Origin of the sequence: Novipirellula rosea, from assembly GCF_039541335.1 — a bacterium.
GTDB lineage: Bacteria > Planctomycetota > Planctomycetia > Pirellulales > Pirellulaceae > Novipirellula > Novipirellula rosea.
The window spans coordinates 1-57,671 of the sequence record NZ_BAABGA010000099.1; the positions used below are offsets into that span (position 1 = coordinate 1).

Here is a 57,671-nt window from a genome sequence, read left to right on the forward strand (position 1 = left end):
ACTTACCCAGGCGGGATTCCCACCCGCTCGTCAATCAGACCTTGCCAGTCCGCACGTGCATCGGATGGTTCGCCTCAGAGAGCAAGCGATGAGAAAATTCCGAACACGCATAGAAGAATCATGGCGGACGCTAATGACACTGGCAGAATCCGCGATGCAATACGTGCGATCTTCGGCATCTCCCCAATGCTTAATGGACGTGGATCATCAGGCATCCGGTCAAGCATCGCAGACACTAGCGAGCGATATGCAGCGGATTCTGAATGAAGAACTACAGCTGCGGACAAAACTGATAGGGCGAGTGATATCCACGTTCCCCAAAGAGTCGACAGAGTTGCAAGAGTATGTGTCGCATAGTGCTCTTGTAACGCAACTAGAATCGTCAGTGCGCCAGCAGATAAGTTCAGCATTGAGCGGACCCAGTCCATATACCGTTGCCCTGCTAGATTGTTCAGTTCAACAACTCGAAGATGCCTTGCATTGGAATCGGGTTGTGAAGACGGTGATGTTTGCAAGTGAGGGATGCCTTCAAGTAGGCGAACGACCAAGTTCACGCGGCGGGCGCGTGTGACGTTGATTTCAAAACCGACGTTGCCGCCCGCTCGCGTGCAACGCCTGGTTAGGTCGCGTCGTGTACGTTGTTAATGATGCCACCATACGAATAGAGTATTTCCGTGGATGCCGCCGCGTTCTGTTGGAGGCCATGCAACGCCCACACAATTGCCTGCAGATCAGGGTCGCGAGTCAAGAGTCGAAACGTCCCCTCCTCAATCTCCGCATCGAGGCCACCGGTGGGTGATTTGAGCTTCATGCCTTTGATAACGCGAACAATCGCGTATTTGCCAGCGACGTGAATCAAATGGGGTCTTCGAGTTATCGGAATATCTGCGTTTTCAGTGTAGAACGTCTCGACGTGCTGGAGAATCGTAGGTCCCTCAAGTCCGTTGCTCGCATAAACGATCTTGTACGGCCAATCATAGTAGTCTGAGATTTGTATTGTGAACGAGACTCGCCCTTCGAGGGATTTCATTGGTGGAATAGAAGCTATACCGCCCAATGCGTCAAAGAGCTGATTCTTGTCGAGTGTTGACTTGATGGACGCGACTCCAAGAGTGCCCTCAACAGGTGAGAAAGATTTGCCACCGCCGTCCGGGTTATGAAAATCAAAGCGTGGCGCGGTATCGGTCGTCACAATTACATCGAGTTGCTTTGATTCAGTGCCGTCGTCATGGAACAGGAAGCCACCGAGAAAGACATTGCACTTGGACGGGGCATGCTGACGAAGGAAGTCGGCATAGATTCGTTCCCGCGAAACGCCAATGTCGCTGGTGTTTGGGAATACAGAAGCCGCGTCGGCATCACCGCGCAACACTTCGGCGACCTTGAGGTAGTAGTTGCGAAGACGGGCGTAGAACTCTCGTGCCATTCTCTTGCGACCTAACGGCAGACATCACCGAGGACGCGCGAAAGACTCAACCACTGCCAAACCGCTCGGCTCGCGTCCTTCGGTGGATGTCATGGTTATCGGCCGTTTCGGTGCAGTGGGTGTGAATGGCGTTGGCGTATAGTAGCATACGCCGAAACAGAGAAGCACGATCACGAGTGGAAAACCTTGAACGACAATCCGTACGATCCACCAATAAGCACGCAAGAACATTCTACCGAAAATGTGCCGCCATATTCGGCGACGAAAGTTGTTTTTGCGCTCTCTGGAGTCTGCATCTTGCTGTTGTTCTTGGCGTTCGCATCAATGAGCGTCTACTTCGCGTTGAATCCGAGTGCCTTGCAGTCAGGGAATCAGCCTAATCCAGCCACATTTGGCCGTGATGATGTTCCGGGATTGGTAATGTGGTGTGCGATATGGCTGTGCCTTGCGGCGGGAGTCCTCATGCTACTACGTCACACTTGGCGTTTGATGACACGAAAGTGAAACGCCGCTCTTTGTCCGATAACGTTGGCCGTCACGGGGCGGCGACGAGAGATTTCCATTTTCCAACAATGTGACTTCGCCGCTCCCGTGCACGGCTTTGTTATTCGCCGCTCCTGGCGCTACGTCATCCATTCAGCAACCGGTCGTGGCAGTATCTCGCCACAATTGGGGCACCGCATGCCAGGATTCGCGGTGTCGATAAGTGTACCAAGTTCGGAGCAGCAATCGCAAGCAATGTCGGCAAGAACGCGAGTTGAGATAACGCGGCGTCGCGCCCAGTCGTCGTCAGGCAGCATTATCATGGTGCCAGCCAATCGCTTCGGGGCGATCAGCACTGAGGGCATTGATTCAAGGGCAAAATTAAGAGAACGATCTGGATGTGGAATTTCGAGACGATGTTGACGACCAGTCTTGCGACAGACGAGCAGCGTGGAACCGATGTAGCCATCGTCGAATGAGTGGTAATGATATGTGCCAACGGAGAAGGCGAGCTTGCATGCAGTGCATTCGATGTCGGCTGGCATGGTCGCAGGGTCTCGATTTCAATCGAATAACGGTTGAGGTCACCCGGCACGAACGGAAAAGCGACCATTGGGAAAATAGTTTTTTGAGTGCTCGGGTGCACCGGCGTGGTTCGCCACACACGTAGCACCATGATTCACTGCCAAGTACTCTCGACAAGAGGATTGTATCGCCGCCGGAATCGCAAAACAAATCGATCGTGAGTGGAAACATGCAGCCCGACATTAGATGCAAATGCCCTGTTTTTGAATCGCCGAACGACCCGACATTGTGTGAGAGGCTCTGCGTAGGCGAACTATCTTTTTAACCCCGGGTCAGTCGGGTGGTATAATCGAATTCGACCTTATATCACTCGGTGAGTCAAGTGATTTGGGGTATATCACTCGATAGCATCATGAGTCGAGTGATATAGGGTTTTATCACTCGAGAGCATCGAGGAGTCGACGATCATGTCGGTGTTGAAATTTGAGGAAAAAGTGCTGTCCCATAGCGGACTTTCGGACAACGATCGAACTTGGTTCCCGCGGTGACTTTGCCGCTACGCACTCGCCCAGTCGGCGGTGGAGTATTGCCGCGTGATCCGGGATGACGGCATCTGTGGTGATTTATACGTGGATCAGCTGATCGCGGATCCGTGACGGGAGGCGGCCACGAAGGCAGGCTCGGGGAAGGACTGAGAAAATTAGATTGACAATTGGAAATCGAAGAGACAGCGAACGCTGTTTCCGCTTGCACCTTCGGTTACTTGGGTGGCACTCCGCTGAGGTCCACCGCAATCACGAAAACGGATTATTGGCGATCCGAATCGCCGTTGCAAGCAAATTGTTTGGAAAAAAGGTTTCCTGCTGCGAAGGAAAGAAACGCGAGGTGATCGGGAGCGGGGGAAAGTATTGAACAGGCGGTGAGGGAGGGAACGGAGACAAAGCGTTTCCTGTCGCCCCTTCGGGGCATTTACTCTTGCGTTGTTTTGTAACCCACGGCTCACGCCGTGGGCTACAACATGCCGTCCCTTTCGGGACTTGGGGATGATGGTTGATGCGATTGTTGCTGATTGCAGCAACGCTGAAACCGGGGAGAAGAATTGAAAAAGTTAAATTGAAAATTGTAAATTTTAAAATGGATGGGCGCGGCTCGGCGGGAAAGGATGCCACCGAAAATGATCCAACAGGAGGAAAGGGAGACAACAGAGATGAGGCGATCTGCGGCTCTGTTCCCTCCGTTTCCTTCTGTTCAAATTGTCCGCGCAATCTACGTTCATGTTTGCGGCGGGGGCATCTGGTGGGAGCGGAGTCGTGGTTGAATGGAGTCGGTTGAGAGTGGTTGAGAGTGGTTGACGGTCGTCTGGGGGCAGGATCTTTAGCAAGATCCACTACGGGAGGGTGGGGTGAGCCGGAGCGGAGGCGGAATTGATGGGCGGTGCGAGTGAGACTGAGGCAGGCCCTCACCCGGACGTGGCCTTGAGGGCCCGTCCGACCTCTCCCGTGCTGCGCTCGGGAGAGGTGGCTGGATGGAGACGATAATCGATGCAGCGTTTCCTGTCGCCCCTTCGGGGCTTTCGACCTTGGCTTGTTCCGTAACCCACGGCTTACGCCGTGGGCTACACGCTGTCGTCCCTGCCGGGACTTGAGGATGCTGAGTGACGCGTTTGTTGTTCGCTGCGGTTGCTAATGTTTGCAGCGACGTTGGCAAGGGTGGAAGAATTGAAAAAGTTAAATTGACAATTGTAAATTTTAAAATGGATGGGCGCGGCTCGGCGGGAAAGAATGCCACCGAAAATGATCCAACAGGAGGTAAGGGAGACAACAGAGAATACGCGGCTTGCAACTCTGTTTCCTCTGTTCGCTCCTGTTCAAATTGTCCGCGCAATCTACGTTCAGGTTTGCGGCGGGGGCATCTGGTGGGAGCGGAGTCGTGGTTGAATGGAGTCGGCTGAGTGTGGGTGACGGTCGGCTTGGGGGCGGGATCTTTAGCAAGATCCACTACGAAAAATGTAGCGAACGGAGAGGAGGGAATTTGTGACTCCGTTTCCTCTGTTTGCTCCTGTTCAAACAAGACCGCGCAACTAGACCGCGCAGTCGTCGCTCTTGTAGGCGATGGAGACTGGTGGCTCGGGCGAGACCTGGACCTAAGTAACCAGTACGGCGGGATCTTTAGCAAGATCCACTACGGGAGGGTGGGGTGAGCCGGAGCGGAGGCGGAATTGATGGGCGGTGCGAGTGAGACTGAGACAGGCCCTCACCCGGACGCGGCCTATGGGGCCCGTCCGACCTCTCCCGTGCTGCGCTCGGGAGAGGTGGCAGATGGAGGCGCTGGACGGGCGATAGACGTAGCGTTTTCTGTCGCCCCTGCCGGGACCTAGGGATGCTGGTTGACGCGTTTGTTGTTCGCTGCGGTTGCTAATGTTTGCAGCGATGTTGGGGAGGGTGTGAGTATTGAAAAAGTTAAATTGACAATTGTAAATTTTAAGATGGATGGGCGTGGCTCGGCGGAAAAGGACGCCTCCGAAAATGATCCAACAGGAGGAAAGGGAGATAACAGAGATGAGGCGACCTGTAACTCTGTTCTCTCTGTTTGCTCCTGTTCAAATACAGACCGCGCAATCGTCGCTCTTGCTGGCGATGGTGACCTGGGGGCTCGGGCGAGATTAAGATTAAGAATTCAGTGGGGCGGGATCTTTAGCAAGATCCACTACGGGAGGGCGGGGTGAGCCGGAGCGGAGGCGGAATTGATGGGCGGTGCGAGTGAGACCGAGGCAGGCCCTCACCCGGACGAGGCCTAAAGGGCCCGTCCGACCTCTCCCGTGCTGCGCTCGGGAGAGGTGGCTGGATGGAGACGATAATAGACGTAGCGTTTTCTGTCGCCCCTGCCGGGACTTGGGGCTGCTGGTTGACGCGTTTGTTGTTCGCTGCGGTTGCTAATGCTTGCAACGACGTTGGGGAGGGTGGAAGAATTGAAAAAGTTAAATTGACAATTGTAAATTTTAAAATGGATGGGCGCGGCTCGGCGGAAAAGGACGCCTCCGAAAATGATTGAACAGGAGGAAAGGGAGATAACAGAGATGAGGCGACCTGTAACTCTGTTCTCTCTGTTTGCTCCTGTTCAAATTGTCCGCGCAATTGTCGCTGCTGTTGGCGACGGAGAGCTGGTTGATCGGGTGAGACTAGGGTTAAGAGTATGGTTATGATTACGAGCTTAGTGCCGCGGGATCTTTAGCAAGATCCACTACGGGAGGGTGGGGCTAGTGGGACTGGACGCGGAATTGATACGCGGTGCGAGTGAGCTGGTGGCAGGCCCTCACCCGAGCAATCGCTAAAAGGCTCTGCTCGACCTCTCCCTGCTGCGCTGGGAGAGGTGGCTGGGATGACAGATGGTGACGCTCGCGCGAGCTGGGGGGGGCACCGGGATGTCGCTGAAAAGGCTCCAACCGGACTCCCCTACAGCGAAGCTGTTGGGGGAGATGGAGTCGATATTGCGTGCGGCTAGTTCGCTGATCCGCGGGCTTCTTGCAGCATGTTGACCATCTCGGGTAACAACAGCGACGAGGGCAATGCGTAGCTGACCACGCGACCAGCACGGGCGATGTTTAATCCGATCACGCGGCCGGAGGAATCGAGTACCGGGCCGCCACATTGATCGGGATCCAATACCGTATCATGCTGGAATACGCGATCAAATCCACTGAGCCGGACGTTGCGGGGGCCGTTGACACGGCTGTCGTTCTCGGATTCTTGTAGCACCCCAAACTCGCGGATCCCCGCGTTCATCTCCATCGTGCTGCCAGAACGCAGAATCGTTAACTGGACACTTTCACCCGGAAACATCCCTCGCAAGGTGTTGATCACGTTGTCACTGTTGAAAACCTCTTGCCCATTGATCGCAATGATCTGATCCTCGGGTTCAATCCCTGCTTCGTCCGCACCGCTGTCGGGCCAAACACCTTCCACTCGAGCTCGCCCATTTGTGCTGTTACCCAGCACCACGCCAAGCCGCCCTTTGTGCTCTACACGCCGTTCTAAAACACCAAGGCTGCCGATCCCGATCGGTCGTCCGGTGCGTCCAGGAGTGATAAGAAAACTACCTACCGGAGGCTGCTGAGGATAAAACTCGGCTGGCTTGAAATCAAAATTAGCATCGACTTTTAACAACGCCAAATCGTTCGCGCGACGCACCGCGGCAACACGCGCGGGCAGCAAGCGACCATCGTGCAGTCGCACACGAATCGGGTCTCCGCCACTGAGTTCGCTGCGTTTGGTCAGCACATAGCCGTCGGCGCCGACGACCGTGCCGAGAGCAACCGGACGCCCGCCGCTGGTCACTTGAACGACCGACTGCTGGACCGAGGCCAAGATCGGATCGACCAACTGCATCATTTCGCCGTTGTCGCGGCGGTGCGAGACCTTGACACTAAAGCCTTGACGCAGCCACTGCGGAGTCCTTGATTCTTGGGCACCGGATGTATCGGCAAACCCGATCGAGACCATGACGAAGGCGATCAGACCGCAAGTGGTTCGTCGATGCCGATTAAAAAGCAATGAATTCAAAACGTTGTCTCCAACAAAACGACACCCGAGCAGAAGGAAATCTCAATCTGCATGCGAACAAGTTTACGACCAAGCGACCACCATCGTCGATGGCATCTCGTTAATCCTCACGCCCAATTTCGACGACGACACGAACCCGTTGATTGTTACGGTTCACCCAAACCTCGACACGCTCACCGGGCATCGTGTCGGCGACAGCTTTGATCAGCGACCCGAAATCGCTCACCTTCACGTCGCCAAAACGCTCGACAATATCGTCCACTAATAACCCTGCGTCTTCGGCCGGAGAGCCTTTCTTGACTTCTCGCACGCGAGCGACGGACTCGGATTGATTCCCCGAGACCCCTAAAACGGGACGAAAACCGGGTAGCACGCCCCACGCTTCGCTGGCGGCCAACCGTTTCCATGAAATGTCGTAATGATCCACCGGGATATGCAAATTGTCGGCGACATCGTTGCCAATCCGGCTATGAACGGCAATCAAGCGTCCTTCGATATCAAATAACGGGCCACCGCTGTCGCCGCCGATCAAGGCACAATCGGTCACGATCGCGTCGGGGCGAACGGTCAAAATGCGTCCGACGCGAGTCACCGGGCCTCGATCGCGGTCGTAGCCGCCAGGATGTCCAGTCGCGATGCACCACATGCCGGGCACCAATTTATCACTGGTTCCAAGAGTGGCGTGGGGCCACGGTTGTCCTTCGTTTTGACCATCATTTATTTTGATCAATCCTGCATCGACACTGCGGTTCATCCCTAACGTCGTTGCCATCACGGTGCGACCGTTGGACATGCGAATCACCGCACTTTTGCCAGGCCGCATCGCCACATGGGCTGCGGTCAGAATGTACCCGGTGTCGGTGATGATCACGCCACAACCCTGCGCCGCGCCGATCTGGACACTGACGGTACAATCTCGAGCGAGCCGCGAGACCTGCTGCTGCTGCTTTTCCAAAAGTCGCATCTGCTCGAGCGACGATGGGGTGCCGCCACGACTCAGCAGTCCTTGCAGCGGATTCGGTACCGAAACCAGGGTCCCGCTAGTGGTGGTGGTGGACGGCGGAACCGTACCCTGCGACTCAACAGCGGGAACTCGATATTGTCCGCGTTGCCTTTCCGTCGCTGACGATGGAAGAACAGTGTCCTGAGCCTCGATAGCGGGAGCGGCAACCAAACCGAATAGCAAAAGCCATAAGCAGGTGACGTTGATGGGGGTGGGCGTTAACGCTACTGTCGATTTCAATGGCAGCTCCTCGCTGAGACTTCGTAAACGATCTTGCGAACCTGAGTCTTCAACGAATTGTTTTCCTGGCGCATCATCCGCCGCCGACTCGATCGCGGCTTTATTGTAGCTGGTGTAGCAAGAATGGGAAAAATGAAGCCGACAAACTCCCCTGCCGAACGCATTAAAAACCCACCGAGCCCCCCTGTTATGCCTAAATTTCGCATTTTGATCGTCGGATGCGGCTACCTCGGAAGCGTGGTTGCCAAAATGGCTCACGATTCGGGACACACCGTTTTCGCCACCACGCGTCGCCCCCAGCGGGCCATCGAGCTTCGGCAACAAGGAATTGAGCCGATTCTTGCCGATTGGACGAATCGTTCTAGTTTGCAGGCGTTACCGGAGGTCGACCGGGTCCTGGTCGCGGTCAGCTACGATTCGGCCAGCGGGTTATCGCGTTATGAGTCGCAAGTCGGCGGAATGCGGAATTTACTGGAGGCAGTGCCCGAGCAGGCCCATCTGTGCTACATCAGCACCACGGGGGTGTACCACCAGACCGGAGGCGTCTGGGTCGACGAACGATCGCCCGCGAAACCCAATCGCGAAGGGGGCCGGGTTCATCTGCAGGCCGAAGATTTGCTGCATCGCCATCGACCGGCCGCCCCCTGGATCATCCTGCGGTTAGCGGGAATTTACGGGCCTGGCCGAGTGCCGCGGATCGCCACTCTGTTGGAGGGACAACCGATCGCGTCCGCCGAAGACGGCTACCTAAACCTGATTCACGTCGACGATGCCGCCGGTGCGGTGTTCGCAGCATGGCAGGATTCGAGCTACCGAATGTACGTGGTCGGGGACGACGAGCCGATGCCAAGACGAGACTTTTACTGTGAAATTGCCCGCCAATGTGGTGCCGCGACTCCCGTTTTCGAGCCGCCACCGGCCGGTTCGGCGAAGCAAATGCGAAGCGAAAGCAACAAGCGAATTTGGAATCGTCGACTCAAGGGGAACTTATTACCCAGATTAGCCTTTCCGACCTATCGTGAAGGCTTGGCCTCGATTCTGAAGACTTGAGGAAGGCCTGACGCATTGAAGGTGGCCTGTGGCATTGCGGTGATGGGGCCGTTCCGTCAGGAAGTGCTTCGGTTTTTAGCAAATTCGCCGGACGTGGCCCTAAGACACTTGGTTTGGAATGTTCCCTCATTCGGCGCCGTTATGATGTCAACCGGGTTTTCGTTGTTCCCCGAGACGGCGTAGAATACCGCACCCGCAAATTCATTCCTTTAAAAATCATTCGTCATGTTGATTCGTAAACCTATTTTCCCAGGTGTGATCGAGCTTAATTTTCAAGCTGGCGAGGTTCTCGGTTGCAACGTCTACTTGGTGTACGATCAAGACGAATGGATTCTGATCGACATCGGATACGAAGAGACGGTCGAGGATTTCGTCGAGATCATTCGGCAGCTTGATTTCCCGCTGTCACGCTGCAAGACGCTGGTCGCGACGCATGCGGATGTCGATCACATCCAGGGGCTTGCCAAGGCCAAACAGCTACTGAAGACGACGGTTACGGGGCACCCCAAAGCGGTCAAACCGCTTCGTGAAGGGGACACGCTGATCACGCTGGCGGAAATCGAAGCTCAGAACCTGAAGCTCGCGATGCCTCCGGTCGAAATCGAGCACGAGGTCAACGATGGCGACATCATCAAGATCGGCAATCTGGAACTCGAAGTCTGGCACACACCGGGACACACCGACAGCCAGTTGGCGTTCCGTCATGGCGACGTCTTGCTCAGCGGCGATAACATTTATCGTGATGGTTGCATCGGAGCGATCGACGCGCATCACGGCAGCGACATCAAGGCGTTCGTCAAATCGCTCGAGCGAATTCGCGACAGTGACGTCAAATGGTTGGCTCCGAGCCATGGCCCGATCTTCCGCAACGACAAAGACTTTCTAAATCGCACGATCGATCGTGTGCGTGGCTACTTAAAAATGGCCGACTTCGGAACGCTTGCCGACAGCTGGCCGCTGATGGACCAATGGGATGACGAGGTTGCCGAAGGCAAACTGCCCGAAGGGCTTGTCCCGCCCAGTGCGTAAGGTGTGGGATAGGCTTCCAGCCTTTTCGCCCCCACAACTCATGTCGAGCGAATTATCACCTCAGCTCGATAGGGATTTAAGCAATTAGCCGCAGGCAAGCGAAGCGCCACCTACGGACCCCAACGCTCAACTGCGGTTTTGACCCTGTAAGGGTCACGGCACCGTCATCTGTGACCCTTTCAGGGTCAACGATTATGAAACAATCCGTTTTCCGGTGGTGTTCGCTGCGCTCAAACCACCGGCTAATTGCTGAAATCCCTATCGGGATAAGCTCGTAAAAGTTATTGGGTATAAAAAGGCTAGAAGTCGATCCCACATTCAGCCTATTTTTCGGCGACGTCGGCCCAGTCGGCTAGTTGGATGTGCTCGCACTTTTTGCAGCGGACACGGATGCCGAGCGACTCGGGCATGATTCGCACTTTGCGTTGACATCCGTTGCACTGGATACGCAATACGTGCGGCTTAGCAATCAGAGAATCGAGTTGACGACTGGTCACCCCAGGGACGCTGACGTCATTGGCGAGCAGCACGGTTAACAGCGACTCGGTCAACTGAGAAACTTCGGCGATCCGGTCGGCCAGGCGGCGAATCGTGTCTTCGAATGCGTTTCGCACTAAACGGCCGTTGCCAAAATGACGGTCGCGGTGTTCGTACACCTGCTGAAAACCGACCAACAAACGATGACGTGCTTCACTGGGCAATTGATACTGATTTTGTTCGCACATCCCTTCAAAGATGCGGCCCAAGTCCGAGGGCGTGTAGTCCTCGAAATCAATCTTGGTATTGATCCGCGATGACAAGCCGGGATTGCTGCGAATCATCTTGTCCATCTCGTCGCTGTAACCGGCCAAGATCACGGCCATCGATTCGCGGTCGTCTTCCATCCGTTTCAGCAGCGCCTGGATCGCTTCGCGTCCGTAGGCGTCGTCGCCCGAGGCATCGACCAGACTGTAGGCTTCGTCGATAAACAGCACGCCTCCTTTGGCAGAATCGCAGAGCTTGTTGGTTTTCGGCGCGGTTTGGCCAGCGTACTCGGCAACCAGTCCGCTGCGATCGGTTTCGATCACATGCCCCGAGGGAAGCGTACCGAGCCCACCGAGGATTTGTCCGACAATTCGCGCGACGGTCGTTTTGCCGGTGCCTGGATTCCCAATAAACGCCATATGCAAACTGATCGGCATCGTCGCAAGCCCGGCGTCTTTGCGTTGCTGTTGCAGACGCAGAAAGTTGGCATAGCTGCGAACTCGATCTTTGACGCTCTGCAACCCAATCAGCGACTCGAGTTCTTTCATGGCCGCTTGCAGTCGCCGCTCGCGGTCGGCAGGGCACTCCGGTTCCGCCGCTTTCCCCGTCACCGCGCTAGCCTGCTGCTGTTCGTGTTGGTAGGCAACCGCCGAGGGACCTTCGGACGACGCGTTTCCAATCGGCGCTAGCGTCGATTTCGGATCCGCCGGATGCAGCGCCATGTCGATATCACGCTGCAGCGTATGCAGTGCGACCGACTCTTCGGGCATCGTTTGACCGTCACACTTGGCGACCAGATTGGCCAAACGCATTACGATCGTTTCGACCTGTGCCTTGCTGTCGGCAAGCGGGGCATAACGCACAAAGGGAGCGACCAGCGATTCCCAGGACAGCTGGTCGGCTTGCTCGAATAGCCCGGTGGCCGCTTCGCGCAATTGCCCGCCTTGCAATTGTTCGCCCCACAGATGTTCGATCATCGCCGCGGCGACTCGCTTCTCGGCGCTGGTCCAGCGATCGTCGGCGCGAACGATCGTGACATAGACCTTGACCAACAAACCGCGATGCAGGTCATCCATCAGCTCAACGAACTGATTCGGATTGCCTTCGATTAGCGTGGGATAGCGGCGCACCATCCACTGGCCGCAATGGTTGTACAGTTTCCCGCAGTCGCGAATCACGCGGCGCAGCAAACCAATCACACGGGCATCGTCTTTATCGTTCATCCTGCTCGTGCATCCAGCGGCTCAACCATGGCGACAATAGCAAACATGCGAGCCCCGAAAGCATCGCAGTGACTGCGATTGTACCAAACACACCGCCATACACGTCAACCGTCTCGGTCGGCAGCGGAATCACGCTGCCGGTGTCTCCGCCTTCGCTGACGCCAGTTAACTGGGAAATGATCGCCGCGAGGTACTGGCTAAACGCAGTCGCCAAGAACCAACCGCCCATCACCGTGCTGACGAGATGCCGAGGGCTGAGCTTGGTCATCGTCGAGAGCCCGACGGGGCTGAGGCACAATTCGCCCATCGTTTGCAGCAGGTACCCCAGCAACAACCAACTGATCGAAACCATCCCGCGTCCATTGGCATTGACGGCTCCGTACCAGAAGGCACCAAACCCGAGCCCCAGCAGCGCCAAACCAAACGCAAATTTAACTGGCGAGGAGGGATCGGCATCTCGCATTCGCAACTGCGTCCACAGTGCCGAGAAAACAAGTCCTAACAGCAGAATGAAGATCGGATTGACCGACTGAAACAAGCTGGCGGGTAATTCGGCATCACGCGATGCGATCCCCATCCCGACATTGCTCTCGCGAATCGTCCAATCAATCTCAAAGCCTTTGGCTTCATGATCGGCTCGCAATTGATCCAAATCGGAAATCGAGAAGACTTCACCGTCTTTCCACTCGTATCCAATCTGTTCCTGAGTCGGTTCGATTTGAATTGTTTCGCCGACCATCGATTCGGTCACCACCGACGCTTCGACAACACGATCGACATTGCGGTCGGTGAACAGGTTGACGCTACTGCCGGCCTGTTCAAAGAACGCGAAAAACAGCATTTGAAAGAAGATCAGCACCAACGCAACGATCATCCGTTGCCGTGGTATTTGATCCAATTTAAAGGTCTGGATGATCAGATAACCAAACGCGATGATCCCGATCACGGTCAAGACCAGCCCCGCAGGCTTACTGACTTCTTTCAGAAAGACGACCGCGATACTGCGGACTGCCTTTGAGGTCGCCGAGGCGTCTTCTTGGACGTCACCGGTAAAGCTATTGATCGTTTCGTTCGGGATCAGCTGGAGCGATTTACCATCGTCGGTCAGTGGCGAAAATCCGCTCACTAGCAGCGTCAAAACGGGAATCGCGACCAATGTCCCGAGATAAACCATCCAGTCGTGACGACCATCCATCCCCTCAGGCCGCTGGCCCTTGTCCGCACTCAAACCGCCTCGCGAGAGCGCGACACAGGCGATCGCCCCTGCGGCGACCAAGGCAACCGCGACAAAGATATTCACGGCGGTGGTCCATGGATTATCGGGATGGAACACCAGCATGCCGATGGCGCTGACCGCTGCCCCCAGCCCGATCAAACTTTGCGTCACCACGGTGGGCATCACAAACACGGCCAACCCGATCAACATCCCGATCGTGGCGAGCCCAAAACCGTAATGCCATCCATAGGTCTCGCCGACGTAGCCACACAACAAGGGGCTCATTGCGGCGCCCAGATTGATGCCCATGTAAAAGATCGTGAAACCGCCGTCGCGTTTGCCGCTGCCTTTGGGGTACAGCGATCCGACGATCGTCGAAATGTTGGGTTTAAAGAAACCGTTGCCAACAATCAGCAGCGACAGCGCGATGAAAAACGGCCACTGCGCTTCGTAGGTCATCAACAGATGGCCCGCCGCCATCAACACGCCTCCCAAGATCACGGCGCGGCGTTGCCCCAACACTCGGTCGGCCAACAAGCCGCCGAAAAACGGCGTCATATAGACCAGCGCGGTGTAGGCACCATAAACCGTATAGGCTTGTTCGTCCCCATATTTCAGGAACCCCTTGATCATGTACAGGACCAACAGGGCGCGCATGCCGTAGTAGGAAAATCGTTCCCACATCTCGGCAAAGAACAGCGTGTACAACCCTGTCGGGTGCCCAAATAAAGTGGATTGGCCGTCGTGCAGGTCGGCATCCGAACGCGTGGGTTTTACAGAATCGTCAACGCTCATCGTGAATTCAAATTCGGGAAATGCAGGTTCGAGGACAGGTTAAGATGCCGAAGCAACATGGATGAAGTTGGGGGGGAGTCGTTGTGTTCAGCCTTTGGCCACTTCGGGGGCACCCACAAGCGAGGGACCTTTGCCGTCGTGATAATAAACTCGGTTGCGGCCAATATTTTTCGCAGCGTAAAGCGCCTCATCGGCCCGTCGCACCACGGGGCTGGCGACGAGGTCATCGCGAGGCTCGCTGACTCCGACGCTGATCGTGACCGACAAGGGCTTGCCGCCCAAATCGATCTGGTGCGACGCCATCGTTTTGCGAACCTTGTTCATTTTGTCCGCGGCGATTTGCAGCGGACCGTTCATCAAGATCGCGAACTCTTCGCCACCAAAACGGGCGACAATGATGGCGTCATCAAGTTCTAAACGCAGCAGCTTGGCGACTTGCTGAAGCACTTGGTCGCCGACTTGATGCCCGTGCGTGTCGTTAAAGTTTTTAAAGTGATCGATGTCGATCAGGGCCAAGGCAAACGAGCGGCCCCCCTTGCGAAACGTTGCGAAGGTTTCATCAAGCTTTTGGTCGAATGCACGACGGTTGTGCAATCCGGTCAAGGCGTCGGTGCGAGCTTCGGTGAGATAGCTCTCGATCTGCTTGGTTTGTTTATCGAGCTGGCGTTCGGCCGATTCCAGCCGAGTCTGCAACTGCTCGTTGCTCTCCATGATCTGTTTCAATAGCGCGATCACCTTGGGAGCCGTCTGAGCGGACTGGGCATCCACTCGCACCTCGTTGCTCAATTCTCCCAATCGCGTTTGATACTGCGAGACGCTGCCAGAGTATTCGTTTGTCCAGGCCCCGAGTTCTTGCAGCATTTGCAGGACGCGTTCGCGTTCGTCTTGAGACATCGCTACCCCCGCGGCTTGGTTATATTTGCGTCCGAACCGGTACCCTAGCATTAGCCCCACGGCCAACAGCACCAGGCCTGAGGCAATACCCACCATCGTTGGGACAAGGTTTCCCTGCAATAGTTCTTCGTTGATAACCGTTTGCCCAATAATAATTAACGAGGAAGTGCACCGAGTGGGCTGGCTAATAGTGGACCGCGTCGCCAGCGGGGTTTGAGGCCAATTGTTCTCCACGAGCGATCACAACCAACCCGCTTTCAGTGACGGTAAAACCGCGTGCCTCATCGGCCGCACGATCATACCCGATTTCCGTTTCTGCTGGGATGCGGACGCCTTTATCGACGATAACACGGCGTAAACGACAGCGACGCCCAACTTCGACCCCTTCGAACAAGATACTGTCTTCGACGTGGGCATAGCTGTTGATCCGGACGTTGGGACCGACGATGCTGCGTGCCACACTGCCGCCGCTAATGATCGCTCCTTGGCAAACCAACGAGTCGAGAGCTTCGCCTCGTCGCGAGGAGTGGCCTTCGCTGCCGAAGACAAACTTCGGTGGCGGCAGCATCGGTTGGAACGAGCGAATCGGCCAATGTTGGTCATACAGATTCAATTGCGGATCGACGCCGACCAAGTCCATATTCGCTTCGTAATAAGCGTCGATGGTACCGACGTCACGCCAATAAGCATCGCGTTTTCGATTCTCGTCCAAGAACGGAAAGGCATAAACGCCATGCTTTTCGATCGCCGCAGGGATGATGTTCTTGCCGAAGTCGTGATCGCTTTCGGTCCGAGTTGCATCATCACAGAGCTGTTCGAACAGGAACCGCGCGTTGAAGACGTAGATGCCCATCGATGCCAGACAGACATCGGGATCGTCGGGGGTCGGCATCGGATCGGCCGGTTTTTCTTGGAATCCGGTCAAGCGGTTATCCAAGTCGACCTGCATCACCCCGAATTGCCTCGCTTCATCACGGCTGACCCGCAGGGCTCCGATCGTGATATCCGCCCCCATTTTGCGATGGAAATCGACCATCGGCTTGTAGTTCATCTTGTAGATATGGTCGCCCGCCAAGATCACGACGTCTTTGGGCTGTTCGCTCTCGATCGCGTAGATGTTTTGATAGACGGCGTCGGCGGTGCCTTGATACCAATTATTGTCGATCCGCTGTTGCGGCGGGACAACGTCGATAAACTCGCCCAGTTCGCGGCAAAAATAATTCCGCCAGGAAAGGTTGATGTGCCGATCGAGCGACTGGGCCTTGTACTGCGTCAACAACAGCATGCGTCGCATCCCGCTGTTCAGTGCATTGCTGAGAACAAAGTCAATAATCCGATACAGGCCGCCAAAAGGGACTGCAGGCTTGGCCCGGTCTCGCGTCAAAGGCTCCAGACGCGAACCCCGCCCCCCGGCCAAAATGACCGTCAATGTATCTCGCATACGATTTTATTAGCTCCTTGCTTGCTTTGGATCGCCCGGCAGATCGATCGCCGGTGGACCGATCGATAGCGTACCAGATTAGTAGCTGGAAATGTCCAGCCCCGGAGCGTGAAAGAGCGTATTTTTGGCCTACGGTTTGCTCCGATTACGCGGGTTCTCGGGCACGCTGTCGCATCGGCAGACCATGGTGGTTTCAATCTAGGCAGACTTCGCCAAGTTTGCGGTTTGCCGGGTAGGTTTTACCGCCCTTTGGCCGACGCGGCACCACGCGTCCCAGCAGCCCCTTGGCGCCGCTCAGCACACTCACGGCACGCCGCGAAGTGTGACGACCGCAACTCTGGGGGATGCCACATTGCTGGGGGACGCAGCGAGGGCTCGCTACAATGAGGGTTGGTTCGGCGATCGCGCCGGGTAAAGATAAGCGGGGCAAGGACAGTTTTTTTAGATTCGATTCGTTGGGAGTCACCGTGATGGATAATCTGTGGAAGCGTGTAAGCGCCGTGTTGGCGGCGATGTTGTTTGGTTCGCTACTGACCGGTGCCGTGCTGAGCTTGCCTGAGTCGCTGCACCGCGACAGCCTCGCTCAAGACCAGTCGCGGGTACCGATGCAAGGCCAACACCTCGACACCGCGCAGGATCTGTCGCTTTCGTTTCGCAACGTTGCCGAAGCTTTGCGACCAAGTGTCGTTAGCATCAGCACCAAGCAAACACAAATTGTCGGAGGCCGGCAAAACCAGCGACGCGCGTTACCGCCCGGTTTCGAAGACTTTTTTGGTTATCAACCTCAAGCTCCTCAGCGGCGTGAATCCGAAGGGATGGGCAGCGGCGTGATCGTCCGCAAAGACGGCTACATCCTGACCAACAATCATGTCGTCGAAGGCGCCGACGAAATCAAAGTCCAACTGAACGACGGACGCATTGTTCAAGGAAAAATGGTCGGCACCGACCCCCAAACCGACTTGGCGGTGATCAAGGTCGATTTGGATGGACTGCAACCCGTGCTGTTAGGCAGCTCGGACGACATCCGTGTTGGCGATTGGGCCTTGGCGATCGGCAGCCCATTTGGTTTGGAGCAAACGGTCACTGCGGGAATCATTAGCGGCAAGAACCGGGTGCAAGGAATTGTCGACGATGGAAATGGCTTCGAAGACTTCCTACAAACTGACGCCGCGATCAACCCAGGCAACTCGGGCGGCCCGCTAGTCAACTTGCGAGGCGAATTAGTGGGGATCAACACGGCGATCCTGTCACGCAGTGGTGCAAGTGCTGGGATCGGGTTTGCCATCCCCGTCTCGTTGGCCAAACCGGTGCTCGAATCGATCATTGAATCAGGCCAAGTGAGACGTGGCTTCTTGGGTGCCCAGGTGGTCGATGTGACTCCCGAGAGTGTTAAAAAGTACAACCTCTCGGTGAACTCAGGTGCATTGATCGGTGGATTGCTCGAGAACCAACCGGCAGCGAAAGCAGGCCTGCAACCCGGCGACGTGGTCACCAAGTTGGATGGCCGGCCGGTGCGATCGGGAACGCAGCTGCGAAATTACATTGCCAGCCGGCCACCAGGCGCCGCCGTGGTGATGGAAATCATTCGCAATCAAAATACATCGCAAGTCACCGTGAACTTACAGGAACGAACGGACGAGGCGATGGCAATGTTTGGCGCGGGATCGCTGTTTGGCGCCGAATTGATTCCCGTGACTCCGGAAACCGCCAAACAATACGGTTACGAAGGACTGCGAAGCGGTTTGATTGTGGCGAGTGTCGAGGACGGCAGCATTGCCGCCCAGGGCGAATTGCAGGTAGGCGACGTCATCGAATCGGCAGCGAACATCCAAGTATCGTCGGTCGATCAGTTGTCGCTGATCTTGGACGAATCGCAAAAACAGCGGCAACCGCTACGATTGGTAGTCCGACGTGGCAACGCCCGAATGTTATTGGTCGTCCGCTAAAATCGCGGTCGATTGACTTCGAGGTAGTGGATGAGGCTACGAATCCCGCAGCATCCCCGCTTTCGCAACAGAGAGACTTTCGCAAGTTAGATTAGCAGTCTGATAGCCCGCTGCGGATCGTGCCGCAGACTGGTGGGCTTCGCCCATCAATGGCGAGGGACTCGTTGCCTCGTCCACTACGGCTGCGCGGGACTCGTTGCCTCGTCCACTACGGCTGCGAGGGACTCGTTGCCTTGTCCACTACGGTTGTGGTGGGGATTGGTGAGCTCTTCCAACAACTCTCTTGCATGCATTGGATTTCAGACGGATTCTCGGTTGTTGATTTTGCGTAAAACGGTACATTCGTAAGGATGACTGCTACTGCAAAACCGCTGCCGACCATCCGTCAATTACCCCCCAATCTCGTCAACAAGATCGCTGCGGGCGAAGTGATCGAGCGACCGGCTTCGGTCGTGAAAGAGTTGCTGGAAAACAGTGTCGACGCAGGCGCCTTTCGCGTCGAGGTGACGATCAATGGTGGCGGCACCGAACTGATCCGCATCAGTGATGATGGTTGCGGAATGACGACAGAGCAGCTGCCGCTTGCCGTGGCCAGTCATGCGACCAGCAAACTGCCCGACGAGGAGGCGTTATTCCACGTCCACACGCTGGGGTTCCGCGGCGAAGCATTGGCGTCGATCGGCAGTGTTTCGCAATTGACGATTCGCAGCCGCACTGTCGCCGACGACTGCGGATCGGAAATCAATGTTCGCGGGGGTGTGATTGAATCGCCGACGCCCTGCGGATGCCCGGTCGGGACAGTGATGGAAATTCGCAACCTGTTTTTCAACACTCCCGTGCGCCATCGTTTTTTGAAGACGGCACAAACCGAGCGGGGGCATATCGTCGAAGCGTTTACGCGAATCGCATTGGCCAATCCAGACAAGCACTTTGTCTTGACTTCCAATGACAAGACGCTTTACGACTTGGCGCCGACGACGCGATGGTCTGACCGCATCGCGGAATTTTTTGGTGGCGAGATCGCCGATTCGCTGATCCCTATCGAAAGCGACGACTCTCAGATTCGCGTCAGCGGCTATGCCTGCGACCCGTCGGTCAGCCGCGGCAACAATCGCATGCAGTACATGTTCCTAAACGGCCGGCACATTCGTGACCGTTCGCTGCAACACGCCCTAACCGAAGCGTACCGTGGGCTGTTGATGGTAGGCCGTCACCCGGTGTGTTTTCTAAGGATGGAAATGCCAGCCGACATGGTCGATGTCAACGTGCACCCGACAAAGTTAGAAGTGCGATTCACCGATGGTGGCCGCGTCTATGGACGATTATTGCAAACGCTGCGATATCAGTTCTTAAAAACCAACATGACGCATCGTGTCGGCCCTGCGTCGACACCCCAAACCGACACCGATTCAAGTGGTGGCACACAAAGCAGTGACGTCGCGGCTCCGGCACCGAGTGTGCTGGGACTTCCCAGCCGCGTCGAAGCCGAACAGCGCCAAGGCGTGATCAATTGGGCGCGTACGGGCGAAAGCCCCTCAATGCCCGCGAGTCTGTCGCCCACAAGTTCAATGCCAGCGGGCCCCTCCGCAGCAAGCACCTCGCAATCAATGCCATCGATGTCGGTGCCGGGATTCCGCCCCTTTCCCGGCAACGCTCCGTTCTCCGCGAATCCTTTGCCGGGGACCGCAGCGGGTGGTGCGCCGGGCAATGGCGATGCAGCGACGGGCGCCGCAGTGCCGCCGACTGATCCGGCAACAGGCGAACCTGCCGAGCTTGCTCCGTGGGATCCCCAGCCCGCCGCGAGCGATGGCAATCCGACGGTTTGTTACCTGGGGTTTCAAGTCCATAACCGCTATCTCGTCACACAAGACGAGAAGGGGATGGTGGTCATCGACCAACACGCGCTTCACGAGCGAGTGCTTTACGAACGAGTCAAGGACAAGGTGCTAGGCGGATCGGAGCGATTGGAATCGCAGCGTCTGCTGGTTCCCGAGCCTGTTTCGTTGACTCCGGCCGAACGCACCGCGGCGCTTGATTCCAAAGAAACGCTGGCCAAGATTGGCATTGAGATTGACGATTTTGGTGGCGAGACGATCTTGATCCAATCCTACCCGGCGATGCTAAAACGCATGTCGCCTGGCGACATGCTGCGGACGGTATTGGAATCGGTGATGTCGGCAGGCAAAGAGCCGGACGCCCAAGACCTGCTGAATCATTTGCTCAGCACGATTGCCTGCAAAGCCGCCGTCAAAGCGGGCGACCCGCTCACACGAGAAGAGATCACCAGCCTGCTGGAACAGCGTGATTTGTACCAGGACACGCACCATTGCCCGCACGGACGCCCCACCGCTTTGTTCTTTAGCCGAGACGAACTGGACCGCATGTTTGGCCGCTTGGGGCCTCGTGGACGAGCCAAAGGATAATCATCAAGCGGGCCCTCTACAAAGCGACTTCGCATCGCCACAGCGTGAATGGCTGACACCGTAGCGAGGGCAAAAATCTTGCCCTACTGGCACAGCATCGCTCCACACTGCAGCCGGCATTGGTCTAAACTATAGAATGCACGCGCCTTTTCGAGTGTGGAACGGAGCCTTATCTAGTTGACTCGAGCCCTACCCTGGAACGCCCCCCCTGAATCGCTGGGCCTACAAGATCGAGCTCGATCAACACGGTTCGCGTGCGTTTCTGTTCCACCTAACCAACGAGTCCATGATGGCATCTATTTTACTGTGCGAAGACAGCCCGACGCATACGGTGCTGATGCAAACGTTGCTCGAAGACGACGCTCACGAGGTACGCTGCGCTCAGGATGGACGCGAAGCGATGGCATCGATTGCCGAGCACATGCCCGAGTTGGTTGTCACCGATTTGCGAATGCCCAACATGAACGGACTCGAACTAGTCCAAGCGTTGGTGTCTGAACAATCACAGTTACCCACGGTGGTCGTCACGGCGCGAGGATCCGAGGACTTGGCGGTCGACGCACTTGCATTGGGCGCGGTGAATTTTGTCCCCAAAAACTCACTCAACATGCTGCTCAATCCTGTCGTACGGCAAACGATCGCCTACTCGGGCAGCGATCGATTTTCGCAGCCGCTGTCGGGACAACTGCGTTCACCCGAGTTCTATTTCAAGCTGGGCAATTATATTGAATCGATCAATCCGGCGACTCAGATTGTCATTCAAGCGCTGGCGGCCTCAGGAAAGCTTAATCCCACAAATCGAATCCGCATCGGCATGGCGGTGGCCAGCGCGTTGTTTAATGCGATTTGCTATGGCAATCTGGAACTCAGCGACGAAGATCCGATTGTCGCCAAAGTCATCGCCGGAGACACCGACAGCCAGGCTGAACTGACGAAACGTGCAGCGTCGGACCGCTATCGCAAACGCAGCGTCCACTTGAAGGTCTCTGGTGGCGACAAGGACACACGAATCTCGGTTTCCCATGATGGTAATGGCCGACTCGCTCGCTTCAACCCCGCCCCCGGAACGCCCGAATCGTTTGAATTGGAGCAGTGCCGTGGGATGATGCTGATCACCAGTTTTATGGACGAAGTGATGTTCAATTCAGGTTTCAGCGAAGTCGTGATGGTCAAACATCACGCGTGAACCCGAGTGCCAACGTAAGTCGCCCACGGCACGACTGCCGAAGCCCTCGCTCCCTGGCCCTCGTTGCCTGGCCCTCGTTGCCTGGCTCAGCCCAAAGCGGCATTGCGTTTCGTAGCGATGCTCGCCAGAGCGTGGATTGTTGGCGAGCAAATACGAATCACCACCGTCTGGCGACGGCTGCTACATCGAAGATAAAAATGCGTTAGTGTGCCATCACAGCGACCAACCCACCTTGGGGTCATCGTGGATTTGCGGAGCGTGAATCGCAGAGAGGCTCTTGATTCGGCTGCTAACCTTTTCGACCGCCGTTTCGTCGGTCAGCACTTCCAAAGACAAACGGAACGAGACCGTATCGGCGGGCTCAATCGTGACCACACGCCCCTGTTCGGCCTCGAACGAACGCGTGTTGGGAAAGTTCGTTGCGGGCTCCATACCAACGACGTAGCCATCACTTTTGGCGCCGGTGTTCTTCCACAAAATGAAATTGGGAAGCTGGCTGACATTAAATGTGACCGCCATGCCACGATTCTTTTCCGCACTGCGGAGCATCGCGGTGGTTTCGCTCGAATCGTCGCACACCAGGTTGGCAAAGTAGACACGTTCCTGATAGCCCGATTCGGGTTTACCAAATTGGTTCCACGTCTCCAGTTCGCTTGCCGACAATGCGTCTTTCGGAGCAAGTTCTTCGCAGGCCGCTTCGAGCACCGCGCCAGGTTTCAGAATCGGCGAACCGACGTTGATGTGATACAGCAACTGCATCGTTGTTGGAGTCGACAATTCGTTGGTGACGTCATCCAACAGATCCACTCGGTAGCTGCCGGCATGGACTCGCAATCGCGTTCTCATCCTCAAACGCTTGAAAAACAGTCGTGATTCGATGACTTCGCCAATCAACTCGAGCCGTCCGGACGCCTCGTCGTATTCGATCGATAGCGAATCGGCAGCCAGGTTCCCGATCCGTCCGTGCAGCGGGTATTTCAACTTGCCAGAATCGTCGAACTCAGGGGCTCCGTTGCTCTCCAATCCACAGCGGACGACCAATTCGTCAAACCCTTCGAGCCAACCGAGACCGCTAGGGTCGAACAGCGGAACTTGGGATGGATGGACCGGGCCGGTGACGGGCGAGTCCCAGCCGAAGCGAATCCCCTCGGCCTCGATTTTCCAGATTGACATCCCGCGAGTGGGTAACACGATGACCCGCATCACACCGGTGTCGATTTCGACGACTTCGACGTTATCCGACGCGCCACCAACAAAACGGCCATGGCGGGTTTTGATCTCGCCCATCCGTGTTTCGATGTCCATCGACAGGGGCGAGTCGCTATCCCAGGCGATTTGGGGCTCGCGGCGGTCCCATTTTCGAAGTGCGACAATTTCTGCCATGATCTATGAATCTTTGAATGCGAGGGCAATTAGGCGTCAGTGGATATGATCGAAACGAGTAAGGTCGTCTTTTTAACGGTTCTGAATCGGTGACGTTCTTGCCCGTTCGTTACGAAGCAAATAAAACATAACTTCCTCAGAAACCAATTTAGGGCGTCCATTTCAGCCCACCGAGCATTTTCGACTTCACTTGAACACGCTCGGTGACCGAAGAACACGTTTCCAGCCTGAACATACTCTTTCCCTCCGAGATTCAAAGGTACTACGATCGATGAGTAACGTTAAGCTGGATGAAGGCTTAATTAAAGGTGACTCCGTTGCGGGAATCCTCGACTCCGCCATGGACGCAGGCGAGGGATTGTTGCGATTGACCCCCACTTGGGTGCCACGATCGTTTTTGCATCCTGGACGTCGGATCAAGTTGCACCCCGGCGATTATTATCGCTTTGGTGCCGACCGTGGCGGTATCGACGAACGATGGTTTGGCAGTACCACCGAGGCGGCCAACGAAGGTCGAGTTTGGCACGAAGGATTGAGCTTTGTCCTTTTCGAAGGCAAAAAGTTCATGCTGAAGGACGCCGTCTCCGAGCGTGGTAACGATATTGTCGGCGAGGCGATCTATTCAAAATACGATCGTTGGCCCGTTTACTCGAAATTCTTTGACAACATGGGGCCGATCCCCCATCACATGCACCAAAGTTTCGAAGACGCCAAATTGGTGGGCCAAGAAGGCAAACCCGAAAGCTACTACTTTCCACCACAGCTGAACAACGTCGACAACAACTTTGCCTACACGTTCATGGGACTCGAACCAGGAACGCAGAAGGAAGACGTGCGTCGCTGCTTGGAAAACTGGAACGCTGGCGACAACGGCATCCTCGACCTCAGCCGCGCGTACCGACTCAAGCGAGGTACCGGTTGGTTGATTCCGCCAGGCGTCTTGCACGCTCCGGGATCGCTCTGCACGTACGAACCACAGTGGGGCAGCGACGTGTTCGGGATGTACCAATCGATCGTCGAAGGCCGCTATGTGCCTTGGTCGCTGTTGGTCAAAGACATGCCCGAAGAGAAACACCAAGACCTCGACTTCATCGTCGGCCAATTGGATTGGGAAAAGAACGTCGACACCCACTTCAAAAACAGCAACTATCTCGAACCGGTTCGCGACGAAGAACGCAGCGGCGATGGTTACGAGGACTTGTGGATCGTCTACGGCACCGTCGATGGCGAGCAGTTGTTCAGTGCTAAAGAGTTGACGATCCAGCCTGGTGCGAAATGCACGCTGCAGGATCCCGGTGCGAGCAGCTGGATCACCGTTCAAGGCCGCGGCCGCATGGGATCACTCGATCTGCAGACGCCCGCGATGATCCGCTTTGGTGAAAACACTTCGGACGAAGTCTTCATCTCGCACGTCGCAGCAACGAAAGGCGTCGAGATCGAAAACCTTGGCACCGAACCGTTGGTCGGACTACGGTACTTTGGGCCGAACACCCACAAGAATCTGCCCAAGGCCGGCAGCTAACACGGCTAAACGAAACGCCAGCGACTCACACGAACACTTTTAGGAAATCAAAGCGATGAAACTTCACAATGCAATGTGGCCCGGATTGGTGGGCAAAGGAACGGACGAAGGCCAAGAGCCACCGATCAGCCTCGAGCGGATGCTCGACTTGACCGCTGCGGCTGAAGTCGACGGCCAAAAGTTTGATGGCATCGATTACTTTTTGTTCCTGCCGCACACCAATCCCGAAGCCAGCGACGACGAGATTCGCAAGATCGCGGACTTGATCGCCAGCAAAGGGTTGGCGGTCGGATCGTTGGTCGCGCCGATTTGGCCGGGCACCGTAGGTGATTCGGCGATGGGTGATGCCGAGCAGCAAGCCAAGTTCCTATCGGCCGTGAAGATGGCTTGCCGTATCGCGGGGATTTTCAACGACCACGGCGTGCGTCAATACGGAGCGATCCGCATCGACAGCGCCGAGTTTGGTGTCGAAAAGTGGCGTGAAGACCCTAAGGCGAACACGCAAAAGATTGCCAACACGTTCAAGGAAGCAGCCAAGATCGCGGCCGACCATGGCGAGCGTCTGGCGGCCGAAGGTGAAATCTGCTGGGCTGGCATGCATAGTTGGAAAGACATCCTTGATCTGCTCGAAACCGTCGGGATGCCCGAATCGCTTGGATTCCAAGCCGACTTGGCGCACACCTATCTGTACTTGATGGGCTACAACGCGCCCGAACATGCACTGTTGCATGAAGGCTACAGCGACGAAGAGTTCTATGCGGCCTATGAAAAGATGACTGACAAACTTCGCCCCTGGACGATCGACTTTCACGTCGCGCAGAATGATGGCGAGGTTCACGGTGCCGGTTCGCACGACAAGACCGGAAAACATTGCCCGGCGGATGACCCCAACGGCAAACTGGATATCGTCAAGTGCTCGGGATATTGGCTCAAAGACGCCGAAAAACGTGGCATCAAGCACATTTGTTGGGACGGATGCATGTTCCCCAATGCGACGCTCGAAGACCCGCACACATGGAACACGATTCTCGATACCATGATCAAGGTCCGCGACACGCACTGCACCACGCAGAGTGCTTAAACCGCTTTTGCTAACGCTGCACCGCGAACGAACCGAACTCGCCTTTCAAACGCAACAAGGAAACACACACGATGAAGCCGCTTAATATTGGTATGGTTGGATACGGGTTCATGGGACGAACTCACTCGAACGGTTATGCCCAAGCGAACCACTTTTTCCCATGCGAATACAAACCGGTTTTGAAGGCGGTGTGTGCTCGTAACAAAGAGAAGGCGCAAGCGTTCGCGGACAACTGGGGTTACGAATCGGTCGAAACCGATTGGCGTGAGATGCTGAAGCGTGACGACATCGACGCCATCGATGTTTGCACGCCCAACAACTTGCACAAAGAGATTTCGATTGCCGCTGCCGAAGCGGGCAAGATGGTACTGTGCGAAAAGCCGCTGGCAATGAATCAAGCCGATGGCGAAGAGATGTGCCAAGCGGTCGAGAAGGCCGGTGTGAAAAACATGGTCTGGTACAACTATCGCCGTGTCCCTGCCGTCACGCTGGCGAAACAGCTGATTGACGAAGGTCGCTTGGGACGGATTTTTCACTACCGAGCTAACTTCCTGCAAGACTGGACGATCAACGCCGACGTGCCTCAGGGCGGTGCGGCGACCTGGCGTTTGGATGCCGAAGCGGCCGGCAGCGGCGTGACCGGCGACTTGTTGGCCCACTGTATCGATACAGCACTTTGGCTGAACGGCAGCATCAAGGATGTTTCGGCCGTCACCGAGACGTTTGTCAAAGAGCGGATGCACAGCGAAACGGGCAAGAAAGAGCCGGTCAAGATCGACGACGCTTGTAGCTTCCTCTGCCATTTCGATAACGGATCGCTCGGTTTGTTCGAATCGACACGTTACGCTCGTGGACACAAGGCGCTGTACACGTTTGAAATCAATGGCGAACATGCCTCGATTCGCTGGGATCTGCACGATCTGCACCGCCTCGAATACTTTGACCATGCCGACGATTCGATCGTTCGCGGTTGGCGAAGTGTTCACATCAGTGACGGCGAACAACCGTACATGAAAAATTGGTGGGTTCCCGGTTTGAACATCGGTTATGAGCACACGTTCATTCACCAAGTCGCCGACTTCCTCAAATCGCTGGAAACCGGCGAACAAATGCACCCCAGTTTCCGTGATGCACTTGAAACGCAAAAGGTTTGCGACGCGGTCTTGGACAGTGCAGCACAACGCGCCTGGAAGGACGTCTAATGACTCGCGAAGACCTACTCTTGGCATTGCAAACCGTTCATCAAGAACTGGAAAATGCGGACGACCTCGCTGACGAGGACGTCGCCCGGTTGCGGCAAACCATGGCCGAGATTGAAACGGTACTGGGGCGAAGTGATGACGAAGAGAGCACGCTGAGCGAGCAAATCAGTGAATCAGCACGTCAATTTGAAAAGTCGCATCCGCTGCTGACCAACACCCTCGGCCGCATCGCCGATATGCTGCAGCAAATGGGCATCTAGGTTCGGCACTGCTGTTCCTTTGCCTGAGCTCGACGTCGCGAAAGTCGCCAAGACTTTCGGCCCGAGCGGGCGAACCGGACGAAAGTCTTGACGACTTCCGCTAAGGGGAAGGCGGCGACGAGGCTCGCGGCACCGTAGAATGAAAGTGGACACGGCAGCGAACTGGAAACGCCATTCCTGGATCGACGAGACACTTCATGACTCCCCCGCCCCCGCCCCCGCCCCCGCCCCCGCCCCACCGCTCGCAAGCGACTGACACGCGGGCTGAAAAACGGGCCGGTGAAAACGGTGCACGTCAATTTGAGGTCCAGCAAGTACGAGCCGACGCTGCCGCCGTGGTTTCAGATCTCGTGGCGATCGAAGAACCGCTCGAAATCCGGGTGGTGATCGACGAGGACGGCAGCAAGAAAGACCGTTCGATCTCAATCACCATGCGAACTCCCGGTGCCGACGAACAGCTCGCCGTCGGCTTCTTGGTCACCGAGGGGATTGTGAGCGAGCGTGAGGATGTGGTTGCGGTTCGCCCGTGCCGCAGCGGTTCGGTCGTCCGCGTGCGACTGCGAGACACGCTGCAGGTTGATCTTCAGCGGTTGCAACGACACTTCTTTACCTCCAGCAGCTGCGGGGTTTGCGGCAAAGCGTCCATTGAATCGGTAGCGGTGCAAATTCAATCGCCGCTCAAACCAGGCACCCCCACGGTTGCCGCCGAAGCCATCGGAAAACTCCCTGATCGGCTGCGTCATGCTCAGAGACTGTTCGATCAAACCGGAGGTCTGCACGCCAGCGGATTGTTTGATTGCGAAGGCAGCTTGCTAGCAGTCGAAGAGGACGTCGGACGCCACAACGCGCTGGACAAGTTGATCGGCGGACAATGGATCGACGATGCCAGCGTCTTTGCTCGCTCGATTCTTGTCGTCAGCGGACGGATCAGTTTCGAATTGGTGCAAAAAGCATTGGTCGTGGGAATTCCGATCATGGTCGCCGTGGGAGCGCCATCGAGCTTGGCGATCGAATTGGCACAGCGGCACGGAATGACGCTGATCGGATTCACCAAGCCCGATCGTTACAATGTTTATCATGACTGCAAGCGAATCGTGGCGAATCAATTGCCGCCATCCTAGAAACGACTTGCTCCGCTCAATCACCTCCTGATCGAGGATTTCCCATGTCCATCGCAGACCAAGCCAACAACGTGGTTGCCACGGCGATTCCGACCCCGCACGGCGACGTGTGGCTGTTGCCTGCGAAATCCGACGATAAGTTAAGACTGAAACCGGTCAAACAGAAATCGACAGGCGTCTCGGCGGTCTTAAACAGCTTTCGATACGCCTGGGGCGAGGCGGGGGTCGTGCGTGGGACGCTGCCGCTGTTGCAGCTGAACCAGAAATTGGGGACCGATTGTCCCGGCTGTGCTTGGCCGGATCACGACGGCAAACGGGCCACGTTCGATTATTGTGAAAACGGCGCCAAGGCGGTTGCGCACGAAGCCGACACGCGGAAACTGACCGCCGATTTTTTTCGCTCGCACAGCGTCAGCGAACTCTCGACGCACACCGATTACTGGCTCGAACAACAAGGCCGGCTGACCGAACCGATGGTGCTGCGTGAGAACGCAACGCACTACGAACCGATCACGTGGGCAGATGCCTATGCAATGATCGCCGACGAATTAAATGGGCTCTCATCGCCTGATCGAGCCGCCTTCTATACCTCCGGCAAAGCGACCAACGAAGCGGCGTTTTCCTACCAGTTGTTTGCTCGGCAATTCGGCACCAACAATCTCCCCGACTGTTCGAACATGTGTCATGAATCGAGCGGTCGAGCAATGTCCAAGATGATCGGGATCGGCAAAGGCACCGCCAAACTCGACGACTTCGAACAGGCTAATTTGGTCTTGGTAGTTGGCCAAAATCCTGGGACCAACCATCCGCGGCAACTGATCGCGCTGCAACAAGCCAAACGCAACGGTGCCAAGATCATTGCCGTCAATCCGCTGCCCGAAGCAGGGTTGATGGGGTTCATGAATCCTCAAGAAGCACTCGGAATGCTAGGCGTTGCTACGGAGCTTACCGACCTGTTTTTGCAAGTCAAAATCAACGGTGACATTCCGCTATTCAAAGGGATCATGAAACAGATGATCGAGTGGGAGGATGCCGAACCGGGCTCGGTGATCGATTGGGGGTTTGTTAACGAGTATGCCGCAGGTTTGGATGAACTGCTTGACGACCTTCGCAGTGCCGACTGGGACACCTTGGTGATTCGCAGCGGGATCGATCGTGAATCGATGCGGCAGGCGGCTGATTGGATTCGTTCGTCGGAAAAGATCATTTTGTGCTGGTGCTTGGGAGTGACTCAGCATACCAACGGGACACAGAATGTTTGTGAGATGCTGAACTTGTTGCTGTTGCGGGGTGCGATCGGCAAACCCGGAGCGGGACCGTGCTGCGTCCGCGGGCATAGCAATGTGCAAGGTGACCGCACGATGGGCGTGTGGGAACAGCCGAAGGAATCGCTGCTGGATCGCCTGCAATCGGTGTTTGACTTTGATCCCCCGCGAAAACACGGCTTCGATTCTCAGCGGACGGCGTTGGCACTGCATCGCGGTGAGATTGATGTCTTCGTTTCGCTCGGAGGCAACTTCTTGATGGCGCTGCCGGACACTCGCTATGCCGCCGAGGGGCTAGCCAAAACACGACTCAATGTGCGGATCGGAACCAAGCTGAATCGAGCCGATTTGGTGGCCGGCCGGCAATCACTTATTTTGCCCTGTTTGGGCCGAACCGAAGAAGACGTTCGCGAAGCAAGCAATGGTCGTCCGCCACGCAAACAATTCACCAGCACCGAAAATTCGATGGGCGTGGTTCAGTCGTCGCAAGGCAAATTGACACCGGCATCCCCGAACCTGCGCAACGAGGTGGCGATTGTCTGCGAGATGGCCGCAGCCACGCTGGGGGACCGCGCCAAAAACCCATGGCGTGCCTGGGCAAACGATTACGACTTGATTCGTGATGGCATTGCCGCAGTGATCGATGGCTGCGAAAACTATAACGAAAAAGTTCGCCAACCCGGCGGGTTCTACTTGCCCAACGCGGCTCGCGAGCGCCAATTCAATACCGACACCGGGAAAGCCAATTTCACCGTCAACCCGATCCCACCAGACACGATCCAACCCGGCCAATTTGCGATGACGACGGTGCGGAGTCACGATCAATTCAACACGACGATCTATGGCAATCACGATCGCTATCGCGGTATTCTGAACGCTCGCCGTGTGGTGATGATGAATGCCGCGGACATGCGAGAAAAGGGACTGCAATCACGCGACCCTGTCGCGGTCACCAGCCATCACGCCGGAGAGACACGTACGCTGCAAGATTTTCAAGTTGTCGAGTATCCGATTCCTCGCGGGTGTGTGGCAATGTATTACCCCGAAGCCAATCCGTTGATCCCAATGACCAGCACCGATGCCTCGAGCAATTGCCCCTCGTTCAAACACACCGCCGTGACGATCGAGCGGTGCTAGAGCCACTGCCCGCGTTCCGTTCCATCGGGTTGTCAACGCCGATTTCACCATGCCCGCGGCTAATGCCGTCGGCTCACAAAAACAGACCAGCCTTAAGGTTTTTGCCGCTAACAATTGTAGCGACAAGCATCAGTCACCTCTCCCAAAATTCATTTTGGGAGAGGCCAGACAGGCCCCTTACAAGGGCCGCATCCGGGTGAGGGCCGACCGCGCACGTTGCGTGCCCCCCGGCTCCCGCCTGCTTCAGCGCCCTCGGTGCCGCATCACTCAATGCGGTCGCTTACAACGCGTGGGGCGTCATCGAAGCATCGAAAATGCTTTGCACGGCGCGGTCCAGTGCCTCGTCAAATTCTTGCTTCGTCTGGTCCGCTCGCAAATCTTGCAGCAGAGCCCGAGAGAAACTAGCGACAACGTGAGCCTGTTTACGCAGCCGCATATCCGCTTCCTCGCGGCTGTATCCTCCTGATAGTGCAACGACTTTGACGACCGCGGGATGCTCGACGCAGTCCAGATACAAATTGTCTTTCTCCGGAAGCGTTAGCTTCAGCATCACAAGCGTCTTGCCGTCCAGGCGGTCCAACTGCTTGATCAGAGCGTCTTTGAGAAGCTCTTCCGCTTCTGCCTTTTCTTTGCAGTGGATGTCGACTTCCGGTTCAATGATTGGCACTAGACCTGCCGCGGCAATTTTTTTGCCATAGTCGAACTGTTGTTCTACGATCGCATCGACGCCCGACTCGTTGGCCAAGTGAATTACCGATCGCATTTTCGTACCAAACACCGGTTGCTGTTTGGCAAGATCGAGTTTGGCATCAAGTTTGGGCATCGGTTTCATTAGCTGTACGCCATCGCTCTGCTCGGCAAGCCCTTCATCGACTTTCAAAAACGGTACAATTTGCTTGACGTTCCAGAGATAGTCTCCCGTGGGGCGTCCTTCGACTTGTCGCCGCAATGTGTCTTCGAACAAGATCGCCCCGATGATACGATCCTTCGTCAGACTGTCGCTCGTCAGGATCCGAGTTCGCATTTGATGGACCACCGCGAACATTTCTTCGTCGTTACTCCACCCCGACTCATCGACTCCGTATTGCCCGAGTGCTTTGGGGGTGCTGCCGCCACTTTGGTCCAGTGCTGCAATGAAACCAGGGCGAGTGCGAATGACGTGCAATTGTTGTTCAAAGGGGCTCATAGAAGAGTCTCGTTGTTTTTGTAATCGTGGTGCTGTGGGATCGCCCACCAATGGAAATGAGCGTGCGGTGTTTGATAGAAAATTCGCACGGTTCTACTTGAGCACATGTTGAGCATATGACGCGCCAAACGACACTACAGAATCATGCCCCTGAGAGCCTCTCTGGGCGACTCGAATGCAAAGAACCGCAAATTGAGCTACAAGGGAATTATTGGAACGCCAGAAATCGGGCTAATAATTTTCGCCCCACCCGCTTTCACCGTCAGCAGAATCGTGCTCAGCGTGCGGTAGGGGACAGTTCCTTGACTTGCCGTGACCATAATCCAAACACCTAGCCAATCGAGCTCGCCGAAAATGAACCGCACCAAGCCTCGCATTTTCACATCGCGAACGCTGAAACGCTATTGCCGCGATCTCGCGACGACAGAACCGGTGTTTGGTCAGATCATCGATCGCCATGGCTACCCGCCGATGTGGCGACGCGACCCCAGCTTTGAAACGCTCGCACGTATCATCTTGGAACAACAAGTCAGCTTGGCTTCGGCACAAACAACATTTACGCGATTGATCCAGCAACTAGGCAGCCTCACGCCCAAAGTCATCCAAAAGGCCGATGATGACGTATTGCGAGGATGCGGCGTCAGTCGCCAAAAAGCACGCTACTTGCGTGAGTTGGCCGGTGCGGTGCAAAGCAAGACGCTGGTCCTTGAAGAACTGTCCCTGATGCCCGACGACGAGGTTCGCCAATCACTGACGGCGGTCATCGGCATCGGTCACTGGAGTGCGTCGGTGTACTTGATGTTGGCACTGAACCGCACCGATCTGTTCCCGTTGGGCGACGTGGCATTGGTCAACAGCATGCTGCACGAATTCGCACTGGAGACTGTGTCCGACAATAAACGCACACCGCCAACCCCGAAAGTCGTGGCGGAACTTGAAGCGAGGGTCCAGCAGTGGTCGCCCAACCGCACGATCGCCGCGTACATGCTGTGGCACGCCTACATTCAGCGAAAAGGGATCGTGGTGTTCGCGTGAGTTTTGCGGCGGAGCGTTTTAGTTGGGCGAATTAGACAATCGGCGAGCCTACAAGATTACAAGGCAAAAAAAAATCGCCGACGTTTTAACGCCGGCGATTGGTGAATTTCTCGCGATTGTTTGGCCGCTTATTCGAGGATCATGTCGTCGACGGTTTGACCGCCGGGGATCATCGGCAACACGTGTTCTTGATACGGCACTTGAACGTCCAACAAGTAAGGTCCCTTGTGCTCGATCATTTCGCGAAGAGCGCCTTCGAGGTCCGCTTTCTTGCGAATCGTTGCGGCACCACACCCGTAGCCTTGAGCGATTTTAACAAAGTCGGGATAGCGTTCTTCGGCGTAGCTGAATCGGTCCGCGCTGCTGTTTCCGGCAGCCTCGTCGTGGTGAATCGGGCCAAGGTAGGTATGCGCCCGGTTGCGATCCATGAAGCGGTCTTCCCACTGAACCACCATCCCGAGGTGCTGGTTGTTCAACAACAACACCTTCACTGGCAACTCTTCACAGAAACAAGTCGCCAGTTCTTGGATGTTCATTTGGAAGCTGCCGTCCCCATCAATGTCGACGACCAACGAGTTCGGGTGAGCCGCTTGGACACCCATTGCCGCGGGCAGACCAAAGCCCATCGTGCCGAGTCCGCTGCTGCTGTGCCAAGTCCGAGGGCGACGGAATTGATAGAACTGAGCCGCCCACATCTGGTGTTGGCCGACGCCGACGGTGATGTAGGTATCCATTTCCGCCGTGATATCGCTGAGCGTCTTGATGGCGTGTTGCTGCAGAATGCCATCGAAGTTCTCGTCGTACTTGAACGGATACTTCGCTTTCAATTCATCACAATGTTTCTGCCATGCCGCGATCTCTGGCTTTTGAACGACCTTGTTCAATTCCGTCAACACTTGCTTCACATCGCCACGCACGGGGATATGAGCTTGTTTGTTTTTATTCAATTCCGATCCGTCGATGTCGACGTGGATGATCTTGGCGTCTTTGGCAAACGCTTCAACTTTGCCCGTCACACGGTCGTCAAAGCGAACCCCCAGCGCGATCAACAAATCACAATCACGGACGGCGTAGTTGGCGTAGGCGGCTCCGTGCATCCCCAGCCATGACATCGAGTGCTCTTGTTCGGGCGGGACCGTACCGATCCCCATCACGGTCGTGGTCACAGGGATCCCTGTCTTTTTGACAAATTCGCGAAGCTCTTCGCTGGCACTACCGATGACCACCCCGCCCCCGGCGTAGATCATCGGACGACGAGCCAGCTTGATCGCTGCGGCGATTTGACGGATCGTTTCGCTCGGAACCGGCGTTGGTGTCGGATCGTAACCGGGCAGATCCATCTCGGGATCCATGTCGATCTCGGAAGTGCCAAGCTGGATGTCTTTGGGCATATCGATCAAAACGGGCCCCGGCCGACCGCTGGTAGCGATATAGAAGGCCTCTTTCATGATCCGTGGCAGATCGGCTAGATCGGTGACCAAATAATGATGCTTGGTAATCCCACGACAGATTTCGACCATCGGCGTTTCTTGGAACGCGTCGGACCCAATCGCGCCGGTGGGAACTTGGCCGGTGATACAGAGCATCGGAATGCTATCGAGCTTGGCGTCCGCGATGGCGGTCACGAGATTGGTCGCCCCGGGACCGCTGGTCGCCATCACCACACCGACTTTTCCGGTACTGCGAGCATAGCCTTGGGCGGCGAACGCGCCCCCTTGCTCGTGACGTGGCAGAATCGTGCGGATTGAATCGCCAAAGCGGGTCAACGCTTGATGCAGCGGCATGCTGCAGCCGCCGGGATAGGCGAACAGTACTTCGACGCCATGATCCACTAGCGATTTGACCAGGATATCGGCTCCGGTCATGACTTTGGATTTAGTGGGGGCGGCTTTTGCAGTACTCATCGGTTACGTCAACACAAGAAAGGAAAGGAAACGTTCAGTCGTTTGGGGAACAATCGTTCGTAGATTAAGTGCTCAATCCGCCCTCAAGGGTTCACCCTGATGGGGATTCACTGCGGCAAATTAACTGCGTCGCGTCCTAAACAGCCACCCCCCCGGGAGTGGCGAGACATCAGTCTCGAAGAGGGGTCTCAAAAAACTGGCGTTTACGCGGACGGCCGAAACTCCGAACCTACGCATCTAAATTAAGTTCGTGCCCCAACTTAGGCAATGGTTAAATCGGTCGGTGTTGATGAGTAGTTGGCTCAATCTAGCAGTCGTAGCGGTCGGCGGAGCGGTAGGATCTATCGCCCGTTACGGGATTACGCTTGCAATGACGTCCATTCCCGGAGGCAGCTCGATGATCGGTACCACCGTTGCTAATGTTGCTGGATGCGCCGCAATGGGGGCCCTAGCGGAATACAGCCTCCTTAACGACCATTTCCCCCCAAGATTGCTGTTGGGATTGCGAGTCGGATTTTTGGGGGCCCTCACCACTTTTTCGACCTTTGCTGCCGAGTCGATGCTGTTGGCGGGGGAACAACGATGGCCCGCTGCGGTTTTTTATGTCGCCGCAAATTTGTTTCTCGGATGGGCAGCCCTCTTTTTGATGGCAAACCTCGTAAAAGGATGGTTGGCATGAAATTGCGGACTTCTCAGCTCGATTTTCTGCAAACGGCCCTTGGCTTGCCGTTGCTAGCACACCTGTACGCCCGAATCGGTCTGGCCGCGCTCGGGGTGTACATCACCACAGTCGTTTCCGGATCCTTGTGGGCCCAAGCCCCGCTGGAACCGACCGCCGCCTACACCCAAACCGAATCGCTTCGCGAAGACGCGGCACTTCGCGCGATCGCGTTTTCACACGATGGCCAAACCGGGATCGCGGTGGGAGACCACGGCGTTATTTTGCGATCCAGCGACGGGGGACAATCCTGGCAAATCCAACCGAGTCCGGCCGACTGCGTGTTGGCCGACGTGATTTGGATCAACAACAAAAACGTCGTTGCCGTCGGCGGCCAATACGACCGGATCACCTCGCTCAGCCGCGGCGTCACACTGTGGTCCGACGACGCCGGAGTGAACTGGCGACGCGGGGCGGATAACGAATTACCCCGACTCGGCCGACTCGCGCGACGATCCCAAGATAACGCGGTCATTGCCACAGGCGATTGGTCCGCAATCGCGGAATCTCGCGAGTTCGAAAGCCACGATGCGGGCCGCAGCTGGAGCAGCACGGGTGAATTGGAAGGAATTCCCGCTGTCCAAGCCGAATCAAAATCAGCGGTCCGCTTGGCGTGGGTCGAAGCGACTGGAGCCCCCATGGTTGTTCGCGATGTCGTTGAAAGACGCACGGACGAATTGTTTGCGGTGGGGGATCACGGCGTGATCCTGCACAGCGACCGTGCGAGCGGGCGTTGGCAAACGATCCGCGGCGAGCAGCGTCATGCTTCGATCCTGGTGGTCGCCAAAGACCCTTCGTCGCTGGCGTGGCCTCTTGTCGGTTCGGAAACGCTCGAGTCGCATCAACGTGTCGCGATTGTTCTGCAGCAACCCGAAACCGTCGGCCACAGTGACACTGCGGCGCTGCAGCGGCTGCATCGCACCCGCCAAGCCGCGTCGGCCTTGGCCGCTGCAGCGGTCGACACGATCGACCCTGACGAAACGATCGAAGCCGAAGCCAAAAACTGGATCGCCATTCACCGGCCCGCTGTGGTGGTGATTGACGAAGCACTTGATCCAAGAACGGCATCGGCATTTTCACAAACCGCCATCTCAATGGGGATTACTCGCGTCGTTCGATACGGTTTTGACGCGGTCGGCGACAGCACGCTGCACCGCAATGCGATGCTGCCGTTTGCCGGAGTATTGGCCGGTGACATCTGGGACGACTCGCTTCAAATCGCATCACCCGAGAGCGGAGCCAAAGACACCGTCTCGCTCCGCGTGATGTACGATGCTTCGGGGAATCCACCGCGAGGCGAATCGGTCACGACCGGACTATCACTTTCCAAACATCAACGTTTGGCGGGTAAGTTAACAAAGGCAAACCGGCGTCAATTGCAAGTCGTTCAAGCTCGTTTGAGCGAATCCAAACGGGTAGAGCAAATGATTCAATCAAGCTCGACAGCCGATTTTTTTGCACGCGGCCTCAAAACACTGCTCAATCAAACCGCGACTCACGATCAACTTCGTTTGGCATGGAGCATCCATCGCCGACTCGCCTCGTACGATGCCGATGAGTTCCCCAATGCGATTGCATACTTAGAAATTGCGCTGGCCGAATCGGCCGAACGATTCTCGGATCGATCGTTCGGAAAATGGTCCGCACTACGGCTAGCGGCGATCAAGAACAGTGCGGAATGGCAAACGCTGCATGCGTCGGTTTCGCGTAGCTTGGCGCTCGCATCGAGCACCGCACCGGCGCCAGCTCAACAGGCTGCGGTGTCGCCGTTTCAAGTCGAAACACCCCACAGCGGCGTGATGCAAGCGTCGGCGGTTTCACCGCTCCGCGTCCCCGAGGCGACCACGATTCAAGTCGGCAGCCAACGTGTACAGCAAAATCAAACGGAGGTCGATTTGGCATGGGAGTTTCATCCACTTGTCTTGATCGCAAGCGAAGCGGCGCGGCAACGCGGTGATAGCGAACAACTTGAATTGATGGGCCAAGCCTCGGGCAATTACCGCCGTCTGCTGGCCAGCCAATCGCCCAACCCTTGGACGCGACTGATTGCTCCCGGTGGCACTCGCGGTGACCACAGCGACATCGCACCCGGCGATGCGCGTTGGATTGCGATCCCCACCGACGGACGCCCAAAATTGGATGGAATCGCCGAGGAAGCCTGCTGGACGTTGCCGCCCGCAAAGCCTGCGATTCGTGACGACGTCTCGAGCCTGCAAATCGCCTACGATGACGAATTCGTTTACTTTTTCGTTCGCTGTGCTCGCGCCGCGTTTCAACACGCTCCGGCGACCAAGACGGCCAACAAGAACCGCGATCATGACTTGAGCCACTCGGACCGACTACGGATCTCGATTGATACCGACCAAGACCTGATGACCGCTTATCAATTGCAAGTCACCCCGTCGGGTAAAACCCGCGACAGTATCGATGGACAAGCTGGATGGCAGCCGACGTGGTACGTTGCGGTCCAAGAAGCGGGCGAAAGTCTTCATTTTGAACTCGCCGTGTTGCGACGCGATCTGACCGAGCTGCCGCTGCAACCGGGGCAATCATGGTTCCTCAGCGCTGCGGTGGTCGCGGCCGACACGGAAACGTCGCTACCGCCGATTCCCGATCCGACACTATGGAAACGCATTACGTTTCGCTAGTCTGTGCTTTTTCAAAACGCTGAATCAACAACGCGATGAGTCCTTTGCAAGACACGGAATCCAACCAGCACGAACTGCATGCCGGGCATGAACTCGAAACCGGAGTGCTTGCGCGGGTGAGAGAATGGATCGACATTTTCCCATGGCTGCGGTTGTTGCGAACGCTGCGAATGGCAGGCTCGCCCTCGATGATCTTGATCGCCATGCTGACGCTCGCGATCTGGTTGCCCGTGTACCAGTGGATCCTCGGCGACCCTGCGATTCCCGGCGACCCTGCCGCCGCAGTGACCAATGTGGTCGTCACGAATCCAGGCAGCGGCATCATCGGCAGCGGCATCGCGGCAGCACCACGACTGCAAACCCGCTGGCCTTGGATGTGGGTGAACGAAGCGTTTTGGGTAGCAGAGCAACATCGTGGCGGCAACGTCGTTCGCACTCTTTGCGGGCTGCTGTGGACCCTGATCGCGTGGTCATTCGCCTCGCTGGTCTTTGTTCGCCAAGGAGGACTATTGACTGCGGGCCGACCGATGCTCCGTTTCAATACGTTGGTAACATCGATCCTGCCGCGATTCTTCGCTGCCTGGATTGCGGGAATTGTACCGCTGCTTTGTGTTGCCGCGCTAGGGGCGATGATTTGGACGATCGGTTGGATTGCCGCCTGGCTCCCCGAGTGGGGAATCGTTCAGTTTCCGCTAGCCCTGCTGATCACAGTGTTGGCGATTCCCTGCGGCATTTTAGCTTTTGGCGGCTTTGTCGCGGTCGCACTTGCCTGGGCCGCGATCGCCAACGAGCGAGATCCCGACGCGTTGGATGCACTCAGTCGCGGGTACGAGTATCTGTACCGTCGCCCTGCTCACTTGATCCTCTACGGCCTCGTTTCGCTGGCACTGCTGTGGATCGTGATGTTTTTAGTCAACGGAGTCACGTACGCAGCGGCGGGGATCACGTTGGTCGTCTTGGACTGGACCACCGCCCCCGCCATGACGGGCACGTTTGTTTTGCGAATCATCTCGCTGGTCCCCAGCGCGACCGCTTTCGCGTTCGCTTGGGGATTGATTGGCGGCGTCTATTTGCTGATCCGCTTTGACGCAGGCGGACAACAAGTCGAGGACCTATGGATGCCAGCGGCAACGCCAGCCGACCCGCTGCCGACTCTGCCCGCTTAACGCTGGAACTTGAGCGGCGAAACATGAACCTCGGGAAGCAATTCGGCTGCCTGAGCCTCGATTTCAGCCCGCAGTGCATCGGCTTTCGTCTGAGCCTCGGATCGTGAACCGTGACGCTTCGCGACCACGACCTCTGGGAAGCCAACCGAATCTGGGGTTTCCGTGCTTGCGGTTGCCGATCCAATCGGTTGCGACGAAAACATGTCGTCCCAACCATCGACTTGATCCGGCAGCATCAACAGCGGTGCCGAGGCCGATTGCTGAATTGGAGCGGGCAAGGACTCATCGGAAGTGACTTTCACCGGCGGCTTGCCGATGACGACTTGCGGGTAACTCTCGATCGGTCCTGCACCTGCCGAATTGTCGATCCAACTAGGACGGTACGGTTGGGAGACCACCGGAGCGAACGGCTCGGAGGAAACCGCGGCCTGATCATCCGTCTTGGGTTTCGCGGCGGGCGGAGCAGGCGGTGCTTGCTGAATCGGGGCTTGCTGAATCGGGGCTTCCTGAATCGGGGCTTCCTGAATCGGGGCTTCCTGAATCGGTGTCGCCTCCACGTCACGTACTGGCTGCGACTCGATTGGCTGCGACTCGGTTGGTCGCGACTCGGCTGGCTGCGAAGGGGTTGGCAACGTCGGCCCCGCCTCGTCGGCTTCGCTCGCGGTCGAAGGGATCATTTCAAACGATCGCAGCGAAGCGTCGAGCGTGGTCTCTAATCCCAGCGCCGCTCGGTCAATTGTACCGGTTGCGAAACGCCACTGAGCCAACGCTTGTTGGTAACCGTAGACGGCTTGAATCGAAGCACGTTGTGCATCCACCAACGTTTGGTCATTGCGAAGCAACAAGTCGATAGTCGCTTTGTTTTTGTCGTACAACAGTTGCCGACCATCGCTCTGGGCGGTAGCCGATGCAACACGGGCCTGTGCGACATCAAGCGATTCATAGAACAATTCGATATCGACGGCGGCCGCATTGACCTCGGCATAAATATCGCGGCGAATCGCATCGAGTTGCGACTGCTGTGCGGCGAGTTGGCGGCATGCTTGCCGGGCTCTTGCGTACGCTGCCCGCTGGCCCACCGATTGCCGGAACTCGAACCCTACAAACCAATCTTGATAATTGCCGTCAAACGCCGTGTCGATGGCATCGTCCAAACGGGCTTCCAAGCCGTTTTGGGTGTAACCAAAGTTGGCGCGGATGTCGGGTCGCAACAGATCACGTGCTTGCAAAATCTGTAGCTTTGCCGCTCGCACCAACGTGCGTTGAGCTTCCACTTCGGGGCGAAATCCCGATTGGACCATGCCTTCGTCAAAGTGCAGCGAGAGATCCATCTGAGGTTGGTCCGCAGGCACCAACCGGATCGTACGGCCGCGGTAATCGCCCATCAACCGCAACAGTTCCACGGCGGCCAGATCCGCGGTCCGGCGCAGTTCAATCTCTGTTAAGCGAGCGGTTTGATACAGTTCGTCTGCCTGAGCCACGTCCACGATCGTCGACTCGCGTTGCTCCAAACGCGCTCGTTCACTATCGACTAACTTTTTGAAACGCTCGGTCGATTCGAGTGCGACTTGATGCTCGGCATACAGCCCGGCATACTCCCAATAGGCGACCTCGACATCACGAAACGCCGTGTTGATCTCGGCCCGCAGCTCGGAACTGAGCGACATGTAGGCGTAGCGTGCCAACTGGATCGGAGATTCATTGATGACACGCCGACGCCCTTGAGCTAATTGTTGGCTGAAGCGGAAGTTCAAATCCGCGTCCCAGGCCGGGTTGATCAAAACGTCCGGCCCCACAGGAGACAGAAAGTTGTAACCGTTGTTGTAACCCAACAAATACTCACCACCGGTGCGTGTCCGCTTGCTATACGACAACATATTGCCGCTGAGCGAGCGAAGGAAATCGGTTTGCAAATCGCGAGTGGGAAGTCCAAACGTGGCAACGGAGTTACTGAGTTGGCGATCGAGTTTTCCGCCTTCGATATCCACTCCGACACGCCCGTCAAAATAGGCGTCCGCGATCGTCACATCCTCGGCGATCGCCGCAAGTGCATTGGACAAACTGTCAAGCTCGGGATTCGAATCGACAACCCGGGCTCGCGCTTCGGCAAGCGTCAGATAGACGACCGGACGTGAATCCACCACCGAGTTGCCGCCCATCGCAGCGGATGCCGCAAACGCTTGGACCGATTCGGGTTGGTTCGAATAGGGGCCTGGTTTGCCCGCGCCCTCAGCAAACGTGGTCGTTTGAACCGTCCCGTGAACCCGGCTTGCGGTAAAGAACGGCGACGTGGGATTGCCTGCCAAAACCGGAGTTAAATTGCCACCCCCGGTCGCTGCGATCAGCACGCCCAGCAGGGCGCGGCGCCAACGCCGGGTCGATCGCGATGGCGATGCGTTTCGGGAAGTGGTTTCAGTGCGGTTGAGCGATTTTTTAGTCATCTGCCAATCCATCGGCTACAGGGTGGGGAGGTGAGGTTGGCGTGTGAAACCGCGACGCTGAGCCACTCGCCCTTTGCACGTCCCACACACCGATCGAGGTGCGATGCGCTCGATTCCGAACACCGCAAACACCTCGGTTGGCTACCTACCCACTTCGGCGCAGCGATCAGCTAATCTCGATCCCTTGCCCCAAAAATAGCCGACGCCGCCCCCCACTGGCTCAACGTTTGTTACAACCCGTCTAATCTAACTAGACAGGGGGTGTGGTTGGCCCATTGTTAGCGGATTTACCGGTTAGAGAAGCTGGCTTGGCGGCGGCAACCGCCTTGTAAAAATCGGGACATCGATCCTCGAATCGGTCGATCACATGGGCTCCCGGCGTTCGCTCGATCCGCTTGTTCCGCGCGTCCGCCAGATTGACGTCGGCATACAAGATCTCGGGCTGATCCGCCTTGCTTTGAGCCAACACGACTCCGTCAGGACCGCAAATCGAACTCAATCCGCAAAATTTGAAACCACCCTCGCTGCCCACCCGATTGGCTGCAACAAAGAACAAATGGTTCTCCATGCTGCGTGCCGGAGGAACAATTTCAGCGGTCCGGTACGCCGTCACGGGCCAATTGGTCCCCAACGCGATGATGTCCGCTCCGGCCAACGCCAGCACACGCATCGGTTCGGGAAACGAGCTGTCATAGCAAATCGCCATCCCCACACGTGCATCTCCGGCCTGCAGCGGTTGGTAGGGAATATCACCGCGATCGACGAAGCGATCGACTCCCAAGGCGGGCAAATGCACCTTACGATAGCATCCGACCACCCCGCTCGGGCCAACCAAGGCTGCCGCGTTAAACAACTGATCGCCGCTTTTTTCCAAAAATCCAAACGTCAGATGCAAATCATACGTCGCGGCCAAGCGGGCAATGTCGATAAACACCTCGTCGTTAATCGACACTGCGTGTTCCCATGCCTGTTCGCGGCTCTCATACGCATAGCCGCACAACATACATTCGGGCAGGACCACCAATTTGGCCTGCATTTTGCCCGCAGCATGGATGTGTTCGGCGATCCGTTTGCGGTTTTCGGTGATGTTGGCGAAAGTGACATCCGATTGGACGCAGGCGATTAGCATCGTAAAACACTCGTAAATGAAGCGAAGGTTAGGAAACCGTTAGCGTATCGCAGCGACGATCACCGTCGTAGGCCGTTGCATTGACAACTCTCTTCTTCAGCGTCCACACTTCATGCGTGAACGCGAACTCGAACGCTCTCTCGAAAACGAACGCTCTCTCGAAAATACGATCCTTAGATGAACGCCACGACTGAAAACGCAAAATTTGACTACGACCTATTCGTAATCGGCTCAGGCCCCGGAGGCGAGGGGGCCGCGATGCAAGCTGTGAAGGGGGGCATGCGAGTCGCAGTCGCAGAACGATATACCCAAATCGGCGGCGGTTGTACCCATTGGGGAACGATTCCGAGCAAGGCATTGCGTTACGCCATCACCTCCACAATGCGAACGCTCCGCAATCCGACATTTCAAGAGCTAGGCCTCCATTTTAGCCCCTCGCTGCAGCAGCTCAAACGTGGCACCCAGGCGATTATCGGCAAGCAAGTCACGATGCGGCAATCGTTTTACGAGCGCAACGGGGTCCCGGTCTTTCAAGGCACCGCTCGTTTTCTGGATTCACAAACGATTTCCATCGATGGCGACAAACCGATTCGCGCCAAACACTTTGTGATCGCAACCGGATCACGTCCCTTTCGTCCCGCCGATGTCGATTTCACGCATCCTCGGATCTACGACAGCGACACCATCCTGGACATGACTCACAAACCGACCACGTTCTGCGTCTATGGTGCGGGCGTGATCGGGACCGAATACGCTTCGATGTTTCGCAATCTGGGGATCAAAGTCAATCTGATCAACACTCGCGAAAAGCTGCTCGAATTTCTTGATGACGAAATTATCGACGCACTCTCGTATCACTTACGCGATCAAGGCGTGATCATTCGACACAATGAAACGATGGAGCGAGTCGAACCGACCGACGATGGGGTGATCTTGCATTTGCAAAGTGGCAAGCGGGTCAAAACAGACGCCTTCCTGTGGGCCAACGGACGCTCCGGAAATACCGATGACTTGGGGCTCGAAAATATTCCGATCGAAGCGAACAATCGCGGCCAGTTGATTGTCGACGAACAATTCCAAACCGTCATACCCCACATCTACGCCGTCGGCGATGTGATCGGTTACCCCTCGTTGGCCAGTGCCGCGTACACGCAAGGCCGCGCTGCGGGGATGCACATGCTTGGCCGCAAAGACGGAAATTTACGAGTCAACGATATTCCGACCGGGATCTACACCAGCCCCGAAATCAGTTCGGTGGGCAAGACCGAACGTGAATTGACTGCCGCCTGCGTTCCCTACGAAGTCGGCCACAGTTTGTTCCGATCGCTCGCACGCGCTCAGATCACCGGTGAAACCACCGGCATGCTGAAGCTACTGTTTCACCGTGATACGCTTGAGATTCTGGGCGTCCATTGCTTCGGCGCCAACGCATCGGAAATCGTGCATATCGGTCAAGCGATCATGAACCAACCGCACGGTCACAACACGGTCGAGTACTTCGTCGAAACCACGTTCAACTACCCCACGATGGCCGAAGCCTACCGTGTCGCCGCGCTGAACGGCATGAACCGCTTGTTTTAAAGAGTGTCGTTGATCGATCCGCGATCATAACGTGAAATCGCGGAACATCTGCAGTTCATGCCGCATGATCACGCCAATTTAAAATCGAGTCGATTGCATTACTGTGACGACACCGTTTCGACTTCGCGTCCGTACTTGGTCCAACTGGCGTGCCAAACATCAGCGTCAACCGAATCGGTCACGTTGCGTACGCTGCCGTCGACCAACAGAACCTTGACCAGCCCCGTGTGATAGCTCCGCGGCCCCGTCACTTTTGCCGACCGGAACGTCAAATCGGGAATCGCACTGTTGGGTGTTAAAAAACCAGTCATCACGGAACCGTTGGGAACGCAGCCGCGAAGCCAATACGCATTACGATCTCCCTTCCAACTTGTCACCACCGTCTCGACAGTAGCGTAGTCGTCACTGCCCGCTGCGGCGATCACCGCAGCAGCGACCGAGGAAACCCCCGCTCGATAACCGCGTACATCCATCTTAGGCGTCACCGAGGGCACGTCGATGCCCAGCCCGATGGTGGTTTCGGCAAACGCGATCGTGTTGCTGGTTCCGTCCAAAATGTCTCGGAATCTGGTTCTCGCATTGACCCAACACAATCCATCCGCCGGCCCGTACTCGGGGTTGAATTTCCCATCCAATCCGCTGCCTTGATTCATCGAATAACTGGTCCCCGCAATTTGGATCGACGCTCCCGAGGGCATCGTCAAACCATGCAGTGTTGCCCCCACGTCGCTGGGGCATTCAAACGTTGCGACACGCGTCCCGGCGGCCTCGTGCAGTTCCGCCGGCAGGTCGTCCTGCCCTGGATGTCCCAAGTCGATATCGAAATCGATCAGGTCTTGAAGTTGAGCTTGCTCGAGAAACGGCAACAGTTTGGCTTGGGGTGAATAGTCACTGGGATAGCGGACGCCGGTGTAACCGTTGTTCGGCAGCGACTCACTAAACGCCGACGCATAATTATGCATCCCCAACCCGATTTGCTTCAGATTGTTACTGCACTGCATCGCGCGGGCAGCTTCACGCGCCGCCTGCACCGCGGGCAACAGAAGCCCTACCAGGATGCCGATGATGGCAATCACAACAAGCAGTTCAACCAGCGTGAAACCGCGTCGAGAACGCCCACGCATGGTCGATTGATGGGATCGGCACTGATCTTGCTGCCAGCGAACGAAGTGGCAACAGGACGACGTGAATAGCGACAAAGGGGACATCGAAAAAGCTCCGGCCAAAGGCTCACAAGGAAGGGATCAAGCCTGAAAGCAACTTCTGCAGTGCCTCGATGGCAAACAGACTTCCAGGAACGGATCGCGTGTGGCTGGCTAGTGGGCGTCATACCGCCGGTCGCTTGCTATTTCGCTAGATAGAACTGATATTGAGAATCAGTCGCAACAGGATGATAGGTGTACAAACAATCGTCAAGGGCAACCACGATTTGCCAGACCTCTTTTTTACGGATCGCCAGACCTCTTTTTTACGGATCGAACGGGGCATGGGCGGCGGGAAAGTGCTTTCAATAGCCATCTAAAGCTTTGCTCCGGCTGCCAATCAATGCCCTTGCTTCTTCACGCTTTTTCTAGGGACGCTCCCCCATGCTCTTGCGATATTTTGATCGAATCCGCCTTTTCTCGATGATCGCCGCAGCCTGTGTTGCAGGAATCGCGTCGACCGATGCAGTGGCCGACGATTGGCCAGGCTGGATGGGGCCCTCGCGAGATGGAGTCTATCGTGAGACGGGAATCATTGATGAGGTGCCTGAGAGCGGGCTGAAAGTGAAGTGGCGAATCCCGATTGCCGGTGGGTATGCGGGACCGGCAGTCGCCGACGGCCGCGTCTTCGTTTTCGATTACAACACAACCGAAGGCGAAGCGTTCAACGATGCTGGCAAACGAGCCAACTTGAAGGGGCAAGAGCGATTGACCGCGCTCGATGCCGAAACCGGCAAACCACTTTGGCAATATGCCTACGATCGTCCCTACAGCATCTCGTACCCTGCAGGCCCACGATGTACACCCACCGTGGATGGTGACCTTGTCTACATCCTGGGCAGCGAAGGTGACCTGCAGGCGTTGCGAGTTTCCGATGGCGAAGTCGTCTGGAAACGCAACTTGCCAAAGGACCTTGGCGCCGAGGTTCCGATTTGGGGATTCGCGGCTCATCCGTTGATCGATGGCGATACGCTGTACACGATGGTCGGTGGCGAGGGGCAAGCCATCGTGGCGTTTGATAAATTGACCGGCGAAGTCAAGTGGAAAGCGATTGACGGTAACGCCGGATACTGTACCCCGTCGATCATCCAGCATGGCGGTACACGCCAATTGATCGTCTATCACCCCACTGCGGTGACCAGCTTGAATCCGGCAACCGGTAGCGAGTACTGGAGCATCCCGATCGCTCCGTCATTCGACATGTCGATCGCTCGCCCGATGGTGGATGGTGACTTGATGTACGCCAGCGGCATTCGCAGCGAGTCATTGATGATCCAATTAGGAAGCGACAGCCCGACAGCCAAAGAGGTTTGGCGAGGTGAGCCGAAAGAGGCGGTGCACAGCGCCAATGCGCCACCGATATTTACCGGCGGCATTGTCTATGGAACCGATTGTGTCGTGGGGACCTTGATCGCCGTGGATGCCAAAGATGGCTCACGATTGTGGGAGACTTTCGAAGCGACCAAGCCCGACGAAAAGCGATTCATCAAGCACGGCACCGCATTCCTGACTCGCTTGGCCGATACTGATCGCTATCTGATTTTCAGCGAAACAGGTGACTTACAAATGGCCAAACTGACCCCGGACGGCTATGAAGATTTGGGACGTTTTCATGTCCTCCGGCCAACCGGCGAAGCTTTCGGCCGATCGGTCGTGTGGAGCCACCCGGCGTACTCAGGTCAAACGGCATTCGCTCGCAACGACGAGGAAATCGTCGCAGTGGACTTGACCAAGTAGGCACCTTTGCGTCTTGCGTCAACGCACGACGGCCCTAACGCGTTGTCCCAATTCGGTTTCCTGGTAGTGGACGACGCTCCTAATCTTTAGCTGGGACAAAGCACGAAGCTGACTCAAAAGGCATTGACGCTCAACTCTCCGAATCGTCCTGGTACGCGCCTGCCGAATACGTCAGCTCGTAGCTGTGCGAATAGATCTCGATCAAGTTTCCAAACGGGTCTTCGCAGTAAACCATTCGGTATGGCTTTTCGCCCGGATAATACTCTCGAATTGGCATTCTTTGTTTGCCTCCGTTTTGAACGATTTTCTTCGCCAGCCCCTCAACGTCAGGGTCCTGGACGCAAAAGTGGAACACACCTGTTTTCCAATATTCAAAATTGTTCTCAGGCTTTTCCGCATTCTCGAATTCGAACAATTCGATGCCAACGCGATCGCCGGTGGCCAGGTGAGCAATTCGAAATCGCCCCCAGCCTTTGCCAAAGACGTCATCACACATCACGCCAATCGCGGAATCGTCTGACACGATTTCGGTTGGCGGCATGATGACGTACCACCCCAACGTCTTCGTGTAGAACTCGACAGCTTGATCCAAGTCGGTCACGGAGATGCCGATGTGAGAAAATGTTCGTGGAAACGTCATCCTGTTCTTCCCCTTGCTACTGGAATGGTGATGGCATTGTCGGTTCGGAAATGAACGCTTACGGATCGCAGAAGGCGGGCACAACAATGTCATGACACGGGCTTGAATCCGCATCAATTATTCTCACCGGGTTTTAACTTCAAGATAACAGACACCATCTGCAGCGCCGCAATCCAGCACCAAAAAACGTCAGTCGACTTCGCTGCGTTGGCCTACTCGGCAAACTGGCAAATTCGAACTTGGCGAATTTGGTTCCAATGGCAATCGTCAGCCCGTTTCCAAGGAAAAATCCTCGCTTGCCCATCGTTCGCCGCGAGAAGTTATGATAGAGGTCCCCAAAAAAGACGAGCTTCCCTCCGTCCCTTCCCGCCTACGTGTGACTTTCGATGCATGCCCCCCTTCCGAAGGCCGCTTGGTCTTGGCAAATCAGCCGTCTGCGAACTCGATTTACTCTGACGCTCTTAATCGCGAGCTTGGCTACGTTTTCCACCGCTCAAGAAACGGAACCGGTCACGACCGATTCGGACACCGCCGTTGCGGGCAACGAGCAAGTCGCTGAGATCATCCGCACTCGTCCAGGACGCGGGGTGATGCGTGACGACTCGCTGCCCACCCCCGTCGACGTGGCCGTGACCAAGTTTGACGTTTTAAAAGGATTTAAAATCGAAGCGGTTGCGGCGGAGCCCGTCGTCTCGCAGCCGCTGTTCGTGTCGTGGGACTCCCGCGGCCGGATGTGGGTGATCCAGTACCGGCAATATCAATTCCCTGCCGGTCTGAAAATCGTTCGCTACGACCAACACCTTCGTGCCGTGTTTGACCGCGTTCCCGAGCCACCTCCGCAAGGCACCCCTGGTGCCGACAAGATCACCGTCTTCGAAGACACCAACGGCGACGGCGTCTACGACACTCACAAAGACGTGATCGACGGACTGAATATCGCTTCGGCGGTGCAAGTCGGCCACGGCGGAATCTGGGTTTTGAATCCACCCTACTTGCTGTTCTATCCTGATGCCGATGGCGACGATGTGCCGGATGCGGAACCCGAAGTTCATCTCAGCGGATTTGGGTTACAAGACACTCACTCGGTCGCCAACAGCATGATGTGGGGGCCGGACGGTTGGCTGTACGGTTGTAACGGCAGCACCACCGTTGGCGACGTCAGTTCCGCGGTGACCAAGGGCGTTCGTTTTCAAGGGCAATGCGTTTGGCGGTACCATCCCGATACCAAAGAGTTTGAAATCTATGCCGAAGGAGGTGGCAACAACTTCAGCCTCGACATTGATTCCAAAGGCCGCGTCTTCACCGGCACCAACGGTGGCAACACGCGTGGCTATTATTTCCCACAAGGCAGCTATAGCGAAAAGAACTGGGGTAAACACGGGCCGCTGACCAATCCGTACGCCTTCGGATACTTTAGCGCGATGAAGTTCGAAGGAGACGGACGGCGGTTCCCGCAAGCGTTCTGTATCTACGAAGGAGGGCTGTTCCCGAAGGATTTTGATGAGAACATCATTGCTCCGAATTCGCTGCACAATCTTGTTTGGCGGAGCAAGCGGATCCCCGACGGATCAACTTACCGAACCGTGGACGAGCCAAACTTGATCGAGACGCCCGACCGTTGGTTTCGCCCCGTGTACGCAGGCGTTGGCCCCGACGGTGCCGTCTATATGGCCGATTGGTACGACAGTCGACTCAGCCACGTCAGCCCTGTGGACGATTGGCACAAAGAGAGCGGACGAATTTACCGCGTCGTCCCCGAGGGAGAAACGGCCAGCTATCAACAAGGCGATCTCAGTCGTGCCGACAACCAAACGCTGACCAAGCTTTTCTCGCACGAAAACAAATGGGTTCGGCAACGTGCCGCTCTCGAATTGGGCTGGCGAGGTGACGCGTCAGTCGTCGACGATCTTGTCAAACTTGTCGACGACTCTGCGTCGCTCGAGGCGTTGTGGGCATTGAACCTGCTCGGCAAATTGGACCACGCCTTGGCCACTCGTTGGCTTTCGCACTCCGACCCACACATCCGTCGCTGGGTCGTGCGTCTACTCGGCGATCGACACGAAGACCACCATGGACTTGCGGCGATGGCGGCGACCGAGCCCGATGTGCAAGTTCGCAGTCAATTGGCCGCGACCGCAAAACGACTCTCCGCCGATGTTGGACTGAGCATTGTTTCGGCGCTGTTGCGACATGACGACGATGCCAACGATCCGCACATGCCGTTGATGAATTGGTGGGCGATCGAAGCTCATGTCGATTCGTGGCCTGCGATTGAGTCGATGTTCGCTGATGAATCGTTGTGGAGCACGACGATGGTGAAACAGACGATCCTGAAACGACTCGTCCAGCGTTACGCGTCCGCCGGCGGTGCCGAGGACTTTGAGCATTGCGGAAAATTGATTGCGATGGCTCCCGATGACGCGTCTCGCGGAGAATTGATCCAGGGGATTGATCTGGCGTTCCAAGGGCGTGCGATCCCCAAGTTGCCTGTATCACTCGACAAGGCGTTGGCGGACTACAAAGCGTCGATTGGCCAGTCGGATTTGATCCTGTCGCTGCGTCGTGGGGACGCCGCGGCGATCGACGAAGCAATCAAACTGCTTTCCAGTCCACAATCCGATTTGCCGTTGGCGATTGAGGTGGCGAACGTGTTTGGCGAGGTCCATCACGCGGCCGCCGCAAAGAGTTTGCTTGCGTTGGCAACAGGAAGCAGAACGTCCGAACCGGCGCTGCAGCGAGTTGCAATCGCTTCGCTTCGCCAATATGACACCGCGTCAATTGCCGGCACCTTGTTAGCGTCGTTCGGGAACCGGATCTCCGAAGAGCATGGATTGCGGGCCGCGGCATGCCGGACGCTCGCGTCACGCCCGGCGTGGGCAAAACAGTTGTTGACGGAATTGACGCAGTGGCGAGTCAAACGCGAGCACATTCCCTACGACGTGGTCCAACAACTTCGCAGCTACGATGATCCTGAAATCGCCAAGCAGGTCGAAGTCGTGTTTGGTCCGATCTCGGCAACCGCGACGCCCGAGCAAATCGCTCAAACGAAACGTTTGCGTGAGATGCTCGCAGCAGAGAGGGGCGATGCTGATGCAGGTAAAGAGATCTTCACCAAGGCGTGTGGAGGATGTCACCAACTGTTTGGCGAAGGAGGCAAAACGGGACCGCCGCTGGACGGTTATGAACGAGGCAAAGTCGGTTTTTGGGTCGACTCGATCGTGTTGCCTAATTTGGAGATTCGCGAAGGCTACCAGTCTTACTTGGTGTTGACCGAAGACGGCCGAGTGATCAACGGGATCATTGCCGAGCAGACGCCGACCACGGTCACGCTGCGAAACGCGGACAACCAGACCACCACGATCGCCCGTGACGAGATCGAAACACTTAAGGCGTTGCCGACGTCGCTGATGCCCACCGATTTACTCAAAAAGATGAGCGACACGCAAATCCGCGACCTCTACGCCTACCTCTCGCTCGGAGCCAAGTAGCGACACCGTTGCGTTATCCGCTTTTTGGACGAAGCTTATTTCATGCCAGCTCTTGATGGTAAAGCAGCGAAAACTGCGGCAGCATGCACTTCAGAGGCATTCGCGTTTTGACCTAGAGAGCGACTGCGAGATCTCCGCAAGCCACCTCCCCCGAGCGCAGCTGGGGAGAGGTCGGACGGGCCCCACAGACCTCGTCCGGGTGAGGGCAACCGCGCAACTTAGCGCACTGTGACTTCAACTTGCTCGGTCGCCCTCACCCGAGCAATCGCTGAAGGCTCTGCTCGACCTCTCCCAAACTCCGTTTGGGAGAGGTGACAACCGACAAGTCACCTCTCCCGAGCGAAGCACGGGAGAGGTCGGACGGGCCTCGCAGGCCTCGTCCGGGTGAGGGCAACCGCGCAACTTAGCGCACTGTGACTTCAACTTGCTCGGTCGCCCTCACCCGAGCAATCGCTGAAGGCTCTGCTCGACCTCTCCCAAACTCCGTTTGGGAGAGGTGACAACCGACAAGTCACCTCTCTCGAGCGAAGCACGGGAGAGGTCGGACGGGCCCCACAGGCCTCGTCCGGGTGAGGGCCAACCGCGCAACTTAGCGCACTGTGACCTCAACTTGCTCGGTCGCCCTCACCCGAGCAATCGCTGAAGGCTCTGCTCGACCTCTCCCAAACTCCGTTTGGGAGAGGTGACAACACCCTCGCCAGGGACACAGCACTTATTTTCATTCGCTATTGATCGGGGGTCCATTCGGTACTTCCAATGTTTGCTCGATTTGGCTCTTTGCAACTGCCAGCAGACGGATCTTATTGAGGGGCGACATGTTCAACACGAACTGTATTCGGATGCATCCAGTTAAAGTCATTGTCGCATGTAATCAGTACGCCGCTGACCGCCTTCGTTGCCGCGGCAATCCACAAATCGTTCTGGCCTGTGTTGTGTCCTCCGCGACGACCAAGATAGTATAACTCAGCGTAGGCATCGATTACTTGCGGAAGCCCGGCTTCGATGCGAACTAGTTCGTTGAAGATGTCGTCCAGTTTTTCTGTCTTCGCTTTACCCCAACCGCTGTGCTTGGCTAGTCCACGGACCTCGCCCTCCACCGTGGTAGGTACCAACGGGCGATCGAGCCTCTGGTCCAACGCATAGGTGGACAGCAGGTGTTGCCCTGTTCGATCTTGCCGAGCCCAGTGGATCAGAACGTTGCTGTCCAAAACAACGATATCATTCGGGGAAAGCGTCAAGAGAGCTGCTCCAGTGCTGCCTCGATTTCTTCGTCAGTCTCCTCGCCAGGCCATGCGCCAGCAATTGCGGCCATCCCGCTTCGTGGTCCCTGCGGTTTCTTGAGCTTCGAGGTATCCAGTCGATCATGGCGGGATGCGGGAAGTCGGCTAAATAGCGAAGGCTCAGCTTTTCCGTCACGAACGTCGTCAGCTTCGATTCGCAATAATCGTCCCGAAGGCCGATAAACCGCAGACCCAAGAACCAGAACTCGATTCCGCCAGAGACGCTGCATTTGGTCCATTTGTGCATCGCCGAAAACGCCAGAAACTTTTTCGCCAGTATCCAAAACCAAGCTGAACCTTTGAGTACTTGCCTCGATGCCATCCAGTTCGCCAACCAACCTGATACGTTGGGGTACTGGCGTCATCCCGGAGAGTGACTTTGCGGTTGCGACTAGATCCTCTGTTAACTCAATGTGACGCTCGGGCGTCGACTGATTAGGAAACTCCACACCCGTGAAGGGTCCGCGTTTGAAAAACTTCTGAAATCTACCGACGCTGCGGAGTAGCGTTGTATCAAAGTGCTGACTGTCCTGCTCCCGCCTTTGGATATCCGCCAGGACATCTCCGAGCATGTCGAAACCCGTTGCGTTTCCGTCAGGCATCAGTTCTGGAAAGAGACTCTGTTGCTCGAAAAGTTCCGGTGCGGTATCCCGCAGCCGCGCAGACTCAAAGCTTAGTAATACACCGTCATCGGCATCATGGTCGACAAAGCGTATCTCCGATGCTCGGTTGAGCCAGTCAGGCCCACGGCCTTTGGTCGAGCTACGATTCTGAACTGCCATGGAAACCGACTGCCGGATCACTTTGGGCAACTCGACAAAGAGATGTCCAATATGCTGCGGCGGCAATCGAGTTCCAAAGTCCTCGTCGCTGCGAAGGCGAATCGTTTGGTTAACTAATTTCATCTTTCACCTCCTTTGTGGGTTGGTAGAGAAATGTATTGTAAATCGCGATCGGACACGGCTGGTCAATCGTTCTCGTTTTCAAACAGGGGAGTCGGTTTTGTCTTCTTATGATTCTCGCCCTTTTTCTTCTTTGACTTCGCTTTCCGCTCTTCTAACAACTGACCACTGTCACCTAACCACTCCTCATGGTGGCGTTGTTCGTTAAGTTCGAGGAGGCGGGCGAGGACTTCGTCGCGGAATTCGTCGGGCCAGCGGAGACGCCAGGGCTTCTTCTTTTTGGACTTTTTCCGCGTTCCCGCTGCGGGCGGCCCCACGTCAGCATCGCTTTCTTCCTCTTCGTAGTCGAGCAGGACTTCACCCGAATTCTTAACGGAAATCGAGCCAAATACTCTTTCCCCCCAGACACAAGCTTGACGCACGACGAAAGCGTCGTACGATAAAACTGTCGTGCGAAATCGGTTTCGAAGCTTTAGGGTTTGATCTTCAGGGGATTCAGTGTGGCTCAACAGTCCGATGTGAAAAACGTTGTCGGCCGCGACCGGCTGATCTCCAGAATCTGGCAGAAGCTGGAAACAGGCTCACTGCGTTTTACCGCGGAGCGACGGATCGGCAAAACCACGGTGATGAAGAAGATGGCCATCGAGCCTCGAGAGGGTTGGCAGGTGGTTTTCATCGACCTCGAAGGCGTCGCGTCGCCCGAGGGGTTTGCCGAAGCGCTGCTCGCCAAGATTCGGCCGCTGATGCCGGTAGGGCAGTCTGGCCACCACTGGTTTCAAAAATTTCTCGATACGGTTGGCGGCACTGAGATCGGAGGCGTCATCAAGCTGCCTGAATTCAGCAAGATGGGTTGGCGCCCGACCATCGAACAGGCATTCGAAGGGATTTGCTCGCAGTTAGGCGACGCGAAACTGTTGCTTCTCTTTGATGAACTACCCTACATGCTGCAGAAAATCGCTGTCTATGGAAATCGTTCACGCGATGGCGAAAATTTCGCGTTAGAGATGCTCGACACCTTGCGGGCTGTTCGCGGTGAGCACGAGGAAAATCTACGTATGATTTATGCGGGATCGGTCGGTCTGCACCATGTCATCACCGAACTACGCGGAACTGAGTTTGCGAGCCAGCCTGTGAATGACATGATGCTTGTGGAAATCCGCTCTCTTGAAGACGAAGACGCGATCCAGTTGGCAAATCGGCTCCTCAAGGTCGAGGCCGTTCTGCTCAGTGACGCGACGTCGCTTGAATTGCTTTCGCAAACGCTTGCGGAAGCAACCGACCGAGTTCCATTTTATCTCGAACGAGTGATTGCACGGCTTGCTGAATTCGACCGTCCGGTGATGCTAGATGACGTACAATCCGTCGTGGCCCATCACCTCGCCGACGATTTTGATCACTGGGAAATGGAGCACTTCCGTGAACGATTAAAAATCTACTACACCGGCGATTTGGTCGATGCGAACGGGGCAGTGATACCTCGATCACTGGTCGCACGCGAGGTGCTTGACTACATGTCGCAGGAGACGGAGCCACAGTCGATCGATCAAGTGTGGCAAGGCCTGAAAGCCAAGTTGGCTCTTACCGACCGTGGTGTCGCTGTCGACTTTTTAAAGCTCTTGGCCCAAGACCATTACCTGAAAAGCGACAGTGCCAAACGCTATTCATTTCGCTTTCCGCTGATCCAAAAATGGTGGGTGCTTGCTCAGGGGCTCGGATCATGATTCGTCGTTTCTTACTTTCGGCTTTCACTCCAAGCAACACCGATCCCCAATTGCTGGAGCGGATTTTCGTGCAACGTGAAAAGTTACTTTATGCCATCACAAATCGTCTCGCTCGCAGCATGACGTCGGGTGAAAAACATCATGTCTTGTTGATTGGTCCTCGAGGCAGTGGAAAGACAAACCTCGTAACGCTTGTTGTGCACCGTCTTCGTCAGCAGAAAGAATTGAACGACACGATGCGAATCGCGTGGTTGGGGGAAGACGATGTGATGGTCGAGTTGATTGACATCGCCTTGGCGATTGCAGATTCTCTTACGAAAGAATATCCCGAAGAGTTCTCATCCGATGTTCGCTCCGCCGTGCGAGGATTGACAGGCGATGATGCAGCAATCGCCGTGCTGAATTTAATTTGTGATCAGCTTCAGCACCGCAATCTGCTCGTCGTGATGGAGAATCTGGATCGAGTCTTTGCGGGGTTGGGTGATCTGGGGCAGAAACGGTGGCGAGCGTTCTTACAGGAGACGACTCGCATCGCAACTCTGGCGACATCTCAACAAGTCTTCGAGGGTGTTTCCAGTCGAAACGAAGCCTTCTTTGGTTTCTTTGACCTACACCATCTCACGCCACTATCGGTAGAGGATGCGCGTGCGCTGATTCGCAAGATCGCGACCGAGCAAGGAAAGCTAGACCTCGTCAAGTTCTTGGATTCTCCCACGGGGAGATATCGAGTACGGGCCCTTCACCATTTAGCGGGTGGCAATCATCGCATGTACGTACTTCTCTCGGAGTACCTGACCAAAGACTCGCTTGACGATTTGATCGAATCGTTCGAGCGATTGGCGGAGGAGCTGACGCCTTACTTTCAAGAGCGTCTGCGATCTGTGCCTCCTCAGCAAGCCAAATTGGTTCAGTGCTTAGCCAATGCCGCAGGAGCCAAGACTGTCAAAGAGATTGCCGAAGAGACATTCATCGCCGAACGTAATTGCTCAAAGCAATTAGGAAATCTTCGCCAATCGGGATATGTCATTTCTTCAAAGCGAGGAAAGGAATCCTACTACGAGCTCGCTGAACCGCTGATGCGTTTATGTCTAGAAGTGAAGAACCAACGAGGAAGGCCTCTCAAGTTGGTAGCCAAGTTCTTGAAGGTCTGGTTTCCGGCATCCCGCTTGGACGCTTCGATTAATCGAACCAACGAAAGATGGTCTCGGGGCGATCAGTACCGTCTCGAGGCGATCGGGTTAAGCAATGATTTCGAAGACACTATCAAGGACGGACTGTCAATCGAAATCAGAAATATGATCGACAAAGGTGATTTACCGAGTGCCACGAAGCTCGTTGAAGAACTGGAATGCGTGGATGGAGCAGAAGCACTGAGGCTCGGTGCAGCAGTTGCACTCCATAAACAAAATGTAGAACACGCGATTGAGCTACTAACCAAGCTAATTTCGCTTCCAAACTTGTCCGTAACTCGACGTGTGCAGGCTTTGTCGGCCCGTGGCGCAGCACAAGGCATGCGTGGTGATACAGAATCCGAGATTGCAGATTATTCCGCGATTATTGGGATGTCGGAGGCGTCAGAAAAGGAAAGAGCGAATGCACTATCTATTCGTGGGGTTGTGCGTGGCGAACAGGGTGAATCGGAACTGGCGATTGCAGACTACTCCGCGATTATCAACATGCACGAAGAGTTAACCGACGTGAAGGCAAAAGCCCTGTTGAATCGTGGCATTCACTACGGC

General features: G+C 56.1%; 38 protein-coding genes (1 of these 38 running past the window's edge). 21 read left to right on the forward strand and 17 right to left on the reverse strand.

Features of this window, described 5'->3' with window-relative positions; translation table 11 throughout:
• Positions 1–619 precede the first annotated feature (619 nt).
• Positions 620–1,426 carry a DUF6602 domain-containing protein gene (locus ABD971_RS29545; RefSeq protein WP_345327309.1) on the reverse strand — a complete coding sequence of 269 codons (807 nt, stop codon included), beginning with the start codon at positions 1,424–1,426 and terminating at the stop codon, positions 620–622.
• Between the two features lie 2,061 nt (positions 1,427–3,487).
• Here ABD971_RS29545 and ABD971_RS29550 point away from each other — a divergent pair.
• On the forward strand, positions 3,488–3,766 hold the full coding sequence (locus tag ABD971_RS29550) for a hypothetical protein (protein WP_345327310.1): 279 nt from the start codon (positions 3,488–3,490) through the stop codon (positions 3,764–3,766).
• A gap of 2,165 nt (positions 3,767–5,931) precedes the next feature.
• On the opposite strand, the gene ABD971_RS29555 is transcribed toward ABD971_RS29550, so the two are convergent.
• Positions 5,932–6,993 (reverse strand): S1C family serine protease, encoded by a 1,062-nt coding sequence (locus ABD971_RS29555; RefSeq protein WP_345327311.1) that lies wholly within the window; start codon positions 6,991–6,993, stop codon positions 5,932–5,934.
• A 100-nt stretch (positions 6,994–7,093) separates the two neighbouring features.
• Positions 7,094–8,236: a S1C family serine protease gene (locus ABD971_RS29560; RefSeq protein WP_345327312.1), complete on the reverse strand. Its 1,143-nt coding sequence runs from the start codon at positions 8,234–8,236 to the stop codon at positions 7,094–7,096.
• Between the two features lie 189 nt (positions 8,237–8,425).
• Here ABD971_RS29560 and ABD971_RS29565 point away from each other — a divergent pair, with 189 nt between their 5' ends.
• Both ABD971_RS29565 and ABD971_RS29570 read left to right on the forward strand, forming a co-directional pair.
• Positions 8,426–9,286, forward strand: a complete 861-nt coding sequence (locus ABD971_RS29565) for an SDR family oxidoreductase (RefSeq protein ID WP_345327313.1) — start codon at positions 8,426–8,428, stop codon at positions 9,284–9,286.
• A 225-nt stretch (positions 9,287–9,511) separates the two neighbouring features.
• Positions 9,512–10,315, forward strand: coding sequence for an MBL fold metallo-hydrolase (locus ABD971_RS29570; protein ID WP_339942577.1), 804 nt, complete (start codon positions 9,512–9,514; stop codon positions 10,313–10,315).
• Between the two features lie 323 nt (positions 10,316–10,638).
• On the opposite strand, the gene ABD971_RS29575 is transcribed toward ABD971_RS29570, so the two are convergent.
• From ABD971_RS29575 to glgC, 4 genes are all read right to left on the reverse strand, one after another.
• Positions 10,639–12,282 carry an AAA family ATPase gene (locus ABD971_RS29575; protein ID WP_345327314.1) on the reverse strand — a complete coding sequence of 548 codons (1,644 nt, stop codon included), beginning with the start codon at positions 12,280–12,282 and terminating at the stop codon, positions 10,639–10,641.
• The gene (locus tag ABD971_RS29580) at positions 12,272–14,293 is read right to left on the reverse strand and encodes a peptide MFS transporter (RefSeq protein ID WP_345327315.1); all 2,022 of its coding nucleotides are present in this window, start codon (positions 14,291–14,293) and stop codon (positions 12,272–12,274) included. The genes ABD971_RS29575 and ABD971_RS29580 overlap by 11 nt, the downstream gene beginning before the upstream one ends.
• Before the next feature lie 87 nt (positions 14,294–14,380).
• Positions 14,381–15,283 (reverse strand): GGDEF domain-containing protein, encoded by a 903-nt coding sequence (locus ABD971_RS29585; protein WP_339942580.1) that lies wholly within the window; start codon positions 15,281–15,283, stop codon positions 14,381–14,383.
• Between the two features lie 88 nt (positions 15,284–15,371).
• Positions 15,372–16,628 (reverse strand): glucose-1-phosphate adenylyltransferase, encoded by a 1,257-nt coding sequence (gene glgC / locus ABD971_RS29590; protein WP_345327316.1) that lies wholly within the window; start codon positions 16,626–16,628, stop codon positions 15,372–15,374.
• A gap of 470 nt (positions 16,629–17,098) precedes the next feature.
• Here glgC and ABD971_RS29595 point away from each other — a divergent pair, with 470 nt between their 5' ends.
• The 3 genes from ABD971_RS29595 to ABD971_RS29605 all read left to right on the forward strand — a co-directional run bounded on the left by ABD971_RS29595 (position 17,099) and on the right by ABD971_RS29605 (position 22,183).
• Positions 17,099–18,574 carry a Do family serine endopeptidase gene (locus ABD971_RS29595; protein ID WP_339942582.1) on the forward strand — a complete coding sequence of 492 codons (1,476 nt, stop codon included), beginning with the start codon at positions 17,099–17,101 and terminating at the stop codon, positions 18,572–18,574.
• A gap of 350 nt (positions 18,575–18,924) precedes the next feature.
• Positions 18,925–20,997: a DNA mismatch repair endonuclease MutL gene (gene mutL / locus ABD971_RS29600; protein ID WP_345327317.1), complete on the forward strand. Its 2,073-nt coding sequence runs from the start codon at positions 18,925–18,927 to the stop codon at positions 20,995–20,997.
• A 289-nt stretch (positions 20,998–21,286) separates the two neighbouring features.
• The gene (locus ABD971_RS29605; protein ID WP_345327318.1) at positions 21,287–22,183 is read left to right on the forward strand and encodes a response regulator; all 897 of its coding nucleotides are present in this window, start codon (positions 21,287–21,289) and stop codon (positions 22,181–22,183) included.
• Between the two features lie 213 nt (positions 22,184–22,396).
• Here the strand turns inward: ABD971_RS29605 and ABD971_RS29610 are convergent, their stop codons facing one another.
• Entirely contained in the window at positions 22,397–23,566 is a 1,170-nt protein-coding gene (locus tag ABD971_RS29610) for an aldose 1-epimerase family protein (RefSeq protein WP_345327319.1), read from the reverse strand.
• Between the two features lie 271 nt (positions 23,567–23,837).
• On the opposite strand from ABD971_RS29610, the gene ABD971_RS29615 reads away from it, so the two are divergent.
• From ABD971_RS29615 to ABD971_RS29640, 6 genes are all read left to right on the forward strand, one after another.
• Positions 23,838–25,088 (forward strand): hypothetical protein, encoded by a 1,251-nt coding sequence (locus ABD971_RS29615; protein WP_345327320.1) that lies wholly within the window; start codon positions 23,838–23,840, stop codon positions 25,086–25,088.
• Positions 25,089–25,143: 55 nt separating this feature from the next.
• The gene (locus ABD971_RS29620; protein WP_345327321.1) at positions 25,144–26,169 is read left to right on the forward strand and encodes a sugar phosphate isomerase/epimerase family protein; all 1,026 of its coding nucleotides are present in this window, start codon (positions 25,144–25,146) and stop codon (positions 26,167–26,169) included.
• A gap of 71 nt (positions 26,170–26,240) precedes the next feature.
• Positions 26,241–27,371, forward strand: a complete 1,131-nt coding sequence (locus ABD971_RS29625; protein WP_339942588.1) for a Gfo/Idh/MocA family protein — start codon at positions 26,241–26,243, stop codon at positions 27,369–27,371.
• Complete coding sequence (locus ABD971_RS29630; RefSeq protein ID WP_339942589.1) at positions 27,371–27,631, forward strand: DUF4404 family protein; 261 nt, start codon at positions 27,371–27,373, stop codon at positions 27,629–27,631. The genes ABD971_RS29625 and ABD971_RS29630 overlap by 1 nt, the downstream gene beginning before the upstream one ends.
• Positions 27,632–27,828: 197 nt before the next feature.
• Positions 27,829–28,752, forward strand: a complete 924-nt coding sequence (gene fdhD, locus ABD971_RS29635; protein WP_345327322.1) for a formate dehydrogenase accessory sulfurtransferase FdhD — start codon at positions 27,829–27,831, stop codon at positions 28,750–28,752.
• Positions 28,753–28,796: 44 nt separating this feature from the next.
• Entirely contained in the window at positions 28,797–31,154 is a 2,358-nt protein-coding gene (locus tag ABD971_RS29640; protein ID WP_345327323.1) for an FdhF/YdeP family oxidoreductase, read from the forward strand.
• A 280-nt stretch (positions 31,155–31,434) separates the two neighbouring features.
• Here the strand turns inward: ABD971_RS29640 and ABD971_RS29645 are convergent, their stop codons facing one another.
• Positions 31,435–32,340 (reverse strand): fructose bisphosphate aldolase, encoded by a 906-nt coding sequence (locus ABD971_RS29645; RefSeq protein WP_345327324.1) that lies wholly within the window; start codon positions 32,338–32,340, stop codon positions 31,435–31,437.
• Between the two features lie 354 nt (positions 32,341–32,694).
• On the opposite strand from ABD971_RS29645, the gene ABD971_RS29650 reads away from it, so the two are divergent.
• A complete protein-coding gene (locus ABD971_RS29650; protein WP_345327325.1) occupies positions 32,695–33,375 on the forward strand; it encodes a DNA-3-methyladenine glycosylase family protein in 681 nt (226 codons plus the stop codon).
• A 128-nt stretch (positions 33,376–33,503) separates the two neighbouring features.
• On the opposite strand, the gene ilvB is transcribed toward ABD971_RS29650, so the two are convergent.
• Positions 33,504–35,279: a biosynthetic-type acetolactate synthase large subunit gene (gene ilvB / locus ABD971_RS29655; protein WP_339942594.1), complete on the reverse strand. Its 1,776-nt coding sequence runs from the start codon at positions 35,277–35,279 to the stop codon at positions 33,504–33,506.
• 289 nt (positions 35,280–35,568) lie between these two features.
• Here ilvB and ABD971_RS29660 point away from each other — a divergent pair, with 289 nt between their 5' ends.
• Genes ABD971_RS29660 through ABD971_RS29670 form a run of 3 tightly spaced genes read left to right on the forward strand, consistent with a single transcriptional unit; the run spans position 35,569 to position 39,811 of the window.
• Complete coding sequence (locus ABD971_RS29660) at positions 35,569–35,958, forward strand: fluoride efflux transporter FluC (protein WP_345327326.1); 390 nt, start codon at positions 35,569–35,571, stop codon at positions 35,956–35,958.
• Positions 35,955–38,645, forward strand: coding sequence for a hypothetical protein (locus ABD971_RS29665; RefSeq protein WP_345327327.1), 2,691 nt, complete (start codon positions 35,955–35,957; stop codon positions 38,643–38,645). Before ABD971_RS29660 ends, ABD971_RS29665 begins: the two co-directional genes overlap by 4 nt.
• A gap of 35 nt (positions 38,646–38,680) precedes the next feature.
• Positions 38,681–39,811 carry a hypothetical protein gene (locus ABD971_RS29670; RefSeq protein ID WP_345327328.1) on the forward strand — a complete coding sequence of 377 codons (1,131 nt, stop codon included), beginning with the start codon at positions 38,681–38,683 and terminating at the stop codon, positions 39,809–39,811.
• Here ABD971_RS29670 and ABD971_RS29675 read toward each other — a convergent pair.
• Positions 39,808–42,252 (reverse strand): TolC family protein, encoded by a 2,445-nt coding sequence (locus tag ABD971_RS29675; RefSeq protein ID WP_345327329.1) that lies wholly within the window; start codon positions 42,250–42,252, stop codon positions 39,808–39,810. The two genes, ABD971_RS29670 and ABD971_RS29675, sit on opposite strands and share 4 nt — an antisense overlap.
• 250 nt (positions 42,253–42,502) lie before the next feature.
• Positions 42,503–43,381, reverse strand: a complete 879-nt coding sequence (locus tag ABD971_RS29680; protein WP_345327330.1) for a carbon-nitrogen hydrolase family protein — start codon at positions 43,379–43,381, stop codon at positions 42,503–42,505.
• Between the two features lie 177 nt (positions 43,382–43,558).
• On the opposite strand from ABD971_RS29680, the gene sthA reads away from it, so the two are divergent.
• A complete protein-coding gene (gene sthA / locus ABD971_RS29685; RefSeq protein WP_339942600.1) occupies positions 43,559–44,962 on the forward strand; it encodes a Si-specific NAD(P)(+) transhydrogenase in 1,404 nt (467 codons plus the stop codon).
• A gap of 98 nt (positions 44,963–45,060) precedes the next feature.
• Here sthA and ABD971_RS29690 read toward each other — a convergent pair whose 3' ends face one another.
• Positions 45,061–46,086, reverse strand: a complete 1,026-nt coding sequence (locus ABD971_RS29690; RefSeq protein WP_345327331.1) for a DUF1559 family PulG-like putative transporter — start codon at positions 46,084–46,086, stop codon at positions 45,061–45,063.
• A gap of 462 nt (positions 46,087–46,548) precedes the next feature.
• Between ABD971_RS29690 and ABD971_RS29695 the strand changes: the two genes are divergently transcribed.
• Positions 46,549–47,901, forward strand: a complete 1,353-nt coding sequence (locus ABD971_RS29695; RefSeq protein ID WP_345327332.1) for a PQQ-binding-like beta-propeller repeat protein — start codon at positions 46,549–46,551, stop codon at positions 47,899–47,901.
• A gap of 130 nt (positions 47,902–48,031) precedes the next feature.
• On the opposite strand, the gene ABD971_RS29700 is transcribed toward ABD971_RS29695, so the two are convergent.
• On the reverse strand, positions 48,032–48,541 hold the full coding sequence (locus tag ABD971_RS29700) for a lactoylglutathione lyase family protein (RefSeq protein ID WP_339942603.1): 510 nt from the start codon (positions 48,539–48,541) through the stop codon (positions 48,032–48,034).
• Between the two features lie 386 nt (positions 48,542–48,927).
• Between ABD971_RS29700 and ABD971_RS29705 the strand changes: the two genes are divergently transcribed.
• Positions 48,928–52,029, forward strand: a complete 3,102-nt coding sequence (locus ABD971_RS29705; RefSeq protein WP_345327333.1) for a PVC-type heme-binding CxxCH protein — start codon at positions 48,928–48,930, stop codon at positions 52,027–52,029.
• A gap of 800 nt (positions 52,030–52,829) precedes the next feature.
• Here ABD971_RS29705 and ABD971_RS29710 read toward each other — a convergent pair.
• The 3 genes from ABD971_RS29710 to ABD971_RS29720 form a co-directional block, all read right to left on the reverse strand.
• Positions 52,830–53,267 carry a type II toxin-antitoxin system VapC family toxin gene (locus ABD971_RS29710; RefSeq protein ID WP_345327334.1) on the reverse strand — a complete coding sequence of 146 codons (438 nt, stop codon included), beginning with the start codon at positions 53,265–53,267 and terminating at the stop codon, positions 52,830–52,832.
• Positions 53,264–54,214, reverse strand: a complete 951-nt coding sequence (locus tag ABD971_RS29715; RefSeq protein ID WP_345327335.1) for a hypothetical protein — start codon at positions 54,212–54,214, stop codon at positions 53,264–53,266. Before ABD971_RS29715 ends, ABD971_RS29710 begins: the two co-directional genes overlap by 4 nt.
• Positions 54,215–54,276: 62 nt before the next feature.
• Positions 54,277–54,633, reverse strand: a complete 357-nt coding sequence (locus tag ABD971_RS29720) for a hypothetical protein (protein ID WP_345327336.1) — start codon at positions 54,631–54,633, stop codon at positions 54,277–54,279.
• Between the two features lie 78 nt (positions 54,634–54,711).
• Here ABD971_RS29720 and ABD971_RS29725 point away from each other — a divergent pair, with 78 nt between their 5' ends.
• Positions 54,712–55,932: a hypothetical protein gene (locus ABD971_RS29725; RefSeq protein WP_345327337.1), complete on the forward strand. Its 1,221-nt coding sequence runs from the start codon at positions 54,712–54,714 to the stop codon at positions 55,930–55,932.
• Positions 55,929–57,671, forward strand: the 5' portion of a protein-coding gene (locus ABD971_RS29730) for an AAA family ATPase (RefSeq protein WP_345327338.1). The gene runs 1,137 nt beyond the window's last position; the window shows 1,743 of its 2,880 coding nt (coding positions 1–1,743); its start codon is at positions 55,929–55,931; its stop codon lies off the right edge, out of view. The genes ABD971_RS29725 and ABD971_RS29730 overlap by 4 nt, the downstream gene beginning before the upstream one ends.

Excerpts from the sequence above, each read along its gene's own strand:
- ABD971_RS29545 (WP_345327309.1), bottom strand. The coding sequence starts at position 1,426 with ATGGCACGAGAGTTCTACGCCCGTCTTCGCAACTACTACCTCAAGGTC.
- ABD971_RS29550 (WP_345327310.1), top strand. The coding sequence starts at position 3,488 with ATGCGATTGTTGCTGATTGCAGCAACGCTGAAACCGGGGAGAAGAATT.
- ABD971_RS29565 (WP_345327313.1), top strand. The coding sequence starts at position 8,426 with ATGCCTAAATTTCGCATTTTGATCGTCGGATGCGGCTACCTCGGAAGC.
- ABD971_RS29570 (WP_339942577.1), top strand. The coding sequence starts at position 9,512 with ATGTTGATTCGTAAACCTATTTTCCCAGGTGTGATCGAGCTTAATTTT.
- ABD971_RS29575 (WP_345327314.1), bottom strand. The coding sequence starts at position 12,282 with ATGAACGATAAAGACGATGCCCGTGTGATTGGTTTGCTGCGCCGCGTG.
- ABD971_RS29580 (WP_345327315.1), bottom strand. The coding sequence starts at position 14,293 with ATGAGCGTTGACGATTCTGTAAAACCCACGCGTTCGGATGCCGACCTG.
- ABD971_RS29585 (WP_339942580.1), bottom strand. The coding sequence starts at position 15,283 with ATGGTGGGTATTGCCTCAGGCCTGGTGCTGTTGGCCGTGGGGCTAATG.
- glgC (WP_345327316.1), bottom strand. The coding sequence starts at position 16,628 with ATGCGAGATACATTGACGGTCATTTTGGCCGGGGGGCGGGGTTCGCGT.
- ABD971_RS29595 (WP_339942582.1), top strand. The coding sequence starts at position 17,099 with ATGGATAATCTGTGGAAGCGTGTAAGCGCCGTGTTGGCGGCGATGTTG.
- mutL (WP_345327317.1), top strand. The coding sequence starts at position 18,925 with ATGACTGCTACTGCAAAACCGCTGCCGACCATCCGTCAATTACCCCCC.
- ABD971_RS29605 (WP_345327318.1), top strand. The coding sequence starts at position 21,287 with ATGGCATCTATTTTACTGTGCGAAGACAGCCCGACGCATACGGTGCTG.
- ABD971_RS29610 (WP_345327319.1), bottom strand. The coding sequence starts at position 23,566 with ATGGCAGAAATTGTCGCACTTCGAAAATGGGACCGCCGCGAGCCCCAA.
- ABD971_RS29615 (WP_345327320.1), top strand. The coding sequence starts at position 23,838 with ATGAGTAACGTTAAGCTGGATGAAGGCTTAATTAAAGGTGACTCCGTT.
- ABD971_RS29620 (WP_345327321.1), top strand. The coding sequence starts at position 25,144 with ATGAAACTTCACAATGCAATGTGGCCCGGATTGGTGGGCAAAGGAACG.
- ABD971_RS29625 (WP_339942588.1), top strand. The coding sequence starts at position 26,241 with ATGAAGCCGCTTAATATTGGTATGGTTGGATACGGGTTCATGGGACGA.
- ABD971_RS29630 (WP_339942589.1), top strand. The coding sequence starts at position 27,371 with ATGACTCGCGAAGACCTACTCTTGGCATTGCAAACCGTTCATCAAGAA.
- fdhD (WP_345327322.1), top strand. The coding sequence starts at position 27,829 with ATGACTCCCCCGCCCCCGCCCCCGCCCCCGCCCCCGCCCCACCGCTCG.
- ABD971_RS29640 (WP_345327323.1), top strand. The coding sequence starts at position 28,797 with ATGTCCATCGCAGACCAAGCCAACAACGTGGTTGCCACGGCGATTCCG.
- ABD971_RS29645 (WP_345327324.1), bottom strand. The coding sequence starts at position 32,340 with ATGAGCCCCTTTGAACAACAATTGCACGTCATTCGCACTCGCCCTGGT.
- ABD971_RS29650 (WP_345327325.1), top strand. The coding sequence starts at position 32,695 with ATGAACCGCACCAAGCCTCGCATTTTCACATCGCGAACGCTGAAACGC.
- ilvB (WP_339942594.1), bottom strand. The coding sequence starts at position 35,279 with ATGAGTACTGCAAAAGCCGCCCCCACTAAATCCAAAGTCATGACCGGA.
- ABD971_RS29660 (WP_345327326.1), top strand. The coding sequence starts at position 35,569 with ATGAGTAGTTGGCTCAATCTAGCAGTCGTAGCGGTCGGCGGAGCGGTA.
- ABD971_RS29665 (WP_345327327.1), top strand. The coding sequence starts at position 35,955 with ATGAAATTGCGGACTTCTCAGCTCGATTTTCTGCAAACGGCCCTTGGC.
- ABD971_RS29670 (WP_345327328.1), top strand. The coding sequence starts at position 38,681 with ATGAGTCCTTTGCAAGACACGGAATCCAACCAGCACGAACTGCATGCC.
- ABD971_RS29675 (WP_345327329.1), bottom strand. The coding sequence starts at position 42,252 with ATGACTAAAAAATCGCTCAACCGCACTGAAACCACTTCCCGAAACGCA.
- ABD971_RS29680 (WP_345327330.1), bottom strand. The coding sequence starts at position 43,381 with ATGCTAATCGCCTGCGTCCAATCGGATGTCACTTTCGCCAACATCACC.
- sthA (WP_339942600.1), top strand. The coding sequence starts at position 43,559 with ATGAACGCCACGACTGAAAACGCAAAATTTGACTACGACCTATTCGTA.
- ABD971_RS29690 (WP_345327331.1), bottom strand. The coding sequence starts at position 46,086 with ATGCGTGGGCGTTCTCGACGCGGTTTCACGCTGGTTGAACTGCTTGTT.
- ABD971_RS29695 (WP_345327332.1), top strand. The coding sequence starts at position 46,549 with ATGCTCTTGCGATATTTTGATCGAATCCGCCTTTTCTCGATGATCGCC.
- ABD971_RS29700 (WP_339942603.1), bottom strand. The coding sequence starts at position 48,541 with ATGACGTTTCCACGAACATTTTCTCACATCGGCATCTCCGTGACCGAC.
- ABD971_RS29705 (WP_345327333.1), top strand. The coding sequence starts at position 48,928 with ATGCATGCCCCCCTTCCGAAGGCCGCTTGGTCTTGGCAAATCAGCCGT.
- ABD971_RS29715 (WP_345327335.1), bottom strand. The coding sequence starts at position 54,214 with ATGAAATTAGTTAACCAAACGATTCGCCTTCGCAGCGACGAGGACTTT.